Here is a 56,502-nt window from a genome sequence, read left to right on the forward strand (position 1 = left end):
ACGCCTATCGACAAGCTTCTGCCTCTGGTCAGTAGTCATAGGAGGGCTATTTGCCCGCAAACGATCGAAATTTTCGCGCAGCGCAGCAATCTCTTGATCGAGCGGGTCAATCTGAGTGTCGAACTTGGTGATAATTTTCGTGCGGGGGTTGGCAAGTTTAGCCACTTCCGATTCTAGCCTGCGTGCCGAGTCGCTGTCCCCTGAATCGCGCGCCATCTTGATACGTTCAACAAAGCTGTCGCGTTGGCGCTCAAACTGATCGACAGCCTCTTTAACTTCGCGATCACGCTGTTGAATCAGCGCCGATCGAACCGCGTTTTTCTCCTCCACTTGATCGCGAACACGCGAGGCTTCTGGGGTAAGGGCTGTCGTTCCCTCCAATTCCGCATTGGCCTCGGCAATTTGCGACTGAAAGGTCGCACGCGATTTTTCCGCAAGAGAAGTCAGCTGCTCAATTTCGGAACGGGCTTGATCGACCTGATCGGCTCTTCGACCAAGTTCGTCAGCAGAGGCGAGCTTTGTCGCTTCCTGCTCAAGGGCATCAATCTTGTTTACGAGCTCCTCATAACGCAGCTGACGCAATGCGCCTGCCCTCTCCATCCCCATAAAGACAGTTTCGAAAGTGATGCCTGCAAGAACCAGGAGGAAGACCAAGATTATGGGCTTCCAGAGCCAAGACGCGCTGAAAAGCAGTGTAGCTATCGGTATCTTGGTGAGCTCCGCGATTGCCACCATGAGAAAGGGTGCACTGGCGAGCGTCAAATCCATTGCAGTGACAGACTCGCTTGCAGAAAACGCTTGTACGCCTAATGCTACACCTGTCGTAAGACCAATCGCTGCGGCCGCAATCTCTAGGGCCCAGGCACCACGGTAGGTCCACTGGCCATAGCTTGCCAGCTTTTGACTCATCACAGTCTGCATTTTACTCGCCCCCCCCCCGACAGGGCGACATCACGCCTTGATCGCCTGGCAGCATACACTTAACGGTTTTGAAAGTCTTAGTTAAGGCGTCTTCTCTCTATTGTCGCAATAACTTTTTCTGCCCTTCAGATATAGAATACCTCGTCAAAAAATGGGGTTAGCAGACCGCGCCGCCCATGCATGGTCTTCGTTAGATCGGTGTAAGCGGAAAGCCGAACAGGCCGTAGCGCGCATTTCAGCTAGCAGAGTGTTTCGCATGGGATCCCATCCTTGTCGCGATCGAGTTTTCCGCCCCATGAGCAGTTTTGCAGGTACCAGTTGGCTTCGTCGCAGGAACCGATCTGCTTGCACGTTCTCCGCGGCTCGCAAGAATAGCCGCTCTGCGCGACCAGCTTACGGCTGATGATGCCCAGTGGGCGGCTCGACGGCGCCGCGCCGTCGGCGTGCGCAGCGCGCCATTCCCAGGGTGCCTGAAACGTCCCGGCCCACAGGCCGATCTTTGAGGCTTGGGCTTGCGCCTGCTGCCCCGCATAGGCGCCCTGGCTGTAGTGAGGCCAATCCAGCGCCTGGCCGTGCTGGACCATCCAGGCGGCCACGCCCGTGCCGTCGGCGCGCCGACAATCGCCGACAAAGCGGTGGTAGCGATCCCACGTCACGAATGTGCATTCGAGCGGCCTCGACGCGGCCAGGAAAGTGTCCAGCGCTTCGGCCGATCGCCGGCCGCAAGGATACTCGGCGCCATTCGCATCGCGGCACAGCTGTCGGCTCTCTGGCGCGTCGATGCCGTTGAAGCGGACGCGCTGGCCGTGGATTTCGATCGTATCGCCGTCAATGACGGATGCGACACCGGTAAGCAAGGCGGGCGCCGCCCTTCGTGGGCTGGCCTTTGATGCATCGTCGCTGCGTTGCGCGCCCGACGGCGCCAGGAAGGCAGCCACTGCCGCCGCTGCCGTAAGACTGAGCATTGCCGGCACGCTCGCAAGTTGGCGCCGCCACAGCTTGGCACCGGTGGGTCTCTGCCACCGATTGGATCGATATTTGCGGTATGGCCTGCTCATCCGCTACGCCGACCAGCCCGGCCATGCGCTGTCGACCATGGGCAGGCCGGCGCAATAGTAATCGTCAACGAACCGCCCGGTGGACCGGTCGCGGCAGCGCCAGATAACGTTGTAGTTCTGGCCATAGAATTGGTCCCACGCGACGCCATAGATTTGTGGTGGCGGTGGCCGGTAATATGTTCCGCCTCCATAGCCGTTGTTGGCAGCGACACCCACAGCTGCGCCGCCGACAGCCGCGACCGCTATTCCTGTCGCGACAGCATTGTCGGTTTTCACAAGCCTGGTGCACTTCTCTGCTGTTGCGCGCCTGCGCACTAGAAGGGCCGCTACCCGACTACGATACTGTTCGTCCGTGCTGCTGGCGAGAACGTGACATAGCGCAACGGTATTCATTGCCGTGAGATCGCTGTCCGACACGACAGTGCTCGTAGAGCAGCCGCTGACGCACAGGGCTGCACTTGCGATGAGTGCTCCAATTTTCATGTGAATTCCCCCAAACAAATATTGGGGCGAGTCCGACCTAGAAGTCCAGAGTTTTGTTTTTCACATTGCTACGATTCACAGCATGCTGCGGCTAGCTGGCATCCACTGCAACCAACTCTTCCGCCGGTCGTTGACTGATGCTGGGTTGATCTCAGCCACTCCAGAACTTGCCCGCTGGCTCAAAACCGGCGGGCTTTTTTTCCGCGACGCCGGAAGGCTCTATCTCGCCGCATGTTGTGGTACATCGGCACGCCGTCATCGGGCCGTGCCGTTGACCAAGGTGGTCCCTCCGCCATGGTCGGCCGGCGCAGCCTTGACCGTCCGCGCGGGCCATCCCAATCAAGCCCGCTGGCTTCGGTCGGCGGCTTTTTATTTGATCCCCGGCGCCGTCGGCTTGGATCTAGATCCTCGCCAGTGCCGGATTTGAAGGTAAGCTGCGGCGGTATGATCGCACTTCGCGCGGGACGGACCATTGGTGTGCAGCAAGAGCGCCGAGTTCATTCGGCCAAGATTCTGCACTAGGCCGAGGTAGGTGAAGGCAGATAGCTATCCGGTAATCGCTGAGATATTGGAGATAATGTTCCCCCATGGAGGTGTGTACCAGTATTATAAGTTTCCAAACTTCATGTACGAACGCCGTGGACGAGCTGCTGTGTGCGCTTGCCGTAAATCGCTTCCGCGAGTTCACAGTCGGAGGTTGGCTAGGACCATAACGCGAGAGCTTCAACGGCCCCCTTCGCGATGAACTCCTCAACGAGACGCGGTTCACGTCCCTGGCCCAGGCCCGCGCGAGGCTCAATGTATGGCGCGCCGATTACAACGGCGCGCGTCCGCACTCGCACATCGGATGGCAGACACCCAACGAATGTGCATCGACCTTCAACCCGCGACGGTCGCTCGCGCTGCGCAACGTGAAACGCTCCGCGCCAGCACCCGTCGCGTCCACTGGCCATCAGGGCAAATCCACCCGCGGAAACGAACTCAAGACTGGATAAAATTTGGGGGAAACGTCAGGGCGGCCATAACTTTGCAGTCTTCAGACGCGAGGCGGCGTACAACAGCGCTGCCCACCATGCTTGTGGCCCGCGACCCACACACGGCTTTTCCCTTCAGATCGTACATTATGCTTCCTTCATTATTACCGATGTCTGCATGACCTTGAGGTCTTCCCGCACCATTTCCGCGGCAAGCTCGCGCACGGATGTTTCATGCACCCAGCCGAGCTTCTCCTTCGCCTTGGTGGCGTCGCCCAGGAGAAGATCGACTTCCGTGGGGCGAAAGTAGCGTGGGTCTACCTGGACTAGGCATCTGCCGGTCTCGACATCATAGCCCTTTTCGTCGACTCCCTCACCACGCCATTCGAGCTCGACGCCGACATCTTCGAAAACCCATTCGACGAATTGGCGGACAGGGGTCGTCTTGCCCGTCGCCAGCACGTAATCATCCGGTTGATCCTGCTGCATCATCATCCACATACCACGCACGTACTCACGCGCATGGCCCCAATCGCGTTGAGCATCGAGATTGCCGAGATAAAGCTTGTCCTGCTTGCCGAGGTAGATAGCAGCGGCGGCGCGGGTGATCTTGCGCGTCACAAAAGTTTCGCCGCGCAGTGGGCTTTCATGATTGAAGAGAATGCCGTTGGAAGCATGGATACCATAGGCCTCGCGATAGTTGACCACGATCCAGTAGGCGTAGAGCTTGGCGGCGGCGTAAGGGCTGCGCGGATAAAAGGGCGTTGTTTCGTTCTGCGGTACGGATTGCACGAGGCCGTAGAGCTCTGAAGTCGAGGCCTGATAGAAGCGGGTCTTGTCCTTCAGACCGAGGAGGCGGATCGCCTCAAGAAGTCGCAATGTTCCGATACCGTCGGCGTTTGCTGTGTATTCCGGCGTTTCGAACGACACCTGGACATGGCTCTGAGCGGCCAAGTTGTAAATCTCGTCTGGCTGGGATTCCTGAACTACTCGGATGAGATTAGTCGCATCAGTGAGGTCACCGTAATGCAAAATTAGGCGCGGATCGGGATCGTGCGGGTCTTGGTAGATGTCTTCGATGCGACCCGTGTTGAAGGAAGAGGAACGTCGCTTAATCCCATGAACGATGTAGCCTTTTTCCAGCAGAAGACGCGTGAGATAGGCACCATCCTGTCCCGTTATGCCCGTAACCAGAGCAACTTTCCTGTTCTCGCTCATTTTCTTCCTGCTCTATGGTAGTTGAAGTTTCGAATCTGGCTCGCCACACCGCCAGCAAACTGCGGCCCGCCTCATACCCTATGGTAGGATTTCGACAGATGCGGCGCGGAGCTCGTCATTGACAGTGTCAGCCAGCGAGCACACCTGCTCCTGCTTGGAGGCATAGCAAAACAGAGTCTCGCCGCTAACCTGCCTAAGTCGCACATGCGGCCTGAGTGCCGAACTCAGCTCACGGGGTGAGCGATATAGATTTCAATCACGTCGCACCCGATTTGCTCATCAATCAGCGAGTTAGGACGCCCTTCTGGGATTCTACATCCGTTCTCAAGCACGCACAGTCGATTGCATAGCCGCTCCGCTTCTTCCACGAAGTTGGTGGCCAGTAGAATCGTATTGCCCTGCGCCAGCAGGGCACGTAGCCGTTCCCAGATAAAATGGCGAGCATGTGGGTCCAAGCCACACTAGAACTCCAACATCCCTCTTTTGCGCTGACCAAGTAATCTTTGCCTGCTTCAGCATCTTCTAATGGAAATTGTTTTGATCAGTGAAATCGATTGTTTGGATGAGGTGCATCCATAAAATGGATTGTTTGACAGGGCAGCGCGGCACCATCGGCGGCACAAAGTCGTGGGCGCGAGGTTTCGCTCCGCGCGAAGACAAAGTTCGTGGCAGTCGGGGGCTTCGGGCGAACCGCACATCTGAGACGGCGGCGAAAAGCCGGATAGGGCATTACGTATCGACCTCCAAGAAATTTCGGGCGCGCTAGCCCGAAAACGGTGGCTGGGCTTCAACGATGGGCGGGACGAGGCGACCATCAAACTGTGTTTCATACTGTAGGCGATCGCAGTGCGGCGAATTTGAACGGCCGCCTTTGCCAGCCCTCGCCATCGCATCCGGCTACAGGTGCCGAAGATCTTCTCGATCCGAGTACAAATTCTGTGGATCGGTTGGTTCCAGGCGTCGAGCTTTCGGCCTCGTCGCGCCCCCACATAGCGGTTGCGACGATGCGCGGCCTTCCACCCTTGGCGCGCACCGCGTCGCCGAGATGATTGCCTCGGTAGGCGCCGTCGGCAAACACTTCGCCGGGATTGTCGGGCAGAGCATCAGGAACGGCGTTGCCGTCCTCGGTGTGGGCGCCGTGACGGCGATCTCCTCGACAAGGGCCGTATCGGCGTAGGCACCGAAATGGGCTTTGAAGCAATGAAACGCTGGTCGGCGCTTGTACTTGACCCAATGGCCCTCTTCATCATCTTCGCTGGCCGAGGCGATGATCGCCGCATCGACAGGCGTGCCGATCTTCACCTGGATCGCTGAACTGGCGGGGGATCTCGGCGAACAACAGGGTCATGAACCTCAAGGGCCTGTCGAAAACGGACGAGAGCGGGTTCGCACAGGTGTCGGCTCTGACACCGAGAACCCGCAGAACCGTCGGAACGATCCTCCACATGGCTGCAGACGCCAAAATTCCTCTCTCGGCCATCGTCGCACAGCATCGCGTGCCAGTCGCTCAGTCCAGCCGGCTCGAAAGCTATCCGGCAGGAGTTGCGCCATGTTGGCGCACTTGAAAGCGTCAGAGGGCGCCGTGTCGCATCTTTCGATGGGAGCGGACGCCATGATGGCCATAAATGACGTGGATGGCCTGCGCCTGACATTCGACGGCTGGCGGGTCCTGCACATCCGTCCTTCAGGAAACGCCCGCAAATGACATGTTACGTTGAGGCAGTTAAGAATTGGACTTGAAAAAGGGACTTTGTGGACTGCCTCGACCGGCTGTTTCGCTTAGCAAAGCGCGGCCCCACGTCAGCAGAGGCTCATGGTCAAGGAACGCCTTAGTATCCATCACATGGATGGGCCACATTCACGCAATCAATTTTACACATGTCGCCGGGCGCATTAGAGAACGCTGAATTTAAACCGGAAGCGAGTGTACCCGGCGTCAAGATTTGCGAGCGTCACAGAGATAAGGATAGGCAGTGCTGAGGGAGCTCTTCTGCCCCACGCGCAGCCTCTACCAAATCGCCCGGCGTAACGGTCGACTAGTATCGATTAGAGATCCCAAGCCAGATGCAACCTCGTCTCTGAAACGAGATTTCCGAAAATGCAGGTCAGTGGATTGGTAAAGCGCAGGTTCGTCGTCTCTCAGAGGCGTACGGGGTTCGGTGATTGTCTGTGGTCGCTGGCGGCCGCTTGGCGCTACGCTCAGCGGTCGGGACGAACGCTAGCCGTCGACTGGCGCGGGTCCTGCTATCTCGACCAACCCTTCGCAAATGCCTTTCCGGTGTTCTTCCAACCGATCAATGACATCGCTGGCGTACCGGCTATTTGCGACGACCGGATCAACGACTTTTCCTTCCCGGGTCCATTCTTCCCGGAGTGGTGGAATAGGCCAGCGATCGACTGCCTTTACCGCCCAGATGAGCAGATTTTCCAAGAGCGCGACGAGTTGGGCGAGCTCTTTCAGGCCGAACACGATGTCGAAGCGAACACAGTAGTGTGTGACGCTTGCTTGATGTGGCGCTGCGATGAGGATGCCGAGCGGCAGGTCTTCCAGAGTGTCAAGCCTCGGTCTGAAATTCAAACACGCATAGATGCCATTTACCAAGAATGTTTTGAGGGGCACAGCATCATCGGGGTTCATGTTCGACATGGTAACGGTGAAGACATCATGGACCATGCGCCCTACTGGGCCGATCCGGAGTTCGCCGTTCGACAAGTGTGCACTGCGGTTGATAAGGCTAAAGCGTTACCGCACCCCAAGCCTGTGCGGCTGTTCTTGTGCACGGACAGCGCGCAAATCCTGGATCACCTGTCGGCCAGGTTTCCCGATCTTCTCACCGTCCCCAAGCATTTCCGATCCGATCAAGACGGCCCCTTACACACTGCAGCACTTGGGATGGACGGCGCAATTTCCGCCCTCGTTGAGATGTATCTTCTCGGGCGCTGCGATACTGTAATTCGGTTTCCTCCGACGAGCGCCTTTACACGATATGCACGCCTTTTCGTACCACGCGTAATTGAGTTCGATCTGAAGGAGCCAAGTCGTTTGATTTTGATAGAAGACAGCCAAAGAATCTCTGGTCTCAGTTAAGACCCGTCACCTGCACAATTCGGCGAATGCAACCAACAGGCATAGTTGAATGTCCATTTCTCATCGAGGCCATGGAAGCGTCGTACGATACCGATAGCGTCGTCGTCTGAGGCCGTTCGGCAACGCGCCAGAACTTCGCTGTTACTCGGAGGCCGCAGACCAAGCCAGAGCGACGGCGATCGTGACGCTAACGCTCGAGAGGGCGCGGGCAATCACTCCAGAGACGAAATCGAGGTTGTTATATGAAAGTGGTTCCCGTCATCATCAGCGGCGGAGCCGGATCGCGGCTATGGCCCGCCTCAAGGCAATCGCACCCTAAACCTTTCCTCAAAGTGGCAGACGGGCATTCACTGATGCAGCACACTGTGTTGCGCGTCGGTTCGATAAAGGGCGTAGTGGAACTCGTCGCCGTGACATCTGGGGAACACCTCTTCCTTACCAAGGACGAGTTCGACGAACTAGATTCCGTGGTCCTGCCACGCACCTTTCTGCTCGAGCCTGAAGGCCGGGATACGGCCGCAGCCGTTGCGGCAGCCGCCATCCATGCCAAGGCAACGCAAGGCCCTGACGCGATTCTATGCGTCTTCCCAGCCGATCACATGGTTGGCAACCTGCCTGCATTTTTAGACGTCATGTGCCGGGCCATCGAACATGCGAAGCTCGGGCGGATCGCCACATTGGGCATCACCCCAACCAGACCGGACACGGCATTCGGCTATATCGAAGCGGATGGTGAGAAAGTCGTCCGTTTCGTTGAAAAACCGGATCTGGACACAGCCAAAGCCTATGTTGCGTCCAAGCGCTTCTTCTGGAACGCCGGCATTTTCTGCTTTAGCGCACAAACCATGCTCGACGAGATGGCATCGCATTGCCCCGCGGTGATCCAGGCCGTCTCCGACAGCTACGAGAACGGCCGCTTCAGTCAAGGCGAAGGCTTTGCCAAAATCGAACTCGCGCCTGAGCATTTCGGCTCCGCCCCGCGAATCTCGCTCGACCACGCTGTCATGGAGAAGACGAACAAACTTGCCGTGGTTGCCTGCGACATGGATTGGAACGACATCGGATCCTGGAACGCAATGGCCGATTTGATCGCCGCCGACGAAAGCGGGAACAGGATACGCGGCGATGTGCATATGGTCGACACGACCGGCAGCTATGTGAGCTCCGACAAGCGCGTCATCGGCACGGTCGGTGTCAGCGATCTGGTGATCGTCGATTCCCCGGACGCTTTGCTTGTCGCATCCCGCGACCGCGTTCAGGACGTCAAGAAGCTGTTCGAGGGCCTCAAGGCTTCAGGACATGAAGCTCACCTGGTCCACAGCACGGTACACCGGCCGTGGGGTACCTACACGGTTCTTGAGGAAGGCGAGCGCTTCAAGATCAAACGCATCGAGGTGAAGCCCGGTCGGCGGCTGAGCCTGCAGATGCACTATCATCGTTCGGAGCACTGGGTCGTGGTCAGCGGCTCCGCGAAAATCGTCAATGGCGAGCAGGAGTTGTTCCTGGCGACAAACGAATCAGCCTACATCCCCTGCGGCCATAAGCATCGGCTGGAGAACCCAGGCAGAATTGACCTAGTGATCATTGAAGTGCAGAGCGGCGATTATCTCGGCGAGGATGATATCGTTCGCTTCGACGACGTATATGGTCGAACGTAGATTTCACCCGCATGACGAGAACGGTCAACGTGTCGCTGACTAATTACCACTAGGAAGGCCGTCTGCCCACTCAGGACCGGATGCTTGTGGAATCGGGAATTGACCAACGCAGCGGCGAAGGACCGCAATCGGCATCAGGGGTGGGACAAATCAACCGGAAAAGACCGGAGAGCATAGTAACGCAACACAGTCCCACTGTCGAATAGCCTTTGATATTTCTGACTTTCCAAGCACCCTCAGGGCCCACCAAAATTATATCAATGGCTTATGGCCGACTTTGCTCTGAAGTGGGCCAAATCGACCTCGCTATCCCCGCAGCACTCAGTTTGATTGTTTTCGCATGAAAACGAGCAAGGACAGGGGAAGGCGATCTTGTGCGGCTTCTATGTCCAATCTTGCTCCTCTTCGTCGTCAGGTTGTGTGCAGCCACATAGCGCGGCTATCGCGAGGCTGGAAGGCCTCCGATCGATAGGTGCGGCGAACGGCGGCAACGAGGTGCGAATAGGATGGCTGAGCGTATGATCGAGAATACCGCAGCTGCGGTCTAGCGCGAAATGCAGCGTCTGTGACTCATCGGTCATTGCAGCGCGATGAACCGGAAATCATGACCTAAGCCGCCCTTCATCAGCCCACCAGCGCCCAGAAGAAGGCGAAGATCCGTCACAATGCCTACCTGTACCAAGGCTTCAAGCAGTTCACCGCGAATGTGAAGACCGCCAGCCATTGCTTCTTCATTTTCGGCCATTCGCTCGCTACGAATGACGACCACGTCCTTAACCGCATAGCGCGTGGCAAGTTTCGCAAGCTCTGTGTTGGCATCTATGGTGAACCAGCATCCGCGCATAACCAGCGGATCATGAACCACGCGAACGAGCTAGCGGTGCAGCGCAACGAAAAATCGCCGCTTGATGTCGTCTTTTATGATGCTGGTACAGTTCATGTCTGGGGTTTAGGCTTAGAAGCGGAATGACTGCCAACCAGGTCATCGAGCCGGAAACTGACCGGCCGGTCGGCCCAAAAATGACATTCAGTTGCCTCCAGCCTTTCGACACGAGCCACTTCACGATCTCGCGATCGCCAGCTAGCGGCTTGTTGCTCGAGCTGCGCGATCCTAGTCTGTGGTCGCTATGCCTCAGCAAGAAGAGTCCGGTTCCTAGCCGGGCGGAGGCGCAACGAGATAGCCAGCTCAGGACAAGGAGAGCAAGCCATGGTCGCTTTTACCCTCAATGGCGAGGCGCGAACACTCGACGTCGATCCAGAGATGCCGCTGCTCTGGGCGATCCGTGACAGCATCGGACTCACAGGAACGAAATTCGGTTGCGGCCTTGCCCAGTGCGGCGCTTGCACGGTTCACGTTAACGGCATGCCGACGCGCTCGTGCCAGACCGCAGTCGGCGACATCGAAGGAGCCTCGATCACCACCATTGAGGGCGTGTCGGGCAAGATCGGCGAAACGGTCCAGGCCGTGTGGGCCGAGTTCGACGTACCTCAATGCGGCTATTGCCAGTCTGGCCAGATCATGTCGGCCGTGGCCCTCCTGACAGAGACGCCGAAGCCGACGGACGATGATATTGATTCGGCGATGAGCGGCAATCTCTGCCGCTGCGCCACCTATCATCGCATCCGCGCGGCCATCCACGAGACCGCCAACCGGCTGGAGACCTGAGGCATGTTGCAGTTTCTCCCGAAGCATAATGCCGTGGGGCCCACGCGCCGCCAGTTCCTCCTCGGCACGGCCGTCACCACCGCGGGCCTCGCCGTGGGCTACCGGCTAATGATGGCCGCGCCCGCCAACGCACAAACGACGCCTGCAGCGGTCCAGGCGAACCCCTTCCAGACCTATGTCGAGATCACACCGGAGAACCGAATCGTCATCCACTCGTCGCAGTTCGAGATGGGACAAGGCTCCTATTTCGGCATCGCCACCCTGGTTATGGAAGAGCTCGACGGCGCCTGGGCGCAGGTCCACGTGGTCGGCGGATATGGCAATACCGCGCTCTACGGCAATCTCGCCTGGGGCGGGGCCGCGCAGGGAACCGGTGGCTCCACGTCGATGAGCTCGTCGTGGGAGCGCTACCGCAAGGCGGGTGCTGCCGCACGGGCCATGCTGGTGGCGGCCGCGGCGCAGCGGTGGGACGTGCCAGCCGGCGAGATCACAGTCGCTTCCGGGGTCGTGTCGCACGCCTCAGGGATGCAGGCGCGCTTCGGTGACCTGGCTGAAGCCGCAGCGGGAATGCCGGTTCCCGACGACGTGCCGCTAAAGCCGCGCGACAAGTGGGCCCAGATCGGATCGGACAGCCTCAAGCGCTACGATTCCGCCGGCAAGACCAATGGCGCGCAGACCTACACGATCGACCTCAAGATGGATGGACTCAATACGGCCGTTATGATCCATCCGCCGAAGTTCGGCGCTGAGATCGAGAGCTTCGACGCCTCCAAAGCCAAGGCACTCGACGGCATTGTCGATGTCGTCCAGACGCCGCGCGGCATTGCCGTGGTCGGCAGGGACATGTGGACGGCGCTCAAGGGCCGCGATCTCGTGGAGGTGACCTGGAACGAAGAGAAGGCCGAAAGGCGCGGCACGGCCGAGATCATGGCCGAATACACTAAGGCAGCAGACGATCCGGGCGCGGCCACCGCGCGCGACGACGGTAACACTCCCGCAGCGTTGGCCAGTGCTGAGAAAGTCATCCAAGGGCACTACGAATTCCCCTATCTTGTCCATGCTTCGATCGAGCCACTCAACGCGGCCGCCCGAATCAACGAAGACGGCACCATCGACGTCTGGGGCGGACACCAGATGCCCGACCTTTATCAGGCGGCTGCCGCTCAAGTAGGCGGCACCACGCCGGACAAGGTGAGGCTGCACGTGATGAAGACCGGCGGCAGCTTCGGCCGCCGAGCGGTCTCGGACGCAGATCTCATTATCGAAGCTGTTTCCACAGCGCGTGCACTGGGACCCGGCAAGCCGGTGAAGGTGCAGTGGACCCGCGAGAACGACATGCGGGGTGGGCGGTACCGGCCGGTCTATGTGCACGCAGTCAAGGCGGGGCTCGACAAGGAAGGCAATGTCGTCGCTCTCCATGACCACATCGTGGGCCAATCGATCGCGGGCGGTTCGCCCTTTGCGGCGATGATCGAGAACGGCATCGATCCGACCTCCGTGGAGGGCGCCACCAACCTGCCCTATGCGATCCCGAACCTGAAGGTCGAGCTGACCACGACGGACGTGAACATCCCAGTGCTGTGGTGGCGTTCGGTAGGCTCCACCCACACCGCTTATGCAATGGAAACCCTGATCGATGAGCTCGCCGCCGCTGCGAACCGTGATCCGGTCGACTTCCGCTTGTCGATGCTCGGTCACCATCCACGGCATGCCGGCGTGCTGAAATTGGCTGCTGAGAAGGCAGGCTGGGACAAGCCTCTGCCGGAAGGCCATTTCCGCGGCGTGGCCCTGCATGAAAGCCTCTCGACCTATGTCGCCGAGGTGGTGGAGATCACCTTCAACGATGGAAATGATTTCAAAGTCGACCGCGTCGTCTGCGCGGTAGATTGCGGCACCGCGATAAATCCTGACCAGATCCGCGCTCAGATGGAGGGCGGTATCGGCTTCGGGCTAGGCGCGATCCTCCAGGAGGAGCTGACCCTGACGGGCGGTGTCGTAGACCAAGAGAACTACGACACCTATATGCCGCTCAGGATCGAGCAGATGCCGCGCGTCGAGGTGCACATTGTGCCGTCCGACGAGCCGCCCACGGGCGTTGGCGAGCCGGGTGTGCCGCCGATCGGCCCGGCCGTCGCCAACGCGCTACGGGCGGCGACGGGCAAGACGATCCGCAAGCTGCCGATCATAAAGAACTTGTCAGCATAGCCGGGAATGACACCATGAAAACGGCCGGATGAAGATCGCGGTCGTAGGTCGTTTTTGAACGCCTCCTGACAGGCGATCACCTCCATTCGCAATTTCCGGCGGCTGCCCGGTCCAATATCCGGTTTAGAGACGGTAACCCGTGTTCTGAACGACCGCAGACGGTCGTTGGTGCTGGTAGCACTAAAGAACCGCTTTCGAGACGCAAACGCCGCACGCAAATGTCTCGAAAGGGTCACGCTAGAGACTTTGTACCACCTAGTTGCATGTCTGCTATCGCTTTCTGGGCGCGAGAAGCGGCCGGTCCTCTGACGGCCCCATAACAGGACATTGATGTCTTCGCGCTGAGCGTCAGCAGTTGGCGCTACCGCGACCCTTCTCAGGAAGGCTGCACACCGACGCGATCTTCCTTTCGCCTTGCGCAAACCTCCCTTCCGAGTGAGGCGTTCAGTGCGTCGGCTTGGTGGACTGAGGCACTTCTGAGTGGGACAACAACATTGAAAAACATTGGAAAAGATTTGAATGCTCTGAAGTCCCACTGATCTCTTACCAATTGATTTTTATGGCTTTCTGAATACCCTCCGGGCCCACCATAACCATTGATTTTATTGAAGAAAATACGCCTCGGCCCAAAACGTTTGGGCCCATTATGGGCCCAAAAAAGGGCGGCCGATATGCCACCCTCCACTTGGTCGGGTTGATTCACTCATTTGATGACGCGCAGGGGTATCCGTTGCTTCATGGCGTCGCGTTTCGCTTCCCGCTCGTTAATGGCGCGGGCGATATCGACAGCCATCCGTTTCTTATTGGCCTCTCGCACATACTCGTCTGTTACCGTCATTGAAGAATGCCCCATCGCCTCCATGATAGCGCGCGCTTGGATGTTGCATTCGGCGAGATACGTGCCGAAGGTACGGCGCAGCCCGTGCAAGGTGTAGCCCTCCGGGATGCCGGCCTGCTTGTTCCAATGTGCCATCATGCCGGTGAGGCTCTTTTCGGAGAACGGACGCCCATAGGCGTTCTTCAATACCGTGCCACCCTTAGAGCGATCTAATGGCACTAAAGCTTGCGCCAGCTTGTCCACAACCGGGATGAACATCTCGCTCCCGCCATGACGGTTGCGATTTTTCTGCTGTCGGAAGTCGAAGGCTTCGATTGTTTCCAAGGAGCCATCGAACAATTCGATCTCCTCGAAGACCAAGTCGTCCCATTCCAGTGAGGCGATATCGCCGCGTCGGTTGCCGAGCCAGAAACCGAGCGCATAGCAGGTGCGCGGCGCTGAGCCGATTGGATGGTGCGCCTCGAACTTTTCACGAATGGCGATCGGCCAGGCGGGATTGGCAGTCGATTTGGGAATGCGGACGCGGATCGACAGCGAGGGATCGTCCTGCGGTTTGATCCATTTCTCAACTTCGATCGCCACCCACAGGAGCTTCTTGATTGCCACCAGCAGGTGCTTGGCAACCGTCCGGTTGGTGGCAAAGACGCTTTCGATAATCGCACGCAGATGGTCGGCATCGAGATGTTCCACCGGCGTATTGCGCCAAGTCAGCGGATAGGCAGGATCGACCTGCATCTGAAGGAAGCGCTCAATAAGCCGAGCATTCTTCTGCTGCGTCGCTTCATCGAAGTCCAGCCATTCCATCGTCGCTTCAAGTCGGCGCGCAGCATGACCAAATGTCTTTGGCAACGCCCGACCGGGCAAGTCAATGATGACGGCCTTTTGACCTTGGCCTTGCGTTGCCTGTTCATAGGCGCCTTCGAACTCAGGATCGCCTGGTGCGCCAGGAAGCCGAATTTCGGGCATTCCTTTGCCGCGATAGCGATAGACGAGCTTTCCGTTCTTGATGCGCGACGAAACGCCGGGGTAGCGGACATCTTTAAATGGCCTGACCATTAAATCTCCCTTTGAGTTTTCCGCTGCCGTTGCTCCACAGGCGGGGAATCCTCCAGCATTGCCTGAAGCGAAAGGGTCTTGCTTTCTATAGCAACGCGCAGGAGTACCGGGTAAGGGAAGCCCCGACCTTGCTCTATGCCTTCAAAAGTGCGTTTCGGTATTCCCAAGACCTTGGCTGCACTCTCCGCGGTGAATCCTCCCTTCGCCCGCCAGGCTTTCACTTCTCGCGCGAGCTTTTCATTGTCGTTCACGTCATCTCTTTCGCTCAGGCGATGACTGTACTACGCCTGCAGCGTATACGCAATGTGCGTAGTTGCTTATCTCCTTGTCGGCTCTCGTTTGCTCCGCTCCAATAGTTGTTTGAGACCATTGTCTTTGTCTGGCAGGGCGGAGAAAGCGATATCGAGCGCCACACGATCCCAGATCGCGCGACTGTTGACGTGCTTAGGCCTCGGCATGCGGCCGTCAGCAACCATGTCATCGAATAGTGTCGATCCGACACCGACATAGCGCGCTGCTTCCTCACGAGAGAGGCCGCGGGGTGGGTACGAAAGCGCGTCAGTCTTCATAGACGCGGCCTCGAGAACGTCGGTACTGAAACAGCACAACGATATCAAATCCAGTCGGTTGACTGTTTCGACAAGCCTCGGTCCCGATAAACGGGGCCATCTTGCACTCGGCACAACAAATCCACATCCCGCACCATCCGGTAATGAAGAGATCGTGTTGCCCTAGATAAGAGATGCTGCGTGGTGCGGAAGCTGCTTGGCCGGCTCGTTCGGGAAAGGCGAGTAGCGACGTGCAAATCGGACAGGGTAAGATGCGGCAGAATGTTTCGGTGCTGACGTCGGGGGTTCAAGTCGTTAGAGGCTGTTGAAGGTGCGTTCGGCGGCGATATCGACTATGCCATGCTGATCAAGCTCTATGGCACTTCGCCTGACAGCGCCAAGGGCCGCTATAGCCCCGCCGAATGCACTGGCGCGCGGAAAGAACGGATCGAAGGAAATCCTGACATCAAGCATGTCAGCACGTCATTTGCGGAACGCCAGAACCTGACCATGCGGATGCACATGCGCCGCTTCACTCGCCTGACCAATGGCTTTTCCAAGAAGGTGGAGGCTCACGCCAATGCGGTGGCGTTGCATTTCATGTACTACAATTTTGTTCGCATCCATGCCACGTTGCGCATGACGCCTGCGATGGCCACTGCCGTCACTGACAAGCTTTGGGAGATTGGTGACATCGTTGCGCTGATCGAAGCGAGAGAAGCCGAGAAACCGGCTATTCGCGGCCCTTACAAAAAGAGCCTTTCAAGCTAGCCGTCGCCTTCGGACGTTGGCTCATACTGCTTAGCGGAACGCATGGGAGGGAAGGATGCGTGTCACAAGCCTGTTTTTCCTATTAGCCGGTCTCACGATGCCAATTGCAGCCTTCGCTCAAGGCGAAGTATCGGTCGAACGAGGGTTGCAGGTATCAATCATCGGCGGGTGTCACGATTGCCATACCGAAGGCTACCGGGAAACAGAAGGCAAGATTGATCCTGAAAAGGCTTTAATGGGCAACTCGGTCGGTTGGCGCGGTCCTTGGGGCACGACCTATGCGACCAATCTTCGGATAGATGCTTCGGTAATGACCGAGCGTGGATTTGTAGGGATGCTGAAGCGCATTAGAACGTCTCCACCGATGCCTTGGTACAATCTTCGAGCGATGGACGAGAGCGATATGCAATCGCTCTATCAATACATTAGGTCGCTCGGCAAACACGGGAAGCCGGCCCCCAGTCGCATTCGCCCTGATAAGGAACCGACGACGCCATACGTTCAACTTGTGCCACCCCAAATGCCGAAGAACTGACAAATATGCCCAGAGCTGAGCGAAGAACGGCGCCCCGGCAAAAAGCGCAGCGTCAGATTTCAAACTGACCCACTACCCGGAATTCTCTTCACTAGACATCCGGCTCCCGTTTGAGGACTATTGGTCCAATCGGGCTGCGATACGTCCATGAATTTAGGGAAATGGCTGCAGAGCCTCGGTCTTGTTCAATATGAAGCTTCGTTCCGTGAGAACGGGATAGACAGCGAAGTGCTGCCTGACCTTACGGACGCCGACCTGGAAAAGATCGGCGTGCTTCTCGGGCATCGCAAGCGGTTGCTGAAGGCAATCGAACGCCTTGGTGCGCGGCAATTGGAACCCGAGCCCATAGAGCCGACGACGCCGCATGTCGACACAGCTGAGCGACGTCAGATTACAGTTATGTTCTGCGATCTCGTCGGGTCGACGCAAATGTCGACACGGCTGGATCCGGAGGAGATGCGCAACGTACTGCGCGCTTACCAAGAAGCCTGCTCCGTCATCATCGCCCGGTACGGGGGTTTTGTTGCGAAGTTCATGGGTGACGGCGTGTTGGCCTATTTCGGCTATCCGCTTGCCCATGAAGACGACGCGGAGCGTTCCGTGCGTGCCGCTCTGGAGATCGTAGCTGCGGTTGCCACGATTGAAACGGCGGCAGCAGGCACACTCCAGGCGCGCGTCGGAATTGCGACTGGCCTGGTGGTGGTGGGGGACGTGATCGGCCATGGTGCATCGCGCGAGCATGCGGTGGTCGGCGATACGCCGAATCTCGCGGCCCGGCTTCAGGGTCTGGCCAACGCAGGCCGCATCGTCATCGCGTCTTCGACGCGCCTACTACTTGGCGAGGTATTCGAGCTCAAGGCCTTGGGCGTCCACGTCATCAAAGGCTTTGATGCTCCGGTTTCGGCCTGGGAGGTCCTCCGCGAGACGGAGAACGTCAATCGGTTCGAGGCGTCCCGGTCGAACGCGCCCCTGGTGGGACGTGATCAGGAAGTGGCGTTGCTTGCCGACCGCTGGAGCGACGCGTGCGGGGGGAAGGCCAAGTAGTGTTGCTGACCGGCGAGGCAGGCATCGGCAAGTCACGCCTGTTGGAGGCACTGCGCGAACGGATCGTGGGTCAACCTTATGGCCTTGTGCGTTACCAGTGTTCTCCGCACCATCGCAACGTCTCGATGTATCCGGTCGTCCGACAGATATCATCTTCGCTGGGTCTTAGGTCCGGCGAGCCGCCGACAGCGCAAATCGAAAGGCTCGAAGCTTTAATCGCCCGCTCGGGCCTCGGTGGCCGGGGCGTCGCATCCTATCTCGCCTCGCTTCTGTCGATCTCGACCGAAGGACACTTTCAGGACCTCGGAGTAGTGCCGAGCGAGGCAAAGGAGCAGACGATTGCCGCGTTGATTGAGCTGTTCGCCGGGCTGACGCGAGAGGCGCCCGTGTTTGCCGTGCTGGAGGACGCGCACTGGATAGACCCCACCTCGCTGGATTTCTTCAGCGGCATCGTCGAGCGAGTACCGGGATTGCGGGCGCTGTTAATAGTGACCTCTCGCCCGGAGTTTACAAATCCCTGGGTCGGTCAAGGCCATGTGACAGGGCTGGCGCTCAACCGATTCGGACGGCGTCACGCTGCAGCCATGATCGATCGCATCACCGGCGGCAAGGAGATTCCTGCAGAAGTGCAAAGCGCGATAATCTCTAAGACTGACGGCGTTCCCTTATTCGTTGAGGAGCTGACCAAGGCGGTCCTTGAATCGGGGCAACTGCGCGAGCAAAGCCAGTGTTTTGTGCTGGCCGCGCCGTTGACGGCACTGGCGATTCCATCGACGCTGCAGGACTCCCTAATGGCGCGGTTGGATAGGCTCGGGTCGATCCGGGAAATCGCACAGATTGGCGCGGCGATCGGCCGGGAATTTTCGTACCGTCTGCTGGAAGCGATCTCGCCGATTACCGGAACCGCGCTTAAGGAGGCGTTACACAAACTGGTCGAGTCGGAGCTGGTATTCTCTCGCGCCGCCATAGGTGACACGATCTATGTTTTCAAACACGCGCTCGTGCAGGATGCAGCCCACAACTCGCTGCTTCGCTCCCGCAGACAGCGCATCCATGCGGACATCGCCCGGTCAATTGTCGAGCGCTTTGCTGATAGCAGCGAATCCGCGCCGGCGGTGATCGCCCATCACTACACTGAGGCGGGACTCTCGGAGCCGGCGGCGCACTATTGGCTGACTGCTGCGGAATTGGCCCTGTCGCGGTCAGCTCTTGCCGAGGCCACTCAGCACACCGGGGCCGGATTGACGGCAGCCCGGCAAATCGAAGACGAGCAGGTGCGTCGACCACTTGAACTGGCTCTATTGGTCGCCCGCGCCAACTCGCTGCTGCCGTTCCAGGAAACAGTTGCGGCGTTGACTAGTGCCAAATCACTGCTTGACGCAGGCGTCGGTTCCGACTTGCAACGCTTCTCGGTTCTGCATGGCCTTTGCGCGAGCAGCTATTTCGCGGGGAAGATGGAGGATGCGTTCGCCCTAGCGCGGCAGATTGTAGAGTTTGCGGACCGCCAGGTCGACCCGACATTCAAGTTGGTCGCCTATCGGCTTCTCGGGACGACCCAGGTCCTGACCGGACGTTCTCGCGAGGCTCTGGAAAGTCTGCAGTCGGCTGAAAGATATCGTGACCCCGACCGCCAGAAGGTGTTGAGCTCCTGGTTTGGCATCGACCCCGGCCTGAACGTCCTGTACTGGAAGACAATGGCGTTAGCTCTGCTGGGACAGTACGAGGGCGTCGCGAAATCCAGTGAACAGGTGCGGTCAGAGCTGTTAAATCATGGCAACGCTCACACCGTCGCGGCAGGCAACTTCTACACGATCGTGTGGCCACAATTTCTGTTCGGCAATCTCGACGCTTGCGAGAGCGATGCTGTTGCGCTCGTCACCTATTGCGGCGAACGGAAGGTCGAGCACCTGAAGCGAAACGGCGTTCTATGCCATGCATGTGTGCGAGCCCGGCGCGGGCCAACCGACGAGAACATAGCGACGATCCGTCAGGCGCTCGATTCCAATCGAACGCGCGACGCTCACCTATTCGAGTCAGTGTTCGTCGCGCAGCTTGCCGAATGCCTTCTGAAGGCCGGCAATACGGTGGCAGCAGAGGCTGCGGTGCGGGAAGGTTTCGCCTTCGTTGGCCGGTCGGGCGAGCAGTTCTGGCTGGCTGAACTTCATCGGCTCGATGGCCTGGTGGCACTGAAGCAACCACAGCCGGACCTCTCCCGGGTGGAAACCAGCCTCCTCGCCGCAATGGAGGTTGCGCGGCAGCAGGACGCCCGAATGTTGGAACTTCGAGCCGCGACAGATCTCGCGCGTTTCGCACACGAGGCCAGCCCTGGGCTCTATCCCTGCTCGATGCTGGAGCAACTCCTGGTTCCCTTTGCAGATGCAGAGTTCTCTCGGGACATACGCGACGCTCGCAATTTCCTGGCCTCGCAGGTTTCCGGTGACGTATTGGTAACCACAATGGCAACGAAGCCAGGCTTGCCTTAATGTCGGGAGCGGGATCGCCGCGTTGGGAGCACACCTCGCTGGCGACAAGGCGGGTCATGCTCTGGAGTTTTAGGTAATGCCAATCATCGACTTCTGGTTCTCAATAGGCAGCACCTACACATACCTATCGGTCATGCGCATCGAGCAGGTCGAGAAGCAGACTGGCGTTCGTTTCGTCTGGAAACCCTTCAATGTGCGGGTGGTGATGATCGAGATGAACAACGTCCCCTTTGTGAACAAGCCGGCAAAGGCCGCCTATATGTGGAGGGACATCGAGCGGCGCTCGCAAATGCGCGGGCTCTCGCCGAAGCTCCCGGCGCCGTACCCTCTAGCGGAGCTGGAACGGGCGAACCGTGTAGCAATCGTGGGGGCAGCAGAAGGCTGGTGTCCCGCCTATGTCCGGGCAAGCTACAGGCGATGGATCGAAGAAGGACTTCCTGCCGGAAATGAGCCGAACATCAGCCAGAGTATCACGGAGGCCGGCGCCGATGTGGAGGATGTGCTGGCACGCGCGGACGCGGACGAAGCCGTGGCGGGGCTTGTTGACGCGACGAACCAAGCCAAGAGCCTCGGCATTTTCGGCTCGCCGACTTTCGTCGTCGGCAAGGAGATTTTCTGGGGTGACGACCGGCTTGAGGACGCGATCTCTTGGAAGAATCGCCAGGGGAAATAACACCGGTCTATGCGGCGTGGATCACACTCTCACTAGAGCAAAATCTCTCAAACCTGTCGATGGGCGTTCGCGTTCGTCGTCGGGTTCTCTCGCTCCAGCGCAGCAGGCCGCAAACTCGATGCTAGGCGCTATGCGCCAAGCACTTGAATTCATTGAGATCGCCAACCTGTGTGCTAAATAGCGTAGCACAGAAGTATGGAGAAGAACGGCTTTCTAGAGAGCAATTCGGCTGATTTGGCGCACGGCCCAGCAAACAGCTTTCGGCGCCATCCTGGGCTTCAGAGCGCGCTGTATTCCAACAGAGAATTGTTTGGAATTTGAGGGTGGGAGACCGCTACATCGCAAGACCCACTATTGAGGGGGCGTTCTTTTGCTATCGCCGGCATGCGGCCTGACAGCACCCGGGATCCAGCGTCACGAGCTCGAAAGTACGAGTCGGACGATGATGAGGAAGCCGCGTAAAGTCACCCGGGAAGGGGAAGACGTTCTCGTAGGCATATCCGTGGACGTAATACATTCTAGCCACCCGTCAGCACTTTTAAGTCTGCCGCCGACCAGGATCATTGACCGTAGCAGCGAACTGGGCTGCATCAACGGCTCGGCTCTTTCAATGTCGCCGACATCATCCGAGGCCGTGGCGGCAACGATGCGCTGAACGGCGCTGGCACGATGTTACATAAGTCTCGCAAGAACAACCGATTAAGGACCAGCGGAGTCACGAAGAAGCGATATCATGACCCAGCGCAGCTCGATCTACTCGACTGGGCAGCGAGCGCCCGATCGCCAAGATCATCAGCGCCATCCCCGGCACCGCGAAACGGATGTGGAGGGAACGCCACACGAACAACCCGCCGCACATCGTGCCGATGCGGGGGCGGGCATGAGCGTGGCGGCCTTACTGATGCAGCGTGAGCCGGTCCATGGGCGCGTTTGCTTCGGCCAACCTAGCCAGCGCTTGCTCGACGTTTTGAGCCGAGGTGTCAGTGCGCTTGATGTGCCGGATCATTTGCCGCGTCAGTCGCGCGAGCCTGGCGGCGCGATATACATCGCCGTATCTCGCAGTTTCAAGGTGGAGGGTCGCGAGCCTCATGGGCGACAATCCAATTGTCTAGCGGTAGAATTCGCGAATCCGCCTTTGGTTCCGCTGTCCGATCTTACGCTCGCAAAGAGCTGGCCGGAGGGCCGTGACGAATGAGAGGCCGGTCCTCACATATTGCTGCGCGGTCTGAGGCGCTAGCCGTGACGACATGGGGCAGCGGCGGATCGGAAGGCTTTCACGGCCCGGATGGTTCAACGTGTGCGAACTCCGTCAGCGCTGGTGGGATCGATCTTCGTCAACCGCGATCTGGCCTCCACCACGCGCCGTTGCGCAGCCCGTATCCTGCTGCACAGCGCGATATTGATGCCGACGCCGCAGTCTTCATCCAGCATTTCATTCGCACGTTTAAGGGAAAGCTGCGCTCCGTTGAGCCGCTGTCGGGCTCTCGCCAGTTCCATATCCAAAAATTCCATTATCCTGCATCCATTGCAGTCCCTTCGATTGGTAAACCGCTTGTGGCCGCCGTTGGTTCCGGCTGGCGCGAGCGTCCAACCCAAGCGTCGATATGGAATCTCCGGACTTGGTTCAGTCGGCGGAGCTGGCTGCAAACTTGCCCGAAACATTCGTTCAACCCTCATGAGGCCATACAACTCCTCCGCCACCCGCACGGCGGGCGCTTGGAGGAGCGACCGAACCGTAGTGATGTTCAAAATGCCGCGTCAACGACATGAGTGTCGTGGCCTTCTGCTTCCAGAACTCGGTGGACCCAGAAGCCATCAAGGCCGGCCCCTTGAATGATGACGAACGGATAGTCGCGGCCGGTTCGGCTACGAGCCTTTGCTTCAACTGAGCGAGGCGGCCAAGAAGCCCGGCAATATCCGCGCCGGGGATGGTATGGCGCGATAACCCGCCAGCTCCCGGCGAATCGAGGTGACCAGCCAGGACTTCTTGCTCAACTCCACCGAAACAAAGATCTCGTCCAGCTCTTTGTGCGCTGCCTTGCTTTCAAAACCACTCGGCGTCGCTGCTGGCGTTCAAGCGTGGCGAACCGCGAGTCTGCTCCATGCTACGCGTGCCGAGCCCTTATGAGGAGGATCGCCGCCGCATCGTCCGGGAGCGCAAGGTGTTGATGGAAGAACGCATCCGGCACGGCAACCGGATCAAGGGTCTGCTCTTCTCGCAGGGCATCACCGGCTACGATCCTTTGCGGCGTGATCGTCGCGATCGGCTGGAAACTCTTCACACCGGCGATGGACGGGATCTGCCCGCAAATATGAAGCGCCAGGTTCTGCGTGAGGTCGACCGAATGGAAATGTTGCTCGATCAGATCAAGGCAGTCGAGGCGGAACGGGACGCCATGCTCGCCGAAGAACGCCAATCGGCGCGTGAAGTGGTTATGCTGTCGAAAGTCGTCGGTATCGGACCAGAGTTTGCGGCCGTGCTGTGGGGAGAGGGCTTGTTTCGGTGCTTCGACAATCGCCGGCAGCTGGCGGCCTATGCCGGCCTTGCGCCGACGCCATGGCAAAGCGGGTCGATCGACCGGGAACAGGGGATCGGAAAGTCCGGAAACCCACGCTTGCGATCGACGCTGCTGGAAATGGCGTGGCTCTGGTTGCGGCACCAGCCCGCCTCGGCGCTCAGCCGCTGGTTCAACGAGCGAGTTGCCCAGAATGGCGGACGCTTCAAGAAGGTGATGATTACCGCGCTGGCCCGCAAGCTGATCGTGGCTTTGTGGAAATACGTCCGCGCCGGCGTGGTGATCGAAGGAGCGTTTGTAAGACCATGACGATCTGACCGCATTCCAGTTCGGCCAGGGCCTGATCAGCCCCGCCGGAACCAGGTGGACGACCGCATTGCGGCATGGCTTTGAACGCCGTCATCGAGACTGGTCTCGTCCTCCTGAGCCCTTGCCGCCGCAGGCGGGATTATGGTGCGGCCGCTCGAGCGGCGACCGGATGTGAGGTTGATACGTGCAAACGCGCGGATCAGGAATGGGCTCAGACCTCAGGTTCATGTGGCGGTAGGGATCGCGCTGCTTGTGCCGAATGCGTGGCTGAAGGGCCGATGGCCAGCATCGTTCTCGAGAGACTGATGCTGAAATCCTCCCTATACGGCCTCTCTACTGGCTGGTCTGGCGCCGGTCGGGCCTCTGCCTGCAACGGCTTCCCCGACCTTCTTCCCCTGCGGCTTTGCCGCATTCCTCGCGGGACAACAAGCTCGGCTGCCGCCGTCCTCCGCTGGCGCTGCGGTCCACAGGATGCAGTCGGCCCGATCGTCGCCTCACGACCGCTATCGAGGCCGCACAGGGCGGCTTCGGCAACCAGTCAGGAGAACGACAATGGCTACCATCGGCAACTTCCAGCAATCGGACAACAACGAGTTCAGCGGCGAGATCGTCACCCTCTCCCTCCAGGCCAAGAAGGTCCGTATCGTACCCGATACGCGCGCCAGCGGCGAAAACGCTCCCAGCCACCGGGTCTTCGTCGGCCGCATCGAAATCGGGGCGGCCTGGTCCAAGCAGTCCAACGAGGGTCGCAGCTACCTGGGTCTCAAGCTCGACGACCCGAGCTTCACCGCTCCGATCTACGCCAACCTCGTCGTGGGCGAGGACGGCCAGGGCTACAGCCTCATCTGGTCACGTCCGAACCGCCGCAACGGCGATTGAGCACCCTTGACAGGACGCCTCGCACCGAGCGGAGCGTCCTCCAGAAACGACCACTCAGCAGCTCAGAGCCACAGCTTGACGAGTGGTCCCTCATGTGAGGCCGCAATGGGCGCGGCCCGAGAAACAGAAGGAACCACCACAATGGCGACGATCGGCACATTCTCCCGCACCGCGAACGGCTTCTCCGGCTCAGTCAAAACCCTCAACCTCAACGTCAAGACAGTGTCGTTCACCCCGGTCGACGGCGACAATGAAAAAGGTCCGGACTTCCGCATCTTCGCCGGCGCCATCGAGTTCGGGGCGGCATGGAAGAAGACCTCGCGCGAGGGCCGCGACTATCACTCAGTCAAGCTCGACGATCCCAGCTTCCCCGCTCCGATCTATGCGAGCCTGGTCGAAACCGACCCCGGGGGCGAGTTCTCGCTCATCTGGTCCCGCCGCGCCGCCGAGTGATCCGAGCTAACACGAAGCCCCGCGCAAGGCGGGGCTTCGCCATGTTCAGGTTCGCCACTGCACCTCTATCTGGTGCAGCACGCTATGCTTTGACGGGTGTTTTGCGCGCCTTCTTCACCGGCGATTTGATTGCCGTGGCAATTGCTGCCGCCGCTGGCGCGCGAGCAGCTCGTTTTGGTTTTTCCGCCGCAGCTGTCGCTGGCGCTGCCGCCTTGCGGCCCAATCCTATTGATTTTGCCAGGGCCGAGCGAGTCGCCGCGTAGTTCGGCGCAACCATAGGATAGTCGGAGGGCAGGTTCCATTTCTGGCGGTATTCGTCCGGACTCAGATTGTAGTGCGTTCCGATATGCCGCTTCAAGGATTTGAACTTTTTCCCGTCTTCCAGGCATATGATGAAATCAGGTGACACTGACTTCTTGATCGACACCGCCGGCTCCAGTTTGGCTGCGGTCGGAGCCACAGGTGTGCCGATCCCTTGCAAAGCGACATAGACATCCCCGATCAGCTTCGACAACTCGCCGACCGGCAACGGATTGTTCGAAACGTAGGCGGAAACGATGTCAGCGGTGATTGATACGAGATCAGCCTGGTCGCTTGGGTCTGGAGAAACGGTCATCGAATTTCCTCTTGTCCAAAGCGCGCTTTGAAAACGGATGGTCTGTCTATTCGCCAATCCAGGCAAATAATTCGTTACTCCGCCAACAAACCTCATTCCGTGTAAATATCAAGCAGGCAAGTGTCGCTGCGATCGTTCGGTCCGGCTGCAGACAAGTTGCCGATCGCGTCGGGGAAGCAGGAAGGCTTTCCCCCTCGCTTCTCCGCGCGCCAAGCGCACAGCCCAACGCAAGCCAGCGCCATGAATCATGGCTCCTGCGTCGCAGGATTGAGCCATGAACAATTGTCGTCGCGACACTCTGTGCCGCGGTCCTGGTCTCGCCCCGGCATGAATTGGCCCTCGCGTGTACCTCTTGTGGGACTCATTCAGGTGGGCTGCACCGCCTCGCGCCGATCGGCAGGATGGATGTTGCTGACATGGCAGCCGGCATGCGCCCGAACGGCTGCCGCCTACTGGCTCAACGAATATCTGATGAACGGCGTGCTGCTTTTGAAGCGCTTGCCACCCCGCAGCTGACAACTCGTTTGACACCACGGCGCCGCGAGCCCATCGAGCCCCTTGCGCATGTCGGTATGACCGAGCGCCAGATGCACCTTCACCCCCGTCGGAACGACGATCATGATGCGTTCTTCCTCGCCGCGAGATGCTGCTGGACTGCATCTGCATTGTGCCGACGGATGCAAAGACGCGCCGCCCGTCGTCCAGTTGGGCTGTCATCACGCCGTCCGGCGGTCGTACGAGATTGCGCAGGGCAGTCAGTACCGGCGGTTCGGTTTCCGTCCCATGGATGAGTGCAACCGTTGCCAATTGCGGCGCCTTGCGAGCGGTCACGCCGAACTGGACACGCCGGCCGAAGGCATGCTGGTGGCCATCCCATGGCGGCGGCAAACCTCCGCCACACTGACGCCGGGCTTCTCCGTCTCCTGCACGATCGCCTGCTTCTGTGCGTCGCTGAAGCGGCGCCGGTTCGACCGCCCGTCAACGGCGGTGTCAAGTGACATTGGCGCCGTACGCAATTAGCAGCGCTGCTGAATTGAGCCCGCGCACTCGGATGCAACAGAGATCGCCAGTCCACTTCGGCCTCGAATTCCTCGGGGACGAGCGCGCCATTTGCGCAGCGCATGGGGCGAAAGTCCGAGCGCCGCGGCATATTCGGCAAGCCCCAACCCGCTCCAGTTCATCACCTCCACATGCTTGCCCCAGAACGCCTGCAGGGCAATCGGACCGGTGTCCGTACGCACGCTGTAGCGGTAGCGGCGCGGGCTCTTGCGTCGCTTCGGCGGCCCTTTCTTGCCCCGCTTTTCCGGCTTTTCCTGGCGCAATTTCCGCAGATATTCCGCACGTTTGCGCCGATCTTCCGGGCTCACCAGATGGCGCACTCACAGCTCAAAAGTCTTCGTCGAAAGCTTGCGCCGGCGGCAATATTCCTCCGCCTCAAAACGGCCCGATACCAGGTCGCGTCATGCGTCGACCAGCACGGGTTGTTGGCCTTGTCCCAGGAACGTTGAGGCACCGCCGGAAATCTCTCAATAGCAAGGAACGTCACATGTTGCGAGATTGCACGACCCGAAAGATGTGCAGGATCCGGACGGTTACCGAGGGTGGTGGGGGACAGCGAGGGTGGTGGGGGACGGCAAGATAAAGCGAGCTGGCGCTCGCCCTCGCTTCGCTCGTAAGCGTCTGTCTGCACATTGTTTTTTCCGGCGCGTGCGGACACCGAGCGGCACGGCGCGAGGTGCGAAGGGTGCTGGTTGGTCCGTTATCCCACTGATCTGAACAGGAAAGTTTAGGTGCCGCAGCGATGTGCGATCCGCCATCCTACGCCACAGCAAGTCATTGCAGTCCATAGCATGCTCAGCGCTCCGGCCGTCTTGAAGCACCAAATCCGACTCCCGATGCTGTCGTCATGGCAGATCGTGACAGCGACAGGTTCCAGGTTCGCACCGGCCGGACGCGGCATGGCGGCAATTCGCGGACGCTGCCCTTTGTGCGCCAGGTCGAGATCGCTGTCCGCAAGCAAGGCGGCAACCCCAATCGCTTTGGCGCAAGCAGCGGCGGCGGAAAGGGAAGTGGCCGCTTCAACGCCCGTGGTCGCGGCGGCAAGGTGGCGGCAGGGTTGCCAAAGGACGCCGGCGGGTGGCGGCAGGACGAGAGCGGCGTCCGCTTTCGTTCCCGCCGCGTCGTGGTGAAGGCGCGCGTCGTCAAGCTGCCGGGGCGAGGGAAGGGGACCACCGGGCGCGGCCAAAAGTTCGTGACGACGCACAAGGCCGTTAACGCGCATCTGCGCTATCTCCAGCGCGACGGCGTCACCAGAGACGGCGAGAAGGGCAAGGTGTACTCGGCCGATGACGACGAGGCCGACGGCAAGGCCTTTGTCGAGCGCGGCCGCGGCGACCGACATCAGTTCCGTTTCATCGTCGCGCCGGAGGATGCCGCCGAGATGGAAGACCTGCGCTCCTTCACCCGCGATCTCATGCGGCAGATGGAGACCGACCTCAACACACGCCTCGGCTGGATCGCCGTCGACCACCACAACACCGGTCATCCGCACACCCATATCCTGGTGCGCGGCGTCACCGATGACAGCAAGATCCTGAACATCGCCGGCGACTACATCGCCCATGGCATTCGTCACCGGGCAAGCGAGCTGGTCGAACGGGAACTCGGCCTGCAAAGCGAGGTCGAGGTCGCCCGCAAGCTGGCCAACGAGGTGGACGCCGAACGGCTGACCCGGCTCGACCGCATGCTGATCGCCGAACAGCAGGAGCACGATGTTGTCGACCTCCGTCCCAATGCCAGCGACAGCTACACCATTTCCAGCAATCGCTATCTGCTGATCGATCGGGCAAAGAAGCTGCAGCACTTCGGCCTGGCGAGCGAGATCGAGCCCGGCCGGTGGTTGATCTCCGACAAAGCCGAAAGCACGCTGCGCGCGCTTGGCGAGCGCAACGACATCATCAAGACCATGCACCGGGCACTCGAGGAGCACGGCCTCGCCGATGAACGGGGCGCGGCGCAATATGTCATGCACCGGCAGACCATCACCGAGCCGGTCGTCGGCCGTGTGCTCGCCAAGGGTCTTGCCGGCGACGAGATGAGCGATAAGCTGTCGCTCGTCATCGACGGAGTCGACGGGCGCACCCACTATGTCGAGACCGCCGATGCGGCAAAGCTCGAAGACATCCAGCGCGGCCATATCGTAGCGCTTGATCCGATCCCGCCGAAGGAGGAGCCGCGCGCCGCCGACCGCAACATCGGCGTCGCAGCCGGCGAGGACGGCGTCTATCGGCCGAGCAGACACCTGGAGGCAATCCGCGAAACATTTTTGGAGCGGGGCAAAGACCCGGATGCCTTTGTCCGCTTCCATGTCCGCCGCCTCGAAGCGCTGCGCCGGGCCGGCCATGTCGAGCGCATCGACGAAGACCACTGGCGCATTCCAAAAGACCTGTCCGAGCGCGGCATCGCCTACGATGCCCGCAGCCGCGGAAAGGACTTCTCCGTCCGCCTGCTTTCGACGCTTGACCTCGACGCGCAGATCGGCAGCGACGGCGCCACCTGGCTCGACCGGGAGCTTACGGCCAGGATCCCCATGCCGCTGGTGAGGTCAGGCTTTGGTCTCGACGTCGACAACGCGCTCGACAGACGGGCTGCCCAGCTTGTCGGGATGGGCCATGCCGAACGCGACGCGACGAGCCGCACCATCACCTTCTCGCGTGACCTTGTAGCCACGCTGGAGCGCCAGGAGGTTACGCGGGTCGGCAAGGAAATGGCCGCTGCGCGCGGCCTTACCTTCGCGCCCGTTCAGCCCGGCAATCATGTCGGCGGCACGCTCCTCGGCTCGGTCCGTCTTGCCAGCGGGCGCTTCGCCATGCTGGACGATGGTTTCGGGTTTCGGCTCGTGCCCTGGCAGCCGATGCTCGACAAGCGCATCGGCCAGCACATTACCGGCTTCGTGCAAAACAGCGGCGGCATCGACTGGAGCTTCGGCAGAAAACGCGGCCTGGGCTGTGAGCGCGCTCATCGGCGGGGCACTCTTGGCTCTTAACAATTCCCGGCAACGCTTAGCCAAGCCTATTGCCAAACAGTTGTCAGATGCGGGGTCTTAAACGGATACCATTCTCGGATAAGAACTCGATTCCGGCCCTCTCGAACGCATGCCTTATACTTATGAGGTTGTTGGCGATCGGAATGCGCGCCCCACGCTCAAAATCCGCAATCGTCTGCCGAGCCACATTTGCGGCTTTAGCTAGTTCGTCTTGGCTCCACCCAAGCATCGCCCGAGCGCCGCGACACTGCTCTATCGTTAGCGCACTTTCCATGGGCTACAATCCGATTGACGGTCAATCAATTTGTATGATGAGCTTCCCTAAGCCGGCCGAGCTGAGCGCTGACACGCTTAGCCCGACCTAACCACAGCCAAGCTGTTAGGAGCTCGGGTCATGGCTTCTCTATTCGGCGGCTTGGGGTCAAGCGCTTTTGTCATTTTCTGCCTTACCAGCTTCTGACATCATTCGCGGGTTCGTGCTTCTCTCCGGGATCGGCCCATTGGCCCTCCCTTGATGGGATTCAGAGAATAAGGCGGAACAATCTGATTCGCGTCCTGGCCAGCATGACATGACCGGTGCGCCCATGATCGCGAACTCACCTCATCCTTCGTCCCGCGAAGGACGTGCTTCCGCGCTGGGCGGAACTCTCTACCTCTTCTTCCCGGCCTTTTGTCACACGGCTGACGCCATGGTTTCCCGCGTCCAGCGGAACTCGCTGTTGTCCAGCCACATGCGGTGCATGACGACCGCCAGGCGACGTGCGAGCGCGACTATCGCCCTGCGCAAGCCGCGCCGCTTGGCGACGTTCATCGCCCAGGCCTTCAGCCATGACCATTTCTTCACGTGCGTCAGCATGACTTGGGCTGCTTCATAGAGCAATGTTCGCATCATGCCGTCCCCGCAGAGTGAGATGCCTCCAACGCGCTTGCTTTCGCCGGACTCGTCGAGCTTCGGTGTCAGCCCCAGGATCGGCCCTACCGCCTTGGAGTTTCTGAACCGTTGTGGAATGTCGATCGTCGCGGTGTACGCGAGCGCCACTATGGAGCCGACACCAGGGACCGTCATCAAGCGCCGGCAGGTAGCATCGCCCCTGGCGATCGCCAGCACTTGTCTGTGCAGGTGCGCAAATTCCTCGCGCAGCTTCCGCCTGGCGGCCAGCAGTGGCTCCATGATCTGTTCGAGATCGGGCATGCATTCGACAAGCTCACGGATGCGGTCCTCGAACTTCGCCGTTCCCACGGCGCCGACCTTGAGCCCGAAGTTGCGCAGAAGACCGCGGATGTCGTTCTCGATCGCGATCGCCTTTTCCTGCAAGATCTTGCGGGCCGTCAGCAGCACCCGGCGCTTCTGGCTCGTCAGCGTCTTGATGTGCACCGGGCGGAATAGGTTGACCCGCATCATCTGGGCTATGCCGCGCGCATCATTGCGATCTGTCTTGTTCGGCTGCGCCTTCAGGAATGCTTTCACATGACGTGTTTCGATGCAGATGACCGGCAGCCCGGCCCTGGCCAGCCCCTCGAATAGCCACTGCGACAAGGGCCCTGCTTCGAGCCCGACCCGTTCGACGTTCCAAGTCGAGTCCTTCAGCACCGCAATGATATCGTCAGGGTGGCTGACCACCTTCACCTCACGACAAATCCTGCCGGTTTCGTCGACAACGCAAACGGCGGTTTCCTTCACCGAGATATCGAGGCCAACAAAATGCTTCATGTTGCGCTTCCTTTCCCGATGCTTGTGGCTGTCTGGACAGACCAAGTTATCATCAGCTCGAAGCGCAACACCTCTTTGCATCACCTTTGAAGATGGGCTCGAGCCGAATACCCCATCTGATTCCGACAATACCACGACTCTGCCTTTCGTCACCCGTAGGCAAGTGCTTGCGGGAGGAATGACCGCGTCCACCGCTTCAATGCTTGAGAAAAGTACTCTTACCGGCAACGCTACCGCGACGAACATGTCCCTCTTCGACCCAGCGCTGGCGCTTTGGCGGGAATGGCAGACAGCCCACAGGCTGAGCGAGCGGCTTTGCCGCGAGCAACAGCGCCTGGAGACGAGGCTTGTCGAGAGCGTCGGCTTTCCTCGCGCGACCGTCCGCCTGCCCGAGGGTGAGGACGTGACGGTCCACTCGATCGAGATGCTCAATGAAGTACTCGGCAAAGGGCCGGACATGGTGGCTCTCCGCAAGAAGGCCGAAGCTGATTTCGCGGCGCATCAGGCACGCTGGGATGCGGCTGCCGAGGAGACCGGTTACACCGCAGCGCTCAGGGCCGAGCGCGAGGCTGGTGACCGGGCGGAGGATCTGCTGGAAGTGATCTCGTCCACCCCCGCCACGACGCTCGCCGGTGTGGCGGGCAAGCTCGACGCTATATTGCGTGAGGGCGAGGCCTGGGAGGAATGCTCCGAGTTCCCTTGGCCGCAGATCCGCTCGGCGCTCAATGATCTGGTGCGCATCGCCCAACAGATGATCCCGTAGGAACAGCTCTTCACGGCAAGCGGCATTCCCCGGACGGCGGGCTGGCTGCTGTTTCCGAGCCTGAAAGACTAAGATGGGGGCGAGATATGAAGACCCGTCCAACACAACTTCGGCTGCGGCGGAGAACCCATCAACTTGCAGCGAAGCGTCCGCCGTGGCGCTCGCCCATCGCTATCGCTTGGCGCATCGTTCGCGGCGCTGGCGCAATAGGCCGGCAAGGTCGGCATCGTCGTGAAGATTGGTGGCATTCCGTGGTTCAACGCGATGGAGGCCGGTGTCAAGGAGCGCGGTCAGAAGCTCGGCATCGATGCGTTCATGGTTGGCCCGACCAGCGCCGATCCTGCACTTCAGGTTCGCGCCATCGAGGATCTCATCGCTCAGGGCGTAAAAGTCATCGGCGTGGTGCCGAACGACGCCAAGGTGCTCGAGCCGGTGCTGCAGAAGGCCAAGGACGCCGGCATCATCGTCATCACGCATGAATCGCCCGGCCAGAAGGGGGCCAATTGGGATTTCGAGTTTACCTCTGCCAAGGGTTTCGGCGAGGCTCATGCCCACACCTCCAGAGAGGACGCACCAAAGCTCAGCGCGGATACCTGCAATCCAGTCCTGCCGAACTCACGCCTGTCCACGGGATCCTCTTGGCCGATGGTGAAAAGTCCTGAAAGTGTGAGGAGCTTAGGCGGCCTCAGCCCTATGGATCAGATTCATGATGCCCTCGCTCATGCCGGCATAGGATCCGTCATTGATTAACTGGCCCTGAAGCCGGTAGTCGTTCATGACCAGAATCCTGTCAGCGAGCAGGATCATTTCGGGCATGTCGCTCGTGATCAGCAAAATGGCAGTGCCGTTGTCGGCAAGTTCTCGCAGCAAATCGTGCAGGTAAGCCTTGGTCTTGATGTCGATGCCGACTGACGGCTCGTCAACCAGCAAGATCTTGACGCCTGCTGCCAGCCATTTGGCGACGCTGATTTTCTGCTGATTGCCACCCGAAAGGTTGGCCACCGTCTGCGCGAGGCTGGGTGTTTTCACCTCAAGCTTCTCGATGTATGGCGTTACCTTGTGTCGCACGAGGCGGTCGGTGAGGAATCCGAGAAGTGCCGAAAGGGGGCGCCACACTGCAATTCCAGCATTTGACAGCACCGAATGCATCAAGACCAGACCTTCGCCCTTTCGATCTTCGCTGACGTATCCCACACGATGCGTGTGGATGGCTTCGCCGACCGACCTGATCTTAACCGGCTTCCCGTCGATCTCGACGGTACCAGCCGTCAGCGGAAACTGACCCAGTATGCATTTTGCAAGCTCGGTCCTTCCGGCGCCCACGAGGCCATAGAGGCCCACAATCTCGCCTTGTCGGACATGCAGATTGACGTCCGAATGGCCTAAAGATGTTTCAATGTTCTTGAGCTCGATGGCCGGAGGAGCCCCAGTCGAGTTGCGCTCCCGCCAGCCGCCTTCACCCTCGGCCCGGCCGATCATCAATCGGACAATGTCTTGCCGCCCCAGGCCCTCCATTGGCCGGCTTTCACAGGCATTCGACCCATCCCTCAGCACTGTGACGCTGTCGCAAAGCTCCTGCGCTTCTTCCAGCTTATGGCTGACAAATAGCAGGCTGGCGCCTTGGTCTCGCAGCTTTCGCAAAAACGAGAATAATAGATCAGTTTCACTCGAGGTAAGTGATGCGGTTGGTTCATCCAGGAGAAGCACTCGCGAGCGCAGAGACAAGGCCTTGGCGATTTCGACCAGCTGCATCTTGGCGACGCTAAGGCGCGATACCGGGGTTCTTGGGTCGATGTCTAGGCCGAGGGCCTCAAGCCAACGCGCGGCCTGATTGTTCAAGTCGGCATAGTCCACCGGCTTTAGCAACGAAGCCCCAAGTCGCTCGAGATGGATATTTTCCGCAACAGAAAACCTCGGGATAAGATTCCGTTCTTGATGTACGACGCCAACACGATGAGCGATGGCCTCGCGCGGCGAGCCGAAATGAACCTCTTGGCCCTCCAGGATGAGGCGGCCGGCATCGGGGTGGTGAACACCGGTAATGATCTTGATAAGCGTTGACTTCCCTGCGCCGTTTTCGCCGAGCAAAGCATGTATGGAATGAGTTTTAAGTGTCAGGAAAACGCCCTTTAGGGCCTTTACGCCTGGAAAGGACTTCTCAATGCCCAGAGCCTGGAACGCTATCTCGCTCGCCATTTCAGAGCCTCTTGAGATTTCGTGACAAACGACTTTCGCGAAAACGATTGGCGCCGACTGCCGCCAAGATCATTGCGCCCAGCACGACCTGCACGAGGAACGGGTCGATGTCGAAAAGCACTAGGGCTTGTGTGATTATTGCAACGATCACCACCCCGAGCAGCGTAGCGGGCACGCTGACGTGTCCGCCGGCCAAGACCGCGCCGCCGATCACGGGCGCGGCAAAAGACAAAATTAGCCAGTCGTCGCCGATCGTCGGTTGACCCATTTGTAAACGGGCAACAAGGAGAAGACCGGCAAGCGCTGCAAGAAACCCCGAAAGGGCGTGCGCGATGACAACTGTATTTGCAATCGATATTCCCGACAATTCTGCGGCATGTTGATTGCCGCCGACTGCCAAAATAAACCGCCCTATGGGTTGCCGATTAAGCATGAACCACAAGGCTAGCCCGACAGCCATGGTCGGGAGCATCAACCAAGGAATGATCCCGAAGATCGCGCCCTGTCCGATGGATTTCACGCCGTCTGAGATATCATAAAAGGGTTGGGCATGTGTGATGCCCAAATTGATGCCCTTGTAAACGGACAGGCTGGCGAGGGTAATTACGAACGCCGAAATGCCAGTTCGGGCGATCAGAAATCCGTTTATTACGCCGCATATGACCCCGAGCGACAGCGCGGTTAAGGCGGCAAGGGATGCGGGCACGTACCACGCGTCCATCATGCCGGCGAAAACAATAGCGCAAAGACCGCCGATAGCCCCGACAGACAAATTCATCTGACCGATAGCGATGATGAGCATTTGCGAAAACGCGATCAGGCCATTTACTGCAATTGCGAGCAGCAGCACCTGAATATTCAATGGCGATAGGAATGATGGGTTGAAGCCCCCCACGATCGCAACGGCGACGATCGTAACCAGCAGCGGCCCAAACCAGTCGCTCCGCACGGCGTTGGCGAAGGAGCCGTTCATGCCATGTTCCTCCGGGCCAGAAAGGTTCGGCGTGTTTTGTCCATCAATACCGCAGCCAGCAAAAGCAGACCCAAAAAGCTCTGAATCCAGAAATCGCCCAGCTGTAATAGAAGCAAACCACTAGTCAGCATCGTCACCAGAAACGCACCTAGGCACGTCCCCAGCACCGATGCCTTGCCGCCCGCCAAAAGTGTTCCCCCCAACACAGGACCAAGGAACGCGATGAGCAGCCAGTCCTGTCCGAGTTGTCCCGCCATTGATGGGATCGCCGCTCCATTGCGTGCGACTAGCATCAGAGCCGCGCAGGCGGCGAGCGCGCCAGACAGCATGTGGCAGTATATGAAGATGCGCCCGACATTTATGCCGGACATCTCCGCCGCTTCGGGCTTGGCGCCAGCAGCCAGCATCTCCCGCCCAACCGCTGTCAAATTATAAAGATATCCTAGAACCAATGCAGCCATGAGGCTAACCAGGAGGAGCGGAGAGAAAAAACCCAACAGCTTGATGCGTCCGAACGCTGCAAAGACGGGTGGCAGAGCGCGATAGGATTCTGCACGCGTCAGGAAGATCATTACGCCGAAGAAAATGCTCATTGTCGCGAGCGTGATGATGAAGCTGTGCAATCCTGTGCGAACGGAAGTCCATCCGTTGATAAAGCCCAGCAAGGCGCCAAGGGCCACGGCTGAGAGAATTGCGAGTGGCCACGGAAGCCCGACGACCTCAATGAGATAGCCGCAAGTCATTGCGGCACAAACGCCGATCGCCCCTACAGCAAGGTTCAACCCCCCAGTTATAACGACGACCATCATGGCCAAGCCGATCATGATGTTGACGGCTGCGATACGACCGAGGGTGAACAAATTGAAGGCCGAAAAGAAACCCTCTGTTGTGAATTTGAAGCCCAGCGCAAAGACCACAATGAGGGCAATGAGCCCAAACTCATTGGTCAGATAGAATCGCGTCTCGGTGGCATTCCTGCGCGGCTTGCCGACGATATCGCCACCGGGACCCTTCGCCGGCACATCTGAATAAGACATGGTTTCGCACCTTCAATGGCTAGGCCGCCATGTTATCAGGGTAGCTCTGGGTCACGACAGACACCGTGCAATTTGATTGGACGACCGCCGGGTCTGCTTGAACGCAGCCCGGCGGCATTGGTGGAAATCTGGTTACTTGCAGGTCAGATAAGTCGCCTGGAAGGTTTCAAAGAGCTTCTTGGTCGTGTCGCGCATAGCGTCAACATAAGTGTCGATTTTGTCGGCCGCGACATAGACGGTTCCCGAGTCGATGAACTTGTCAGTGAGGGCATTCTTCTTAAAAGGCGCATCGGTCTTGACCGCGCAACCCGAACGAAGCTTGTCGAGAACGAAAGTGCCGATATAGCCTTGGCCATACGGATTCTGCAGCATTGTGCCATTCACAAAGCCATCCTTGATGGCCTTCAACACAACTTGATCGTGATCAATGGCTACCATCTTGATCCGCTTGTCGCCGATCTTTCGGACTGCGTTCGAGGCTACAACCGCAGGGACCCAAGCGGTCGTGATGATGCCATCGACGTCGTTGGCGTGAGCTGCCAGGTAGGCATTAATCTTTTCCTCGGCTGGCTCGGGCGCATCAATGTCAGCGATGACCTGGACGACCGTTGCGCCTTCTTCCTCCGCCGCTTTTTTGACGGCGTCGATGCGAAGCTGGGTATTCGGATCAACAAGGAAGCCGGTGAAATGAGCAATGCGCTTCTTGGTGCCCGTCAGTGTTTTCAAAAGCTCCTTGGTTCCAATGTATGCTGAATTGCCAGTGTCGGTGCCGAGGCAGAAGGTTGCTGAAGAAGGATCCTTGAAGCACCCTGCGCCGCCGATGACAGGCGCGCCATTGGACACGAGCTCGTCGACGGTACTGACCGATCCGACGGGGTCACCCGGGAAAATCAGAAAGCCGTTATAACCCTGGGTCAAAAGGCTCTCGAGCAGCTGGTTCTGCTGGCTGAGTTCCCACTTTTGCGGCACCTTATAGTCTGCTGCGGCCAGGCCAAAATCCTTGGCAGCATCCTTACCGGCTTGCTCCCACGCCGCGAAGTAGGGGTGCGGACCTCCGGGAACCAGCGCAATTTTTGAATCTCCAGCGGCGAAGGCGGACCCCACGCCTATTGCGGATAGCAGTCCAATCGCGAGCACGCGACGCAAATAGTTCGACATCAAAACTCCTCCCGTTGAGAGCGCCGCCTTCCCGCTTAAAATTGTCGAGACCGCCAGCGCAAATGCCTTGCATTCACCGCAGAAGTTCTAGTACACTTGTATACAAGGTGCAACTGCTTTTTTGTTGATGGCATTTTTCGGAGGACATTGTGCAAGAAGGCGAGCGGAACGCGATATCGCGTTTCGACCAGAATGGAGCGAAAGCCATGTCTTCCGGATTGGCTGAACTAGACGTGTTTTTGAACCGGCGCAGTTCGGCGAGTGAGCAAATTTACTCCGTCCTGCGCGAGGCAATCGTGCGTGCGAAGCTCTTGCCGGGCGAATCGATTAGTGAAAACGCGGTGTGTCGCCAGTTCAATGTGTCTCGCACACCTGTGAGGGCAGCGATCCAAAGATTGGCCGAAGACGGACTTGTAAGTGTCTTTCCGCAGCTCGGCAGTTTTGTTTCGCAAATTGATATCGTCAGCATCCAAGACAGCCATTTTGTCCGCCGTTCTCTGGAAACTTGCCTTCTTCGCGAAGTTGCGCCGCGTTGGACGCCAGCGATGAGCGCTGAAATGCGTTCACTGGTGGCGGCTCAAGAACGGAGTATCGCTGAGGGCGATATTGACGGATTTCACGACAATGACGAGAATTTTCACCAATTGTTTGCGTCTTTCGCGCAGCGACCGGGAGTTTGGACGACCATCCACGCTGCTAAAGCCAAGCTGACTCGCTTTATTCGTTTCTCCGGCAATGCCGCACGGTTTGCGGTTGTGCTGCAGGAGCATTTGGCAATTCTGGATGCGCTGGATGCCAATGACGGACCCGGTGCGGAAGCCGCATTGGTCGCCCATCTCGATAAAATCTTTGTCCTTTTCGACGCGCATGCGTCGGAGACACGTCATGCCGCGGTCTGACCAAGCAATGGAGAATTCCCGCTTGCAATCGCTAGAAGGAAAAACCGCTGTCGTAACTGGAGGCGCAGGCGCTATCGGCTCCGCAATCGCAGTGGAACTGGCGCGCGCCGGCGCTCAAGTAGCAGTCCTGGATCTGCTCCCCAAGGCCGCAGAGGCGCTGGCGTCGCGGATAGGGCATGGCGCCGTTGCCGTCGGTGTTGATCTGGCAGTTGAGAGTTCAACGCGCGCGGCGGCGGAGAAGGTTCTTCAGCACTTCGGTTCGGTCGACATTTTGGTCAACAATGCTGGCATTCTGTCGAACCACAAAATGGCAGATACCTCGATCGAGGAATGGCGAAGGGTCAACATAGTCAACGTAGAAGCCGCATTCCTTCTCGCCCAGATATTTCTTCCAGGGATGCGGTCGAAACGGTGGGGTCGGGTGGTCAATATCTCCTCCTATGCCGCCAAAAGCGGAGGCTTGACCGCAGGGACGGCGTATTCAGTTTCGAAAAGCGCGATGATAGGGCTGACCTTTTCGATTGCCCGCGAGACCGCTGGCCAGGGCGTAACCTCGAATGCAATTGCCCCCGCCTACGTAATGTCGCCGATGGTTTCCGAACAGCTCAACGACGAACAGCGCGCGGCCCAGCTTGCTCAAATCCCGGTCGGGCGATTTTGCGAACCTCAAGAAGTCGCCCACACCGTTTCATTCCTCGCGTCACCTCTAGCCGGGTTCATCACGGGTGAGGTTATCGACATGAACGGTGGTCTCCATTTCGATTGAGCTGCATACAATGGAAAATCGTCGTTCTTACGCCAATTTGGCGCTCGCATCAGCCGGTGTCCAAATTCATCGGTACGATCGACGGAGTGTGACGCCCGGAATCGTGCATCTCGGTATCGGCAACTTCCACAGGGCCCATCAGGCAATCTATACGGTGATTGCTTGGCCGCGGGACAACTCGATTGGGGCATCATTGCAGCCTCCCCCGGAGTTCGGACACGCGGGACGCGCTTGCTCCCCAAGATGGTTTGTACACAGTTGTCAGTCGTCAAGATGAACAGACGAGCCTTCGGATAGTCGGTTCTATCGGCCATATTCTTGTCGCACCGGAGGGCCCCGCTCAGCTGCTGGAGGCGCTCTTTGACCCGCGGATCAGGATCGTGACTTTGACAGTCACCGAGAAGGGCTACACGGTCATCTCGGGCGGCGGCTCCGGCCACGAGCCGGCCCATGCCGGTTTTGACGGTACCACGGCTTCACTGTTGCCGGCAGCCGTCCGGTAGTTTGTTCGCATCTGCTTGGCGGGCCTCCGTCACGCCCCACCGTCCAGTGGGCTATCGAGTTCGTGCCTTCAAGACGCGTTAACTAGAAGCTGAACGTCTGCACGACGCGGGCCTGACATTTAGGTCAAGGAACACTGTCCGGTTCTGTGTAAGTTTTCGGATGCCGTTCGGCGATAGAGATAGCTCTCGGAAAGGCCGAGGCGGCGGCACGACTGGACGGCTGGTGATGAATGAAGCGCGGTGCTGTCGCAAATTGCAGCCGTCGTCTTCACAACAGCACGCTCCCACGGCTTCAAGGTCCAGCGGTCGCCGAGTTCCAACCGCTTGCGGACCCATTGGGGTAGGATCTCGACGGCCGCCTTCAGAAGCGGCCGCTGAAGGGGTCGAGCAACTCCCGGCAAGGCGGGAACTTCTTCCATGATCTGCAGGAACTCCGAGACGATCGGCGACGCGACGAGTCTTTGCCTCATCACGTCGAACAGCGCGTAAAGCTCGGCCTGAGACGTGGGCGCGCCGACGGCCCCATAGAGAAGTGCGACGGGGCGAGCCTCAGCAAACATCGCGTCCCGTTCGAAAAAATGCAGACGATGCACATAGATGTGATAGGCCTCCATGAAACCAAACGCGGCCGTCGCTTGCACCCAGTCCAGCAGCTCCGGGTCGGTGGCGTGGTATGGCTCGCCTTCGCTGGTTCGACCTGAAACGCGCCCATGCATCCTGACCACATCTTCAATCATGGCCTTAGCCTTGGATCGGGGGCCGTAGACCGTGACCAAGGCAGCGAGGCCCGTACGCTGCAATCGTCGGAGCGCGAGAGAGCGGAAGCTGCTGTGCTGCCAAATGGCGTCGCGAACCCGCGGCTCTGCCAATTCGAGCAGCACCGCCGTTACCCCGCCGATGAACACCGCAACAGGGTTCTTAAAAATGCGCCAGGACACCGAGTTGGGTGGTAACAGCGCCGGCTCGCCTTCCGGAGTCGAGAAGTCCATCTGAGATCCGAGCCGCTGGCGCATGAACGACTGGGCAAGAGTGTCCACACGACGCTCAAGCGGGCGAGGCAGAGAAATGATGCCCGAGTTGCGAAACATGGTACGCCTCGAACTACTGAGAATAGCAAGCGTTAGACCTGTGGCTGGCGGATGCAATATGCACGAACGTCTTTGGTCTTCCCGTCGTTCCAAATCATCCTCGCGCGAAGCCGATGAACCCTGCTTGATCTGCCCTGTTGCCGATGATGGAGCAAGGCTCGGGCGTGGTCATCCATGTCACCTCGATTCAGCGCGAGCTTCCGCTCCCGGCATCAAAATCAAGAGCACGAGTGAATCACGCCGCGGACAAGTCGCGCGCGGATCATCATTTCAGGCGCGCAAGCTTCGCCTGCCTATGTGTCAATCGTCGCCCGCAGCCATTGCGTGATGGCATCGAAAGCGATTGGTTTCGTCGTATCGACATCAAAGAGCGGTCCACGCCGCAGCGGCTCGGCGCGCTTGGCCAGCTCGATCAGCTCGGGGACATAGGCCGCCCCGGGGTGGCCAGCGGGACGCTGGTCGAGCCGTGCGCGATAGCGCTCGGCAAGAACCTCGCCGGGTGCATGACACCAGATTTCGGCGGTCCGCTCGACACCAGCCCTTCGCAGGTGATCCTCGAGCACCTGGCGCGGCTGGAAGCCGAACCAGGCATCGACGACAACTGTTGTGCCCGCGGGAGCTTCGCCGACGACCGACCAGATGGCTTCATAACTGGCGCGACCGAGCGAGCGGTTGAATTCACGATCGCCGCCGCCGAGCACTTCGAGGAACGGGTTCTTAATGGTATCGAGCGTAAGCAATGGCCACCCTAGGCGGTCGGCGATACCGCGCGAGACCGTGCTTTTGCCGCTGGCGGGGATGCCGTTGACGAGCACGGCGCGCTGGCCGGGCACGGCACGCCGGCCCGGGTTGAGTCCAGCGGATGGCGAGGTCACCGGCGAGGCCGTAACCGCCGCCTGCCCTGCCAGCGCTTGCAGACCGGCGCCGATGACGCCGGCGTCGTCGCCGAGTTGCGCCGGTTCAACAGGGCATTGGTACCAGGGAGCCAAGGCCGGAGCCTTGGCAAGCGCCTGATGGGCCGCCTGGCCAAGTCCGCCGCCGAGCAGCACCAGATCGGGGGCGAACATCGCCACCGCTGTATCGATTGCCGCACGCAACGGTCTGGCCCAGGCTTCCAGTATCCCGCGCACTGGCGTGTCGCCGCTCGCATCCCGGGCGAAAAGCTGATCGACCGAGATATCCGGACCGAGGCCTGCGCGTGAGATGTGACGGCCAAGTGCTGTACCGGAGCTGGTGGTTTCAACGCAGCCGCGCCGGCCGCAGACGCAGGCTTCGCCGTTGATATCGACGGCGATATGGCCGAGCTGCCCCGCCGTCCCCTTGCCGCGCACGATCCGCCGGTCCTGTACGACGGCGCCGCCAATGCCGGTGCCGATGGTGAACATCACGATGTTTTCGTGACCCATGGCGGCGCCTCGAGCCATCTCGGCGACCAGTGCCATGTTGCAATCGTTGTCGATCACGACGGGCTTGCCCGCCAGGCTTTCCAACCGTTGTGCCGGGGAGACCGAGGCGAGGTTGACATAGCCTCCGGACAAGACGGCGCGACGCCGCGCATCGACGCGTCCCGGGACGCCGATGCCGATGGCGGCAACCTCTGGAGAATCGAGCCGGCGCGCCATCTCGGCGATCCGGGAGAGCATGAGCGCCGGGTCCAGCGCGCTCTTTTCCGACATGCGGTCAAGGATTTCGCCTGTGCCGGAAATGCGGGCGGCGCGCAGATTGGTGCCGCCGATATCGATCCCGATGGCCATCGAACTATGAGGCATGACGTCCCGTGTGTGCCCGGTGTGAACGGCGAATGGCTAAGCGGCTTTCTGCCGGTAGTTTCCGATCACTGCCTGAAGCTCGTGCAATCTCGACACTGCGATGGTCTTAAGCCTTTCACGCTGAATATCGCGGTCCAGCGAGATGCAGTCCTTCCACAGCGACCGGCCGGCGATCACGCCTGACGCGCCGTTCTTCATCGCGATCTCGACCTGGCCCAGGAAGGTCGTGTGGTTGACGCCGGCGGAGAGGACCGCCCACGGCACCTCGCCAGCCATGCTGGTGATCCTGGCGCAGGCTTCCGGCGTTCCGGGATAAGGAAGCTTGAGGACCTTTGCCCCACATTCCAGCGATATCCGTGTGCCCTCTTCGACAAGCCAGGGGATCTTGGCCGCATAATCTTCAAGGCTTTCGCCTTCGAGTTGGTAGGTCAGGAATTCGACGACGAGCAGCAGGTCCTCTCCCCCGAAGTCGGCGATGCACTGGCGCAGAATGGCGACGTTATGCTCGTTCGCCTCCGGTCTGTCGGCCCTGAGATAGACCATGATCTTGCCGCCGGTGCCACCGAGTTCGCGGACGCGGCGTGCGTCGATGTCGGGGACGAGGCGCGACAGGCGGTAGCCGGCGGGCGAGACGTCGAAGCCCGAGGCGTCGAGGCCGATGAGCAGAGCCGTATCTCGGTTCAGCACCCCTTCATCGACAACCCGCGGCACCGCGCAGAGCGGGTCGAGCAGCACGCAGGATGCCTGGCTGGCGAGGTATCGCGTGATGTCCGCCTTGGTGTCGCCGAGCATGTCGTTGGTGATCTTGGCCTGTTCGGCAGGGTCCGACGCCAACAAGGTCCGCATGCCGCCGCGCTGGTCACAGGCGATGGCCATCATGGCCCCGTCCTTGCCGCATATCTGCTGATAGCCCCGCAACTCCGCCGTCGTCATCTTTGTCATGGTCTTTTGTCCGATGTTGGCGCCCATTCACCAGGGCGCAGATCCGTGGAACAAGAAATGTTCAGTTTTTGCCTGCCTGCCGGCAGGAAGGTTTGCCGCTTTGATGCGCTATCGAACCGGGAAATCTGGCTTGGCCGCAACGTTCGGTGGAAACGAACCCGAGTTGCGAGTCTGCCGGAATTGCGCGATAACTCCCATCGGTTGATGGGTCTGTAACACATTGCTGAAAGGAATTGCAAGCTGTCTGTCCCTCCCGTACAAGACGCGGCCGCATCGCGGACGATGCTGCATACGGTCGCCAAAATGCACTACGAGGCGGAGATGCCGCAGGTCGATATCGCGCGCCGGCTCGGTGTCTCCACCGCCACCATATCGCGTCTGCTGCAGCGGGCGAGGGCAGAGGGCATCGTGCGGATCGAGGTTCTCGACCTTGTGACGCCCGAGGACATCACCAGGCAGTTGATTGACGGGTTGGGGCTGCGCGACGCCGCGGTCGTCGAAACGCCAGCAGCCGGGGCGCTGACGGCGCTCGCCGCACCGCTCGGCGCCTTGCTCAAGCAAGCGGAACTGACGGCCGGCTCGGTGGTTGCCGTTGGCTGGGGGCGAGCCATCCGCGAGGTGATCCGGGCAGGCCTACCGCGCATTCCCGGGGTCCTTACCGTCGCTGCCACCGGCGGCATGCAGCAGCAGGCGGCGCATTTCCAGATCAACGAGTTTGTACGGCTGGCCGCCGAAGAGTTCGGCGGGACACCGCATTTCATTCATGCGCCCTATCTGCCGTCCACCGAATTGCGTGAGGTCTTCCTTGGCGATGCGGCCATCCGCGACAGCGTCGCGCTTTGGGACCGGACCGACGTTGCGATCGTCGGCATCGGCCTGCCCCATGCCATCAACCCGCCCGAGGCGAGCGCGGCCACATTGAGCGAACAGGCCCTGTTTCATGCGGCTGGAGACGTCATCCGCCATTACTTCGACGCCGAAGGCACCCTTATCCCGTGGGAAGGGGAGGGCCGGATGATCGCAATGTCGCCGGCCCAGCTTCGAGCCGTCCCCTTGGTCATCGGCGTTGCCGCCTCGCAGGAGAAGGCGACGGCCATCATCGGTGCCGTCCGCGCGAGACTCATCAATGCCCTGATAACGGACACGAAAACGGCGCAAGCCATCCTCGTGGCTCTCGTGCCTCGATAGAAGGCGGATGCGCGACATCCGGCGCGCCTGATCGATCCTGAACCGATCGACGCCACGCGGTCCGTGACCCTGGCGCTGCGAAATCGCCTGTTGTCTCGTCAGGGACTTGGGGGCAATAGTCTGCCGTGCGGGCCCTGCGGAGCAGACAGATGTTGTCCGGTTTGAAAAGCGTTCCGGCCAGGGAAGTACCCGGTTGCAACTTCTTTCAGCAAAGTGTTACAACCTTACAGCTAGGCGCGCATGCGCGCCGAGCGGCGCGGTTCTCTGGACCTTGCGGATGTGAGGAAATGGGACTGCGGGCATCAGGGCTGGTCGGTTTCGACTGGCTGATCTAATGACTGGGGCGCCTTGGGAGGACCTGCCCGTAACAGCAAGCAGGCGAAACCCGTTTCCCGGCCGTCAGCGCATTACGATTTGTAGCCTGACAGATTGACGGCCATTCCCGATATCAATCGCAACGGCAAATCTGCCAACATTATGAGGAGGATGTTATGAAGAAGATCGTTGCCGCCCTGGCGGCTCTCGCCATCTGCGCAACGGCGCTGATCACGCCCGCTTTGGCGCAGGACAAGAAGTTCACCGTTGCTCTCGTTCCGGGCCTTACCACCGACGGCTTCTACATCACCATGCGCAAAGGCGCCCAGGCGGCGGCCGATGCCCTTGGCGTGACCCTGGTGTTCCAGGGCGCTTCGGATTTCAATCCGGTAACGCAAGTTCCCGTGCTTGACGCGGTCATCGCTAAGAAGCCAGACGCGATCCTGATCGCGCCAACCGACAAGGTTCAATTGGTCGAGCCGCTCCGCAAGGCCAATGATGCCGGCATCCCGGTGATCACCGTCGACACTTTCATCGGCAGCGGCGTCTACCAGACCGGTGCCGGTGAGGCGGATTTCCCGCTGTCCTATATTGCTTCCGACAACATTCTGGGCGGCGAGATCGCCGCGCGGGCATTGGTCAAGGCCATTGGCGGCAAGGGCAAGGTCTATGTTTCGAACGTCAAGCCCGGCATTTCGACCACCGATCAGCGTGAAGAGGGCTTCAAGAAGGAAATGGGGAAGCATCCGGACATCACCGTGCTCGAGACGCAGTTCAATGACGACGACGCCAACAAGGCTGCCTCGCAGCTCCAAGCGACGTTCGCGCGCAACTCCGATCTCGTTGGTGTGTTCGGTGCAAATCTGTTCTCGGCGATCGGCGCGGCGAACGGCGTCAAGCAGGCAGGGCAAAGCGGCACCATCAAGGTCGTCGCGTTCGACGCACCGGTGAGCATCGTCGACAACATCAACACCGGCTTGGTGGACGTTGCGATTGCCCAACATCCGGCCGAGATCGGCTATTTTGGTGTCGTTTCGGCCTATGCCCACCTGACCGGCCAGTCGATCCCGGTTGCGATCGGCACCGGCTTTACGATCATGGACAAGTCAAACATCGCGGACCCGAATATCTCGAAGTACCTCTATTCCGAATGAGATACCTCTATTCCGAATGATGCCAACCAGCTTGGTCTCCTTCCGGCTTGCCGGGAGGAGACCTGCGCCGGGTCTCTGGGACCTGTTGACGGAGACCGCGCTGCGGATCGGATGTATCCATGACTTCAACATCACCAACCGAGCAGAGCGAAACCCATGTCGCCCCTCAGGCCGACCATGGTGATCCGGCCAGGACCTGGCTCGGACGCATCGCCGAAGGGCGCGCCTGGCTGTTTCTCGCCGGCCTGATCATCTGTTTCGAGGTTTGGTCGAGGGCCTCCTTCGGCGCGACCTTCGTGCTCAACCCGTTCAACGTGCAATCGATTGCGATATTTGCCGTGGCGCCGTTGCTGCTTGCGACCGGACAGACATTCGTCATCATTTCGGGAGGCATCGACCTCTCGCTGGGCTTCATCATGGGCCTTGCTGCTGTTGTCGCGGCCCATGCCACGAATCTGGCTGGCGCCGCCATGCCGGTGCCTCTGGCCATGATGGTCGGCATTCTGGCGGCCGTGATCGTCGCGGGAGTCCCTGGCATGATCAACGGCTTGCTAATCTCGCGCCTCAGAATTCCGCCCTTCATCGGCACGCTTGGCATGTTTGGCGTGGCGCGCGGCGCTGCTTTCCTGCTCGCCGGCGGCACGACGGTGCCGGTCCAGAATTCCTGGTTCGCGCTGCTCGGCAACGGCAGGTTCTACGGTGTGCCTTATCTCGTCGTCATTGCAGCCGTTTTCGTCGTCGCGATGCACTACATCTTGAGCCAGACCCGGTTCGGCCAGCACAACTACGCCATCGGCGCCAATGTGCAGGCGGCTCGTCGTGCCGGCATCGACATCAGAGGCCATATCCTGCGCCTCTATGTGCTTTCGGCGATGTGCGCAGGCCTCGGTGGTGCCCTCTATGCAGCGCGCTTCACCGCTGGCGCGGCCCAGGCCGGCGAGCCGTTGCTGCTCGACAGCGTCGCAGCCGTCGTGATCGGCGGCGCCAGCCTGTTCGGTGGATCGGGCACGATCTTCGGGACGGTCGCCGGTGCGCTGGTGATCGCGGTCATTCAGTACGGGCTGGTTTTCGTCAATGTCGAGCCCTTCTGGCAGTTCATCGCTGTCGGCGTCGTCATCATCATTTCCGTTCTCATCGACCAGGCGCAGCGCCGGTTCAGTGGAGCCCGTCAGGATGAATAGCCCAGGCCAGACCACTCCCCTCCTGGAAGTCCGGAACCTTTCCAAGCACTTCGGCGCCGTCCGGGCGCTCAACGATTTCTCCATGGTCGTGCGGCCGGGCGAAGTGGTGGCCCTGGCGGGCGACAACGGCGCCGGCAAGACGACGCTGATCAAGGCGATATCGGGCGTCTTTCAGCCGACGGGCGGTGAAATTCTGCTGAGGGGTCAGCCGGTGACATTTGCGACGCCGCATGAGGCGCGCGAAAAAGGCATCGAAACTATCTATCAGGATCTCGCTCTCGCCGACAATTTGTCCATCGGCGCCAATATCTTTCTCGGCCGTGAACCCATGCGCAAGGCCTTCGGCTTCTTGCCGGTGCTCGATCGCAAGGCCATGGCCGTCGCCGCCAAGAAGACCATGGGGCGGTTGGATTTCCATGTGAGCCGGCTCGATGCCCCGGTCAGCAATTTCTCCGGCGGTCAACGGCAGGCTGTTGCCATCGGCCGGGCCGTCTATTGGGACGCGCAGATCCTGATCATGGACGAACCGACCGCGGCCCTCGGTGTACCGGAGCAGCGCAAGGTCATTTCGCTCATCCACCAACTCAAGGCGCAAGGGCGAGGCGTGATCTTCATCTCGCACAATCTGCAGGATATCTTCGCCGTTTCCGACCGCATCGTCGTACTGCGGCGCGGCGTCCAGGCCGGCGAGCGCAAGATATCGGAAACCAACCATGACGAAGTCGTCAAGCTGATGGTTGGCGGATAGACCGCGAGCCGGAAAAGCCTAGACCCGCCAGCCGGGAGCCAATGCAATCTCCTCGTACTATCTACCCTCAATGAAAGGGCAGCATCAGCGCATAATCCCCGTAGTCTGTTTCATGCGATCAATGATCTCCGCCATCAGCGCCAAGTCGCGACGAGAGTCCGCGAGATCGGTCAGAGGTTTGGTGCCGTGCATGATGTGGCGATGGAAGGTTTCGAGCTCATTGGAGAAGGCATCGCCATAGAGCGGCCCGTATGTCCGCGTCACAGGACCGCCGACGCCGGCTTTCGTCACTTCCAGCCGCGCTGATCGATGCCTTGTCAGCGTTTCCGGATGTTTTATAACAATTTGACACCCGTCAAGATTTAAAATGGTGTGCCGCGGGTTTTGATGTGCTGCATTGCAGCAGACCGGTGTCGAGCTATCGCGGCATCAGATGGCGGAATCGACAAGGCAGGGGATGCCGAGGCCAGGCTAGAAGCCGGCTTGGTCAGCAGTCGGATTCAACTTCCGAGTGCGCCACTCAGGTCGACGGCAGCGGCGTCAGCGCCGGGCCATCGGGGCGAAACAGTTGGGAAACCGCGGGAGAGATGTCGAGCGCGATCAGTCGCCGCCTTCGGCCTGCACGACCCTCGACGTGCAGGATTTGGCATAGCGCTGGCGCTGTCAAAGACCGGACCTTCGGGGCCGGAATGGGTTGATGTGTTCAGCAGCGAACAGCGAACTGGCAGTCAGTTTGCTCAGCTCTTCACCGACCCGGCGGCCAGGCCCGCGAGGAAGTAACGTTGTGCAATCAGATACAGGATCAGAAGCGGGAGTGATCCCAGCACGCTCATCGCCATCATCTCGTTCCATTCGAACGCATGTTGGCCCATAAGCAACTCGATACCGATCGGAACGGTCCGCATGTCCGTCGACTTCGTCAAAGTAAGCGCAAAAAGGAACTCGTTCCACGCCAACAGAAACGTATAGACCGCGGTCGCGACGACGCCGGGGACTGAAAGAGGGATAATCACACGCCACAGCGCTGTCCAACTTGACCCCCCATCGACCAGCACTGCCTCATCGAGTTCCTTTGGCAGGGTATTGAGATAGCCGGTCATCAGAAGGATTGCGTAAGGCAGGGTGAATACCATGTAGGTTAGAATCAGCGCGAAATAGGTGTTGAAAATGCCGAAGGCGACGACCATGCCGAAATAGGGGATCAGAAGCGTGATCGGCGGTACGGTCTGTGTGCTGATGATGAAGACGTTAAGGGTATTCTTAAGCCGGAATGAATAGCGGCTGAAGCCATAGGCCGTCAGAATGGCGATCAGCAACGTCAGAAGGGTTACCACTCCCGCGACCAGGTAGCTGTTGAGAAAGAAGCGCACCTTGGTCGGATCATTGAAGATCGAAAGATAGGCTACGTTCGTGAAATGGTCGGGCAGCAGTCTCGGCGGCAGGGCAAAGATCTCGGTGTTCGATTTCAACGAAGTGAAAAACATCCACAGGATTGGAAAGCCTGCAAAGACCAGACCGGCCGCGAGCCCGAGATATGTCAGTACGGTCGGCAAAACGGTGCTTTTGAAGGAGCGCTTTGCCATTGCCGGTCACCTGGCCTTCTGGTGTTTGATGTAGAAGTAAGTCGCGCCCATCGAGATGATCAAGATGAAGATCGCGCTCGCCGAAGCCTGTGAAAATTCGTAACTCGAAAACGCAAGCTTATAGGTATACGTGCTCAGCACCTCGGTCGAATGGATCGGTCCACCGCCCGTCGTCATCCAGACCAGGGGGAAGACTTGCATCGTCCAGATAAAATCCAGCAGGGCGATGCTGATGATGATCGGCATCAGCTGCGGGATCGTAATGTACCGAAACTTTTGGAACTCATTGGCGCCATCGATGCCGGCGGCTTCGTAAAGGTCCTTGGGGATGCCCTGGAGACCGGCGAGCAAGCTGACCATATATAGGGGGTATCCCGCCCAGATGTTCGCAAACGTCAACGCATGGATCGCGGTTTTCGTCGAGGAGAACCACTCGACCTTGGAGTTGACGATATGGAGCGTCATCAGAATGCTGTTGACCACGCCATTGGGATCCAAAAGCAGCCGCCAGATGATTGCGATGATCACTGCCGTAAAGAGCCAGGGCAATATGTAGAGAACACGCAGGATGCTTCTAATCATCGGATGGACGCGTTGGGTGTTCAGCAACAGGGCGAAGGCCAGGCCGATTAGAAGGTGGAAAATGACGCTCATCACTGTGAAATAGAGGGTCTGCCCGACCGACTGCCAGAAGACTGGATCTGTGAAGATCGTCTCGTAGTTCTGCAACCCTATGAAAGCAGCGTCCTTTTTCATGATTGCGCCGTCCATCAGCGAATAGCGCAGGACCGTGATCATGGGAAACAGCATTAGTAGACAAAACAAAAACGTGGCGGGTGCCACATAAAACAGCGGAGTGAGCCGCTTTCTCGTCTTGTAAGAAAGCATGCCACGCTTGCGCATTTTCGTTCGCGCGACGATCAAACCTTCGTTGGCGAGGCTCATGAGGTACAATCCGCTGGGTCATCGACCGTATGGTCCGGTTCCGATGCAGCGGCAGCGCGATAGATCTTATCGCGCTGCCGAATTGTCTGAAGCAGCGCCTACTTGGCGAAGTCAACCAACCACTGCTTTTGCGTGTTGGCAGCGGCCTCCTTTGCGGTTTGCTGGCCGTCGAACATCTTTTGCACTTCGACGTTCATGTCGCGCATCAGGTCTTCGGCCACCGGCAAGCCCACGAATTCATTGGCCAAGTGACCGCTTTGGAAGATCTTGAAGGCTTCCTCGAACAGCGGGTCCGATTTCGAGAAGTCAGGCTTCGCTTGCACGTTGCCCGGAAAGGCATTTGCGAGCGATACCAGGCGGCCGTTCACTTCCGGGCTCATCAGATATTCAACAAGCTTCCAGGCTTCTGCCTTATGCTCGGTGCTGTTGCTAATGCCGATGCCCCAAGAGGCATAGGGCAGTCCGCGCTTACCCGTATAGCCGTCGACCGCAGGAAGCGCAGAGATACCGAACTTGAGATTGGGGTTACGCTGGCGGATAAGATTGATATGAGCCAGCGAGTCGATCATCATTCCGACACGGCCGTTGACGAACTCTTCGACCTTGTCCTGTTCCTTCTTGGCAAAGATGCCTGGCGATATGACGCCGGCGTCCTGTAGCGACTTGACGTATTCGAGTGTACCGACCACGGCCTCATTTTCCACGTCGGGCTTGCCGTCCTTGAGCATCGATGCTCCGGAAGCCCAGACCCAAGACATCACGTCGTTCTGGATGCCGCCGGGGTTTTGCAGCGATAGCGGCAGCACCCACCCGTACTCGTTCTTGTCCGCATTGGTCATCTTCTTCGCGGCAGCGGCGAATTCTGTGCGGTTGGCCGGCATCTTGTCGACACCAGCAGCCTTGGCCAGATCGAGGTTGACGAAGACCGGGTATACGAACGAGGCGAGCGGGAACATGACGCTTTGGCCGTTGACCTTGATGATGTCAGCGATCTGGCTCTGATCATATTTGGCGTCAGCCATCAGGCTGTCCATGGAAGCGATTGCGCCCTGCTTTGCAAGGCCATTGACCCATGCTCCGTCCAGGCCGACGACGTCGCTGAGCGTCCCCGACGCGGCGCCGACTACGATCTGATCATGGGTGGCGGAATAGGGACCGCTGACGAGCGTCACCTTGATACCAGGGTTTTTGGCTTCGAAGTCGTCCATGATGCTACGCAGAGCACCGGCGGGCATTTCCGGCTCCCACCATTGGATGAATTCGAGATTGGTCTCAGCAAAGGCGCAGGTAGCAGACAGTGCCCAGACAGCCACAGCGGACGTGGCCGCAGCAATATATCTTCTGACGTTCATGTTTTCCTCCTAGGAGCGACGTTTGGCTCGATCCTCCCGATCGCGATCAAACTAGGTTCTTTTCCGGGTCTTTGTGTCAATCAAGAACTGCAATCGTGAAAAATGGGTAGGATGCCGGGACGTTATGACTGAATGTAAGCCATTGATTGGTATATGGTTTTCTTAAGTTCTCTGGCGGTAGTTTTTCCCTTGTGCACATTGCTTGTGCCGCTTTCTTTCTCTATTTTCGTAAACAAATGAAAGCCACTCCCCTAAAAAGAAAACAAATGAAAGTCGTATATTCGAAGAGAAAAAACGCCATTCGGTGGGGTCGCGCGCTCGCGTAGACGTCGCAATTCAGAGGCGTTCAGGCGATCGTTTTGGTTGTCGATGACAGGGTGCCGCCGGGCACAAGACGATCTCCACCTCCGGTGGAAAAATCGGCTGTCGCGCGCTGAACCGATGTCGAGCAAAGTCTCACCAATTGCCAACGAAGACGGCCCGAGCTGTGATGGGCGAGCGAGAACTGGTCGGATTGCCCAGGAGAGCGAAGCCAGCGTCTACCGTCACCTACGCAAATGGACCAGAAGACGGAAGCGACATTTGCGCCTCCGTCCCTTTAGCCGGGTCAACCATCGCGGACCACGCTAGATTGTGAGGTGCGTCTGGGGATCGAAGAAGTGCAACTTGGCCGCATCGATCGCCAGATCAATCAACGCGCCCGGCCGGACCGCGCTGACGGCTTCAAACCTCGCTACGACATTTGCTGCGCCGCTTAGATCTTCAACAGCATCTGGGTCGCCAGAATCGATTCGAACCGCGTCGACCTTCAAATGAACGATAAGCTCGGATCCCAATTCCTCTGTCGTCTTCACGATGGCCGGTAGAGTGGCATGTCGCGATCCCGATTCCAGACTGCTGTCGTAAAGATCCTCGGGGCGTATGCCGAAAATGAGCGTCTTGCCTTCGAAGGCGCTCAGACCAGGAGAGCGCTCAAACGCACTCGTCGGCACCGGTATCGAAAAGGTCGGCAGGTTGATCCTGCCATTGTGCAAACGGCCTTCGAACAGGTTCATCGACGGCGAGCCGATGAAACCCGCGACGAAGGCATTGACTGGTCGATTATACAGCGTCTTTGGCGTGTCGACCTGCTGAAGGACACCGCCTTTCAAGACCGCAACCCGGTCGCCCATGGTCAAGGCTTCGGTCTGATCGTGTGTTACATAAATCGTGGTCACCCCCAGCTGTCTTTGCAGGCTGACAATTTCCGCGCGCATTTGCACGCGCAGCTTGGCATCGAGGTTTGACAAGGGTTCATCCATGAGAAAGGCTGCCGGTTCGCGCACCATCGCGCGCCCCATGGCGACCCTCTGGCGTTGTCCGCCAGACAGCGCGGCCGGCTTACTGTCGAGCAGCGTGTGCAGCTGCAGGGTCTTTGCTATTTCATGGACGCGCTTCGTCCGCTCGGCCTTGCTCTTCCCCGCAAGCTTCATCGAAAAGCCTATGTTGTCGAACACTGTCATATGCGGATAAAGGGCATAGTTCTGAAAGACCATCGCAATATCCCGGTCCTTCGGCGCTAGGTCCTCAACATTCTCTCCACCAATGGTCAGGGTTCCGCTGCTGATCTCCTCCAGCCCCGCGATCATGCGCAAGGCTGTCGATTTTCCGCATCCCGAAGGGCCAACGAGAATGAGGAACTCGCCGTCGTTTATCGTCAGGCTAAGATCCTTGATGGCTTGGAATTTCGTCCCGTAGGTCTTGCAAATTTTGTCCAACACAACAACAGCCACGTCACATCCTCCCTATTGTCAGCGCTACCTAAACATCGAATAGCCTCCGCGCGGCGCGACTGCAGATCGAACCGGCATTGCTATCTGCGCGGTTAACCGCGCGCCTCGGACGTCCCACCAGCAGCGGCAATATCCGAGTGATGAATTCTCAGTCTGGCGACGTAATCGGTATGGGCACAGGTGCATTTTCTTTCGCCATCCACGCGACACAGGCGTTGTGATCCGGCAGAGCCATGCGGCCACCCCGGCCCGTCACTGAGATCGCGGCCGCGGCAGTTGCATAAACAGCGCAGGCGACAGGCTGCTTTCCCTGCGTAAGGGCGAAGGCATAGGCGCCATGAAAACAATCCCCCGCGCCGGTCGTGTCCACTGCCCTGACCTTGTAGGCCGGAACGTGCCACAAAACGACATCGTCCTTTTGCCGGATATAGGCTCCTCGATCGCCTTCGGTTAACACGACCGCGGAGCGGTCATCTGACCACAGCTTGCGCAGGATCGCTGTCGCCTTGGCCTCGCCAGTATAGGTTTGGGCAAATTTCAGAGGCAATACCAGGTGATTTGACAGGCGGATCAATCGTTCGGTCGCAGGTCCGACAGTCCACTCAATATCGGCCACCACCGCCAGACCCAGCTTACGGGCACGAGCAACAATCATGTCAGCGTGCGTGGCGTAACGGTCGATCAGCAGCACCTGGGCTTGCGCAAGGACGCTATCGGCCAGCGCATCGGAGGTCCCGTGCGGCACATCATCATCATAGGCGATGAACCTGTCACCATCGGGCGCGACCGTAATAACCGACCGGATCGGCTTGGCATCGGCACGACGTGGCGCGAAAGATATGTCGACGCCGTGTCGTTCAAGCTCGTGGGCGCCGACATCCGTAAGTGGCTGATCACTCAGCCAGCCGATGAAACCGGCACGCCCCCCCAGCTTGGCGACAGCAACGAGTGCCGTCGCCACATTGCCGCCGTGGTCCTTCGTGCGATTTGTCACCTTCCCTTTGCCAGCACCCAGCGGGCTGTCGACATAGATGATGTCGTCAATCGCCAAGGCTCCGAAGCCCAAAACCTGCAGATTGCCGGTCACAGCTCACGTGCCCGCAGCCGCCAAAGCGTCTTGCGGTGCCATCCCATCGTGAATGACGCACTTGAATGCACGCGCTGCCATCGTGGTGTCACCGTGCCCCCACAGATTGCGCCCCACGACGGCACCCTTCGCACCGGCGCGCAGGGCTTCAGATGTCTGGGTGAGAGCGCCCAGAAGATCCTCGGTCTTCGGACCGCCGGCGATAACGATGGGAACCGGGCAAGTTGCCACGGTTTCCTTGAATGAGTCGAAGTCCCCGGTGTATCCGACCTTGATCACGTCAACACCGGTCTCAAAACCAATCCGCACTGCGTAGGCGATTTCGTCGGGGGTGAAGACGATCTTGCAGCCGTTTGAATAGTCGCGGGGATAAACATGTGCAACGACCGGCATTTCGAAACGAGCAGCCGCGTTGACCGTATCGGTAAGCCAACGAATGTAGTGACCCTCGGTATCGCCCCGCACCGGAATGGCGACCGCCAGCGCATCGGCACCATAGCGCACTGCATCTTCGGGCGTCGCGATCAACTGACTGATCCGATCGTCGGGCGTAAAGCATCCCGCCTGAATGACCAGCGCTGCCTTGCCGGCGTAAGCCGGCCACAAATGACGCGCCGCACCAGGTTGAATGCTGATGTAATCTGGCTCTCCGGCCATCACCCGCTTGAGCGCGCCGGGCAGATCCGCAAGGCCTCCCTCGCGGACGTTGCCGTACCCTACGAAATGGTCGACGGCACCACCGAACAGGTTCCCAGATCGATGCGAGAACAGCCGCGACAAGCGAATTTTAGTTCCAAGGCCCATATCAGTGCAGTCCCTTCGCAATTGTTGATCTGACGTTGAGGACCCTAACTCGAAAGCAAAACAATATTCAATATTTCGATTTCTTTCGTTTCGATATAGGTTGCAACTGCAACGGCTAGCGTTCGCTGCGGTGAGGCGGTATCCCTCGAATTCTCAAACGCAGGCCGGTTTCCTATTCGATTTTCGAAAGGTTGGCGTGCAGTTATCCAAACAGCAATTCGGGGTTACACATGCTTGCGGAACAACGGCGACATCAGATCATGCTCGCGCTTCAGCGGACCGGCCAGGCGCGTACCAGCCAACTGGCGGAAAACTTCGGCGTCTCCGAGGTGACCATCAGGTCCGACCTGGAAATTCTGGATGCAAAAAAGCAGTTGATCAAAACGCATGGCGGTGCGATCGCCTTGCCCGCTGATTCGCCAGCGGCGGCCTTCGAAGAGCGGATGTCTCGCAATTTCGATGCCAAACGGCGTATCGCGCAGATGGCGGCGCGCCAGATCATAGACAACCAGTCCGTGGTGTTCGACAGCG

52 protein-coding genes and 7 pseudogenes (2 of these 59 cut by a window edge) are annotated in these 56,502 nt (G+C 59.3%); 29 read left to right on the plus strand and 30 right to left on the minus strand.

Annotation, left to right across the window (positions count from 1 at the left end):
* From NKI29_RS23660 to NKI29_RS23670, 3 genes are all read right to left on the minus strand, one after another.
* Positions 1–921, minus strand: partial view of a hypothetical protein gene (locus NKI29_RS23660; RefSeq protein ID WP_352797376.1) — the 5' portion only. The gene continues 666 nt to the left of window position 1, outside the view; only the first 921 of its 1,587 coding nucleotides appear in the window; it begins with the start codon at positions 919–921; its stop codon lies beyond the left edge, outside the window.
* A 239-nt stretch (positions 922–1,160) separates the two neighbouring features.
* Positions 1,161–1,859 carry a thermonuclease family protein gene (locus tag NKI29_RS23665; protein WP_352797378.1) on the minus strand — a complete coding sequence of 233 codons (699 nt, stop codon included), beginning with the start codon at positions 1,857–1,859 and terminating at the stop codon, positions 1,161–1,163.
* A gap of 123 nt (positions 1,860–1,982) precedes the next feature.
* Positions 1,983–2,255 (minus strand): hypothetical protein, encoded by a 273-nt coding sequence (locus NKI29_RS23670; RefSeq protein WP_352797380.1) that lies wholly within the window; start codon positions 2,253–2,255, stop codon positions 1,983–1,985.
* Positions 2,256–3,178: 923 nt separating this feature from the next.
* Here NKI29_RS23670 and NKI29_RS23675 point away from each other — a divergent pair.
* Positions 3,179–3,457, plus strand: a pseudogene (locus NKI29_RS23675) (integrase core domain-containing protein); the annotation flags it as partial.
* A gap of 126 nt (positions 3,458–3,583) precedes the next feature.
* On the opposite strand, the gene gmd reads toward NKI29_RS23675, so the two are convergent.
* The 3 genes and pseudogenes from gmd to NKI29_RS23690 all read right to left on the minus strand — a co-directional run bounded on the left by gmd (position 3,584) and on the right by NKI29_RS23690 (position 5,956).
* Positions 3,584–4,654, minus strand: a complete 1,071-nt coding sequence (gene gmd, locus NKI29_RS23680; protein ID WP_352571700.1) for a GDP-mannose 4,6-dehydratase — start codon at positions 4,652–4,654, stop codon at positions 3,584–3,586.
* Between the two features lie 141 nt (positions 4,655–4,795).
* Positions 4,796–5,112: pseudogene (locus NKI29_RS23685) on the minus strand (nodulation factor ABC transporter ATP-binding protein NodI); the annotation flags it as partial.
* 439 nt (positions 5,113–5,551) lie between these two features.
* Positions 5,552–5,956, minus strand: a complete 405-nt coding sequence (locus NKI29_RS23690; RefSeq protein WP_352479097.1) for a hypothetical protein — start codon at positions 5,954–5,956, stop codon at positions 5,552–5,554.
* Positions 5,957–6,203: 247 nt separating this feature from the next.
* On the opposite strand from NKI29_RS23690, the gene NKI29_RS23695 reads away from it, so the two are divergent.
* The 6 genes from NKI29_RS23695 to NKI29_RS23720 all read left to right on the plus strand — a co-directional run bounded on the left by NKI29_RS23695 (position 6,204) and on the right by NKI29_RS23720 (position 13,271).
* Positions 6,204–6,359 (plus strand): hypothetical protein, encoded by a 156-nt coding sequence (locus tag NKI29_RS23695; protein WP_352641401.1) that lies wholly within the window; start codon positions 6,204–6,206, stop codon positions 6,357–6,359.
* Between the two features lie 393 nt (positions 6,360–6,752).
* Positions 6,753–7,742 (plus strand): nodulation protein NodZ, encoded by a 990-nt coding sequence (locus NKI29_RS23700; protein WP_352726134.1) that lies wholly within the window; start codon positions 6,753–6,755, stop codon positions 7,740–7,742.
* Between the two features lie 242 nt (positions 7,743–7,984).
* A complete protein-coding gene (locus NKI29_RS23705) occupies positions 7,985–9,400 on the plus strand; it encodes a mannose-1-phosphate guanylyltransferase/mannose-6-phosphate isomerase (RefSeq protein WP_352622068.1) in 1,416 nt (471 codons plus the stop codon).
* A gap of 673 nt (positions 9,401–10,073) precedes the next feature.
* Entirely contained in the window at positions 10,074–10,370 is a 297-nt protein-coding gene (locus NKI29_RS23710) for a DUF4917 family protein (RefSeq protein WP_352726136.1), read from the plus strand.
* 237 nt (positions 10,371–10,607) lie between these two features.
* Positions 10,608–11,066 (plus strand): (2Fe-2S)-binding protein, encoded by a 459-nt coding sequence (locus tag NKI29_RS23715; RefSeq protein WP_352641397.1) that lies wholly within the window; start codon positions 10,608–10,610, stop codon positions 11,064–11,066.
* 3 nt (positions 11,067–11,069) lie between these two features.
* Positions 11,070–13,271, plus strand: coding sequence for a xanthine dehydrogenase family protein molybdopterin-binding subunit (locus tag NKI29_RS23720; protein WP_352797382.1), 2,202 nt, complete (start codon positions 11,070–11,072; stop codon positions 13,269–13,271).
* A 703-nt stretch (positions 13,272–13,974) separates the two neighbouring features.
* Here NKI29_RS23720 and NKI29_RS23725 read toward each other — a convergent pair.
* From NKI29_RS23725 to NKI29_RS23735, 3 genes are all read right to left on the minus strand, one after another.
* A complete protein-coding gene (locus NKI29_RS23725; protein ID WP_352757326.1) occupies positions 13,975–15,165 on the minus strand; it encodes a tyrosine-type recombinase/integrase in 1,191 nt (396 codons plus the stop codon).
* Positions 15,165–15,416 carry a helix-turn-helix domain-containing protein gene (locus NKI29_RS23730; protein WP_023680045.1) on the minus strand — a complete coding sequence of 84 codons (252 nt, stop codon included), beginning with the start codon at positions 15,414–15,416 and terminating at the stop codon, positions 15,165–15,167. The genes NKI29_RS23725 and NKI29_RS23730 overlap by 1 nt, the downstream gene beginning before the upstream one ends.
* A gap of 66 nt (positions 15,417–15,482) precedes the next feature.
* Positions 15,483–15,734, minus strand: coding sequence for a hypothetical protein (locus NKI29_RS23735; RefSeq protein WP_352757324.1), 252 nt, complete (start codon positions 15,732–15,734; stop codon positions 15,483–15,485).
* A 294-nt stretch (positions 15,735–16,028) separates the two neighbouring features.
* On the opposite strand from NKI29_RS23735, the pseudogene NKI29_RS23740 reads away from it, so the two are divergent.
* The 6 genes and pseudogenes from NKI29_RS23740 to NKI29_RS23765 all read left to right on the plus strand — a co-directional run.
* Positions 16,029–16,484, plus strand: a pseudogene (locus tag NKI29_RS23740) (IS1 family transposase); the annotation flags it as partial.
* A gap of 55 nt (positions 16,485–16,539) precedes the next feature.
* Positions 16,540–17,019 carry a c-type cytochrome gene (locus NKI29_RS23745; protein WP_352457996.1) on the plus strand — a complete coding sequence of 160 codons (480 nt, stop codon included), beginning with the start codon at positions 16,540–16,542 and terminating at the stop codon, positions 17,017–17,019.
* A gap of 147 nt (positions 17,020–17,166) precedes the next feature.
* Positions 17,167–18,063, plus strand: coding sequence for an adenylate/guanylate cyclase domain-containing protein (locus NKI29_RS23750; RefSeq protein ID WP_352757322.1), 897 nt, complete (start codon positions 17,167–17,169; stop codon positions 18,061–18,063).
* Complete coding sequence (locus tag NKI29_RS23755) at positions 18,063–20,546, plus strand: ATP-binding protein (protein ID WP_352757320.1); 2,484 nt, start codon at positions 18,063–18,065, stop codon at positions 20,544–20,546. Before NKI29_RS23750 ends, NKI29_RS23755 begins: the two co-directional genes overlap by 1 nt.
* Positions 20,547–20,622: 76 nt before the next feature.
* Complete coding sequence (locus NKI29_RS23760; RefSeq protein ID WP_352622053.1) at positions 20,623–21,219, plus strand: 2-hydroxychromene-2-carboxylate isomerase; 597 nt, start codon at positions 20,623–20,625, stop codon at positions 21,217–21,219.
* A gap of 733 nt (positions 21,220–21,952) precedes the next feature.
* Positions 21,953–22,414 (plus strand): hypothetical protein, encoded by a 462-nt coding sequence (locus NKI29_RS23765; protein WP_352458777.1) that lies wholly within the window; start codon positions 21,953–21,955, stop codon positions 22,412–22,414.
* Between the two features lie 95 nt (positions 22,415–22,509).
* On the opposite strand, the gene NKI29_RS23770 is transcribed toward NKI29_RS23765, so the two are convergent.
* A complete protein-coding gene (locus NKI29_RS23770) occupies positions 22,510–22,731 on the minus strand; it encodes a hypothetical protein (RefSeq protein WP_023680037.1) in 222 nt (73 codons plus the stop codon).
* 239 nt (positions 22,732–22,970) lie between these two features.
* A pseudogene (locus tag NKI29_RS33480) lies at positions 22,971–23,241 on the minus strand (IS110 family transposase); the annotation flags it as partial.
* Positions 23,242–23,279: 38 nt separating this feature from the next.
* On the opposite strand from NKI29_RS33480, the pseudogene NKI29_RS23775 reads away from it, so the two are divergent.
* The 3 genes and pseudogenes from NKI29_RS23775 to NKI29_RS23785 form a co-directional block, all read left to right on the plus strand.
* Positions 23,280–24,044, plus strand: a pseudogene (locus tag NKI29_RS23775) (IS110 family RNA-guided transposase); the annotation flags it as partial.
* A gap of 552 nt (positions 24,045–24,596) precedes the next feature.
* Positions 24,597–24,923, plus strand: a complete 327-nt coding sequence (locus NKI29_RS23780) for a DUF736 domain-containing protein (RefSeq protein ID WP_352637565.1) — start codon at positions 24,597–24,599, stop codon at positions 24,921–24,923.
* A 141-nt stretch (positions 24,924–25,064) separates the two neighbouring features.
* On the plus strand, positions 25,065–25,376 hold the full coding sequence (locus tag NKI29_RS23785) for a DUF736 domain-containing protein (RefSeq protein ID WP_023680034.1): 312 nt from the start codon (positions 25,065–25,067) through the stop codon (positions 25,374–25,376).
* A gap of 82 nt (positions 25,377–25,458) precedes the next feature.
* Here NKI29_RS23785 and NKI29_RS23790 read toward each other — a convergent pair whose 3' ends face one another.
* The gene (locus tag NKI29_RS23790) at positions 25,459–25,992 is read right to left on the minus strand and encodes a Ros/MucR family transcriptional regulator (protein ID WP_023680033.1); all 534 of its coding nucleotides are present in this window, start codon (positions 25,990–25,992) and stop codon (positions 25,459–25,461) included.
* Positions 25,993–26,441: 449 nt separating this feature from the next.
* Positions 26,442–26,612: a hypothetical protein gene (locus tag NKI29_RS23795; RefSeq protein ID WP_245274835.1), complete on the minus strand. Its 171-nt coding sequence runs from the start codon at positions 26,610–26,612 to the stop codon at positions 26,442–26,444.
* Between NKI29_RS23795 and NKI29_RS33485 the strand changes: the two genes are divergently transcribed.
* Complete coding sequence (locus NKI29_RS33485) at positions 26,611–27,012, plus strand: hypothetical protein (RefSeq protein WP_245274834.1); 402 nt, start codon at positions 26,611–26,613, stop codon at positions 27,010–27,012. The genes NKI29_RS23795 and NKI29_RS33485 overlap by 2 nt on opposite strands.
* Here NKI29_RS33485 and NKI29_RS23805 read toward each other — a convergent pair.
* On the minus strand, positions 27,009–27,371 hold the full coding sequence (locus NKI29_RS23805; protein WP_352571714.1) for a hypothetical protein: 363 nt from the start codon (positions 27,369–27,371) through the stop codon (positions 27,009–27,011). The genes NKI29_RS33485 and NKI29_RS23805 overlap by 4 nt on opposite strands.
* A gap of 527 nt (positions 27,372–27,898) precedes the next feature.
* Here NKI29_RS23805 and NKI29_RS23810 point away from each other — a divergent pair.
* Positions 27,899–30,037 carry a DUF3363 domain-containing protein gene (locus NKI29_RS23810; RefSeq protein ID WP_352571715.1) on the plus strand — a complete coding sequence of 713 codons (2,139 nt, stop codon included), beginning with the start codon at positions 27,899–27,901 and terminating at the stop codon, positions 30,035–30,037.
* Between the two features lie 43 nt (positions 30,038–30,080).
* Here NKI29_RS23810 and NKI29_RS23815 read toward each other — a convergent pair whose 3' ends face one another.
* Positions 30,081–30,311 (minus strand): helix-turn-helix transcriptional regulator, encoded by a 231-nt coding sequence (locus tag NKI29_RS23815; RefSeq protein WP_352457838.1) that lies wholly within the window; start codon positions 30,309–30,311, stop codon positions 30,081–30,083.
* 399 nt (positions 30,312–30,710) lie between these two features.
* Positions 30,711–31,748, minus strand: a complete 1,038-nt coding sequence (locus NKI29_RS23820; protein ID WP_352457839.1) for an IS110 family RNA-guided transposase — start codon at positions 31,746–31,748, stop codon at positions 30,711–30,713.
* Positions 31,749–31,992: 244 nt separating this feature from the next.
* Between NKI29_RS23820 and NKI29_RS23825 the strand changes: the two genes are divergently transcribed.
* Both NKI29_RS23825 and NKI29_RS23830 read left to right on the plus strand, forming a co-directional pair.
* The gene (locus tag NKI29_RS23825) at positions 31,993–32,511 is read left to right on the plus strand and encodes a hypothetical protein (protein WP_352756620.1); all 519 of its coding nucleotides are present in this window, start codon (positions 31,993–31,995) and stop codon (positions 32,509–32,511) included.
* A gap of 225 nt (positions 32,512–32,736) precedes the next feature.
* Positions 32,737–33,060 (plus strand): annotated as a pseudogene (locus tag NKI29_RS23830) (substrate-binding domain-containing protein); the annotation flags it as partial.
* A gap of 126 nt (positions 33,061–33,186) precedes the next feature.
* Here NKI29_RS23830 and NKI29_RS23835 read toward each other — a convergent pair.
* From NKI29_RS23835 to NKI29_RS23850, 4 genes are all read right to left on the minus strand, one after another.
* Positions 33,187–34,707 (minus strand): sugar ABC transporter ATP-binding protein, encoded by a 1,521-nt coding sequence (locus tag NKI29_RS23835; RefSeq protein ID WP_352571717.1) that lies wholly within the window; start codon positions 34,705–34,707, stop codon positions 33,187–33,189.
* A 1-nt stretch (position 34,708) separates the two neighbouring features.
* Positions 34,709–35,680 (minus strand): ABC transporter permease, encoded by a 972-nt coding sequence (locus NKI29_RS23840; protein ID WP_352571718.1) that lies wholly within the window; start codon positions 35,678–35,680, stop codon positions 34,709–34,711.
* On the minus strand, positions 35,677–36,717 hold the full coding sequence (locus tag NKI29_RS23845) for an ABC transporter permease (RefSeq protein WP_352571719.1): 1,041 nt from the start codon (positions 36,715–36,717) through the stop codon (positions 35,677–35,679). The genes NKI29_RS23840 and NKI29_RS23845 overlap by 4 nt, the downstream gene beginning before the upstream one ends.
* Before the next feature lie 132 nt (positions 36,718–36,849).
* A complete protein-coding gene (locus NKI29_RS23850; RefSeq protein ID WP_023680812.1) occupies positions 36,850–37,875 on the minus strand; it encodes a sugar ABC transporter substrate-binding protein in 1,026 nt (341 codons plus the stop codon).
* Between the two features lie 149 nt (positions 37,876–38,024).
* Between NKI29_RS23850 and NKI29_RS23855 the strand changes: the two genes are divergently transcribed.
* The 3 genes from NKI29_RS23855 to NKI29_RS33490 all read left to right on the plus strand — a co-directional run bounded on the left by NKI29_RS23855 (position 38,025) and on the right by NKI29_RS33490 (position 40,043).
* Positions 38,025–38,774, plus strand: a complete 750-nt coding sequence (locus NKI29_RS23855; RefSeq protein ID WP_352622040.1) for a GntR family transcriptional regulator — start codon at positions 38,025–38,027, stop codon at positions 38,772–38,774.
* Positions 38,761–39,540 carry an SDR family NAD(P)-dependent oxidoreductase gene (locus NKI29_RS23860; RefSeq protein ID WP_352648450.1) on the plus strand — a complete coding sequence of 260 codons (780 nt, stop codon included), beginning with the start codon at positions 38,761–38,763 and terminating at the stop codon, positions 39,538–39,540. Before NKI29_RS23855 ends, NKI29_RS23860 begins: the two co-directional genes overlap by 14 nt.
* Positions 39,541–39,920: 380 nt before the next feature.
* Positions 39,921–40,043 (plus strand): hypothetical protein, encoded by a 123-nt coding sequence (locus tag NKI29_RS33490; RefSeq protein ID WP_502894702.1) that lies wholly within the window; start codon positions 39,921–39,923, stop codon positions 40,041–40,043.
* A 119-nt stretch (positions 40,044–40,162) separates the two neighbouring features.
* Here NKI29_RS33490 and NKI29_RS23870 read toward each other — a convergent pair whose 3' ends face one another.
* Positions 40,163–41,131, minus strand: a complete 969-nt coding sequence (locus tag NKI29_RS23870) for an oxygenase MpaB family protein (protein WP_352797384.1) — start codon at positions 41,129–41,131, stop codon at positions 40,163–40,165.
* A gap of 131 nt (positions 41,132–41,262) precedes the next feature.
* Between NKI29_RS23870 and NKI29_RS23875 the strand changes: the two are divergent.
* A pseudogene (locus tag NKI29_RS23875) lies at positions 41,263–41,340 on the plus strand (short-chain dehydrogenase); the annotation flags it as partial.
* 84 nt (positions 41,341–41,424) lie between these two features.
* Here the strand turns inward: NKI29_RS23875 and NKI29_RS23880 are convergent.
* Positions 41,425–42,900 carry an ROK family protein gene (locus NKI29_RS23880; protein ID WP_352797386.1) on the minus strand — a complete coding sequence of 492 codons (1,476 nt, stop codon included), beginning with the start codon at positions 42,898–42,900 and terminating at the stop codon, positions 41,425–41,427.
* Between the two features lie 36 nt (positions 42,901–42,936).
* On the minus strand, positions 42,937–43,842 hold the full coding sequence (locus NKI29_RS23885) for a tagatose-bisphosphate aldolase (protein ID WP_352797388.1): 906 nt from the start codon (positions 43,840–43,842) through the stop codon (positions 42,937–42,939).
* Positions 43,843–44,124: 282 nt separating this feature from the next.
* On the opposite strand from NKI29_RS23885, the gene NKI29_RS23890 reads away from it, so the two are divergent.
* From NKI29_RS23890 to NKI29_RS23905, 4 genes are all read left to right on the plus strand, one after another.
* Positions 44,125–45,030, plus strand: coding sequence for a sugar-binding transcriptional regulator (locus NKI29_RS23890; protein ID WP_352571726.1), 906 nt, complete (start codon positions 44,125–44,127; stop codon positions 45,028–45,030).
* A 491-nt stretch (positions 45,031–45,521) separates the two neighbouring features.
* Positions 45,522–46,499, plus strand: coding sequence for an ABC transporter substrate-binding protein (locus NKI29_RS23895; RefSeq protein WP_352571727.1), 978 nt, complete (start codon positions 45,522–45,524; stop codon positions 46,497–46,499).
* Between the two features lie 119 nt (positions 46,500–46,618).
* Complete coding sequence (locus tag NKI29_RS23900) at positions 46,619–47,680, plus strand: ABC transporter permease subunit (protein WP_352457852.1); 1,062 nt, start codon at positions 46,619–46,621, stop codon at positions 47,678–47,680.
* On the plus strand, positions 47,673–48,428 hold the full coding sequence (locus NKI29_RS23905) for an ATP-binding cassette domain-containing protein (protein ID WP_352571728.1): 756 nt from the start codon (positions 47,673–47,675) through the stop codon (positions 48,426–48,428). Before NKI29_RS23900 ends, NKI29_RS23905 begins: the two co-directional genes overlap by 8 nt.
* An 84-nt stretch (positions 48,429–48,512) precedes the next feature.
* On the opposite strand, the gene NKI29_RS23910 is transcribed toward NKI29_RS23905, so the two are convergent.
* From NKI29_RS23910 to NKI29_RS23940, 7 genes are all read right to left on the minus strand, one after another.
* A complete protein-coding gene (locus tag NKI29_RS23910; RefSeq protein ID WP_352457853.1) occupies positions 48,513–48,719 on the minus strand; it encodes a hypothetical protein in 207 nt (68 codons plus the stop codon).
* A gap of 446 nt (positions 48,720–49,165) precedes the next feature.
* Complete coding sequence (locus NKI29_RS23915; protein WP_352457854.1) at positions 49,166–50,011, minus strand: carbohydrate ABC transporter permease; 846 nt, start codon at positions 50,009–50,011, stop codon at positions 49,166–49,168.
* A 6-nt stretch (positions 50,012–50,017) separates the two neighbouring features.
* A complete protein-coding gene (locus tag NKI29_RS23920) occupies positions 50,018–50,956 on the minus strand; it encodes a carbohydrate ABC transporter permease (protein ID WP_023680290.1) in 939 nt (312 codons plus the stop codon).
* A 98-nt stretch (positions 50,957–51,054) separates the two neighbouring features.
* On the minus strand, positions 51,055–52,308 hold the full coding sequence (locus NKI29_RS23925) for an ABC transporter substrate-binding protein (RefSeq protein WP_023680291.1): 1,254 nt from the start codon (positions 52,306–52,308) through the stop codon (positions 51,055–51,057).
* A 626-nt stretch (positions 52,309–52,934) separates the two neighbouring features.
* A complete protein-coding gene (locus NKI29_RS23930; RefSeq protein WP_352457855.1) occupies positions 52,935–54,080 on the minus strand; it encodes an ABC transporter ATP-binding protein in 1,146 nt (381 codons plus the stop codon).
* A 148-nt stretch (positions 54,081–54,228) separates the two neighbouring features.
* Complete coding sequence (locus NKI29_RS23935; RefSeq protein ID WP_352797391.1) at positions 54,229–55,167, minus strand: PfkB family carbohydrate kinase; 939 nt, start codon at positions 55,165–55,167, stop codon at positions 54,229–54,231.
* Positions 55,168–55,170: 3 nt separating this feature from the next.
* Positions 55,171–55,971, minus strand: a complete 801-nt coding sequence (locus NKI29_RS23940) for a beta/alpha barrel domain-containing protein (protein ID WP_352457857.1) — start codon at positions 55,969–55,971, stop codon at positions 55,171–55,173.
* A gap of 230 nt (positions 55,972–56,201) precedes the next feature.
* On the opposite strand from NKI29_RS23940, the gene NKI29_RS23945 reads away from it, so the two are divergent.
* Positions 56,202–56,502, plus strand: partial view of a DeoR/GlpR family DNA-binding transcription regulator gene (locus tag NKI29_RS23945; RefSeq protein ID WP_023680295.1) — the start only. 461 nt of this gene lie beyond the right edge of the window; only the first 301 of its 762 coding nucleotides appear in the window; the start codon lies at positions 56,202–56,204; its stop codon lies off the right edge, out of view.

It is taken from the genome of Mesorhizobium sp. M0678, from assembly GCF_040320505.1.
Classification (GTDB): Bacteria; Pseudomonadota; Alphaproteobacteria; order Rhizobiales; family Rhizobiaceae; genus Mesorhizobium.

What these genes read in the sequence shown, in the direction of transcription:
- gmd (WP_352571700.1), bottom strand. Translation starts at nt 4,654, where the DNA reads ATGAGCGAGAACAGGAAAGTTGCTCTGGTTACGGGCATAACGGGACAG.
- NKI29_RS23695 (WP_352641401.1), top strand. Translation starts at nt 6,204, where the DNA reads ATGTTGGCGCACTTGAAAGCGTCAGAGGGCGCCGTGTCGCATCTTTCG.
- NKI29_RS23700 (WP_352726134.1), top strand. Translation starts at nt 6,753, where the DNA reads ATGCAGGTCAGTGGATTGGTAAAGCGCAGGTTCGTCGTCTCTCAGAGG.
- NKI29_RS23705 (WP_352622068.1), top strand. Translation starts at nt 7,985, where the DNA reads ATGAAAGTGGTTCCCGTCATCATCAGCGGCGGAGCCGGATCGCGGCTA.
- NKI29_RS23715 (WP_352641397.1), top strand. Translation starts at nt 10,608, where the DNA reads ATGGTCGCTTTTACCCTCAATGGCGAGGCGCGAACACTCGACGTCGAT.
- NKI29_RS23720 (WP_352797382.1), top strand. Translation starts at nt 11,070, where the DNA reads ATGTTGCAGTTTCTCCCGAAGCATAATGCCGTGGGGCCCACGCGCCGC.
- NKI29_RS23725 (WP_352757326.1), bottom strand. Translation starts at nt 15,165, where the DNA reads ATGGTCAGGCCATTTAAAGATGTCCGCTACCCCGGCGTTTCGTCGCGC.
- NKI29_RS23735 (WP_352757324.1), bottom strand. Translation starts at nt 15,734, where the DNA reads ATGAAGACTGACGCGCTTTCGTACCCACCCCGCGGCCTCTCTCGTGAG.
- NKI29_RS23745 (WP_352457996.1), top strand. Translation starts at nt 16,540, where the DNA reads ATGCGTGTCACAAGCCTGTTTTTCCTATTAGCCGGTCTCACGATGCCA.
- NKI29_RS23750 (WP_352757322.1), top strand. Translation starts at nt 17,167, where the DNA reads ATGAATTTAGGGAAATGGCTGCAGAGCCTCGGTCTTGTTCAATATGAA.
- NKI29_RS23760 (WP_352622053.1), top strand. Translation starts at nt 20,623, where the DNA reads ATGCCAATCATCGACTTCTGGTTCTCAATAGGCAGCACCTACACATAC.
- NKI29_RS23765 (WP_352458777.1), top strand. Translation starts at nt 21,953, where the DNA reads ATGACCCAGCGCAGCTCGATCTACTCGACTGGGCAGCGAGCGCCCGAT.
- NKI29_RS23770 (WP_023680037.1), bottom strand. Translation starts at nt 22,731, where the DNA reads ATGGAATTTTTGGATATGGAACTGGCGAGAGCCCGACAGCGGCTCAAC.
- NKI29_RS23780 (WP_352637565.1), top strand. Translation starts at nt 24,597, where the DNA reads ATGGCTACCATCGGCAACTTCCAGCAATCGGACAACAACGAGTTCAGC.
- NKI29_RS23785 (WP_023680034.1), top strand. Translation starts at nt 25,065, where the DNA reads ATGGCGACGATCGGCACATTCTCCCGCACCGCGAACGGCTTCTCCGGC.
- NKI29_RS23790 (WP_023680033.1), bottom strand. Translation starts at nt 25,992, where the DNA reads ATGACCGTTTCTCCAGACCCAAGCGACCAGGCTGATCTCGTATCAATC.
- NKI29_RS33485 (WP_245274834.1), top strand. Translation starts at nt 26,611, where the DNA reads ATGATGCGTTCTTCCTCGCCGCGAGATGCTGCTGGACTGCATCTGCAT.
- NKI29_RS23795 (WP_245274835.1), bottom strand. Translation starts at nt 26,612, where the DNA reads ATGATCGTCGTTCCGACGGGGGTGAAGGTGCATCTGGCGCTCGGTCAT.
- NKI29_RS23810 (WP_352571715.1), top strand. Translation starts at nt 27,899, where the DNA reads ATGGCAGATCGTGACAGCGACAGGTTCCAGGTTCGCACCGGCCGGACG.
- NKI29_RS23815 (WP_352457838.1), bottom strand. Translation starts at nt 30,311, where the DNA reads ATGGAAAGTGCGCTAACGATAGAGCAGTGTCGCGGCGCTCGGGCGATG.
- NKI29_RS23820 (WP_352457839.1), bottom strand. Translation starts at nt 31,748, where the DNA reads ATGAAGCATTTTGTTGGCCTCGATATCTCGGTGAAGGAAACCGCCGTT.
- NKI29_RS23825 (WP_352756620.1), top strand. Translation starts at nt 31,993, where the DNA reads ATGTCCCTCTTCGACCCAGCGCTGGCGCTTTGGCGGGAATGGCAGACA.
- NKI29_RS23835 (WP_352571717.1), bottom strand. Translation starts at nt 34,707, where the DNA reads ATGGCGAGCGAGATAGCGTTCCAGGCTCTGGGCATTGAGAAGTCCTTT.
- NKI29_RS23840 (WP_352571718.1), bottom strand. Translation starts at nt 35,680, where the DNA reads ATGAACGGCTCCTTCGCCAACGCCGTGCGGAGCGACTGGTTTGGGCCG.
- NKI29_RS23845 (WP_352571719.1), bottom strand. Translation starts at nt 36,717, where the DNA reads ATGTCTTATTCAGATGTGCCGGCGAAGGGTCCCGGTGGCGATATCGTC.
- NKI29_RS23850 (WP_023680812.1), bottom strand. Translation starts at nt 37,875, where the DNA reads ATGTCGAACTATTTGCGTCGCGTGCTCGCGATTGGACTGCTATCCGCA.
- NKI29_RS23860 (WP_352648450.1), top strand. Translation starts at nt 38,761, where the DNA reads ATGCCGCGGTCTGACCAAGCAATGGAGAATTCCCGCTTGCAATCGCTA.
- NKI29_RS23870 (WP_352797384.1), bottom strand. Translation starts at nt 41,131, where the DNA reads ATGTTTCGCAACTCGGGCATCATTTCTCTGCCTCGCCCGCTTGAGCGT.
- NKI29_RS23880 (WP_352797386.1), bottom strand. Translation starts at nt 42,900, where the DNA reads ATGCCTCATAGTTCGATGGCCATCGGGATCGATATCGGCGGCACCAAT.
- NKI29_RS23885 (WP_352797388.1), bottom strand. Translation starts at nt 43,842, where the DNA reads ATGACAAAGATGACGACGGCGGAGTTGCGGGGCTATCAGCAGATATGC.
- NKI29_RS23890 (WP_352571726.1), top strand. Translation starts at nt 44,125, where the DNA reads ATGCTGCATACGGTCGCCAAAATGCACTACGAGGCGGAGATGCCGCAG.
- NKI29_RS23895 (WP_352571727.1), top strand. Translation starts at nt 45,522, where the DNA reads ATGAAGAAGATCGTTGCCGCCCTGGCGGCTCTCGCCATCTGCGCAACG.
- NKI29_RS23900 (WP_352457852.1), top strand. Translation starts at nt 46,619, where the DNA reads ATGACTTCAACATCACCAACCGAGCAGAGCGAAACCCATGTCGCCCCT.
- NKI29_RS23905 (WP_352571728.1), top strand. Translation starts at nt 47,673, where the DNA reads ATGAATAGCCCAGGCCAGACCACTCCCCTCCTGGAAGTCCGGAACCTT.
- NKI29_RS23915 (WP_352457854.1), bottom strand. Translation starts at nt 50,011, where the DNA reads ATGGCAAAGCGCTCCTTCAAAAGCACCGTTTTGCCGACCGTACTGACA.
- NKI29_RS23920 (WP_023680290.1), bottom strand. Translation starts at nt 50,956, where the DNA reads ATGAGCCTCGCCAACGAAGGTTTGATCGTCGCGCGAACGAAAATGCGC.
- NKI29_RS23925 (WP_023680291.1), bottom strand. Translation starts at nt 52,308, where the DNA reads ATGAACGTCAGAAGATATATTGCTGCGGCCACGTCCGCTGTGGCTGTC.
- NKI29_RS23940 (WP_352457857.1), bottom strand. Translation starts at nt 55,971, where the DNA reads ATGGGCCTTGGAACTAAAATTCGCTTGTCGCGGCTGTTCTCGCATCGA.